Genomic DNA, 57,671 nt, shown 5'->3' on the forward strand with positions numbered 1-57,671 from the left:
AACACGGCGACCCAGACGATCCTCAAGAACACCAACCTCATCGCCATCAGCCAAGACCCCCTCGCCCTCCAAGCCACCCAAATCTCCTTCGACGGCACCCGCCGCGTGCTGGCCAAACGACTCGCCAACGGCGACGTCGCCGTCGCCCTGTTCAACCAAGGCACCTCCACCACCACCATCACCACCACCACCGCCGCCATCGGCAAGTCGGGGTCCTCCTTCACCCTGGTCGACGCCTGGACCAATGCCAGCACCACCACCTCCGGCACCATCTCGGCCAGCGTGCCGTCGCACGGCACGGTGGTCTACCGGGTCAGCGGCGGTGGGACCGCCCCGCCGACGACGCCGCCGCCGTCCACGGCGAACGCGCTGTCCAGCGTCTCCTCGGGTCGCTGCCTGGACGTGCCGCAGAGCAACACCGCCAACGGCACCCAGCCGGTGATCTGGGACTGCAACGGGGCGGCCAACCAGCGCTGGACGGCCAACGGCCAGACCCTCCAGGCCCTCGGCAAGTGCCTGGACGCGCCGCTCAACGCGACCGCCGGCGCCAAGGCCCAGATCTGGGACTGCAACGGCGGCACCAACCAGCAGTGGACGTTCAACGCCAACGGCACGATCAGCAACGTGCAGTCCGGCCTGTGCCTCGACGTGAACAACAACGGCACGGCCAACGGGACCACTGTGCTCCTGTGGACCTGCACCGGAGCGTCCAACCAGCGGTGGAACCGGATCTGACCGGACGTCGTCGGCCACCCGGCACCCCGGGTGGCCGACGACCGGTGGTTGCCGGGCCCGGACGGTGTGGTGCGGGCACCGTCCGGGCCCGGTGCTCCGACGTCCCCCCGTCGAGGTGGCGGTGGGCGTCGGGTCCGCCCGGAAGGGACGACCGGGCGGTGGTCGGGAACCCTCAGCCGGTGGCGACGGGCGTGCCGACCGGGGTCAGCCCGGTGGCGGCCCGGTAGCGGACCGGGATCGGGTCGGTCAGCGCGCCGACGAACTCCCCGTCGACGTGGTCGAGGAACCCGATCAGGGACCAGTCGCCGGTGGGGCCGGCGACCAGCCGGGGCGCGTACAGGTGCGGGTGCGGGAACGGGCGGGCCGCGGCGACGTCCCACGGGCCGCGTACGTCGTGCCCCTCGACCGCCCAGATCCGGTGGCCGTCGCGGCGGGTGCCGGCGGCGTCGGTGGAGAACAGCAGCAGCGGTTGCCCGTCCACGACGGCGACCTGCGGTACCTCCAGGTGCCCGAACCCGGCGGGCACCGACAGCGGCGGCTGCACGGTCCAGTGCAGCAGGTCCGGTGAGGTGGCGTGCCCGACGACGCCCCGGGCCTCGGTCGGGCCGGTGTTCACCCGGGCGGTGATCAGCATGTGCCAGCCGTCGCCGTCCGGGTCGGGGAACACCCACGGGTCACGCCAGGCCTGCTCGTACCACAGCGTCCGGTCGAGCAGCTCGTACCAGGTGGGGTCGGCCTCGACCAGCGGTCCGGTGCCGTGCCGGTGCCAGGTGGTCAGGTCGTCGGAGACGGCCAGGCCGATCCGCTGCACCAGCCCGTCCTCGGCCCGACCGACCCCGGTGTAGAACAGGTACCACCGCCCGTCCGGGCCGCGCACCGTGCACCCCGTCCAGGTCGCGAGGTCGTCCCAGCTCGGCGCGTCGGCCGGCACGATCGCGTCGGCGACGAGCTGCCAGGTGCGCAGGTCCGTGGAGACGGCGTGGCCGATCGTGGCGCGGCGGTGCCGGCGGTGCGGGTCGTGCAGGGCGCGGGAGGCGCGCAGGAAGAACGCGTGCCACCGGTCGGTGTCGTCCCGGGCGTACCAGCTGTCCCACACCCAGTGGTCGGGTAGACGTAGCATGCCGGGGAAGCTAGCACTAAATCGTTTTAGCGGCCAGGTCGGCCCTCCTCCGACGACCCGCGCTGGCGTGGTCGACGGGCGGTGGGGGAGGGCTATCCGGCCGGGGCGGCCAGCGAGCGGCGGCGGCGCAGCGGCATGGGCACGAGCGACGGCGTGGCCCCGCCGCCGTCGAGCAGGATCTCGACCGCCCGCCGACCCATCTGCTCGTGCGGCAGCGCCGTGGTGGACAGGCCGGGCCGCAGCCAGGCGGCGATCGGGTCGTCGTCGAACGAGACCACCGAGATGTCGTCCGGGACGGTCAGCCCCGCCTCGGCGAGCGCCTGGTAGGCGCCGAAGGCCAGCCGGTCGTTCATGCAGATGATCGCGGTGGGCCGGGTCGGCCGGCCCAGCAGCGTCCGCATGGCGGCGTAACCGTGCTCGGGCAGCCACTCGGCGCAGAAGCACTCGGTCAGCAGGTCGGCCCCGGCGTCCTCCAGCGCCCGGTGGACGCCGCGCAGCCGGGCCCGCGCGGCGAGGGAGACCTCGGCGTCGTCCTCCTTGAGCCGGTTGCGGCCGATCAGTGCGATCCGGTCCCGGTGGCCGTGGTCGAGCAGGGCGGTGGCGACCGTACGGCCGGCCCGCTCGTCGTCGGGGAGCACACAGGGCAGGTCGTCGGGGCTGGTGGCGTTGAGCAGCACCACCGGGCCGCCGAGGATGGCCGGGGGCACGGTCAGCCGGCGGGTGGCCATCGCGGCGTAGATCACGCCGTCGACCTGCCGGTCGAGCATCGCCTCGATGGCGTACTGCTCGAAGGTGGCGTCGCCCTGCGTCTCGGTGATGAGCAGCACGTGGTCCCGCTCCCGGGCCGCGTCGAGCGCGCCCCGGATGAGGCCGCCGGCGAACCGGGTGGTGGCGACGATGTCGGAGACGAACGCGATGGTGGCGGTCTTGCGGGTACGCAGGCTGCGGGCCGCCAGGTTGGGCCGGTAGCCGAGTTCCTCGGCGGCGGCGAAGACGCGCTGGTGCGCCTCGGCCGACAGCCGGGTGCCCTCCCGGCCGTTGAGGACCATCGACGCGGCGGTCTTGGACAGCCCGGCCCGCCGCGCGACGTCGGCCAGGGTTGCTCTGTTGCGGCCCATCAGTCCTCCGAATCGCCGGCGGCATCGCGTCCGCCGCTCCCGCCCATCATGATGCGTGGTCCGACCCCGGCCCGGTGGCGGTGGTCACCCGGAGTGTGTGTCGGTCACCACCCGCGACGGCCGGTGGGGCGGGCGGCCGAGCGTGAACCGGATGTTTCCCGACCGTTGCCGTTTGCTTCTTGACAGCTCAGGTCGCCGCGCGCATGCTCTGCTAAATCAGTTTAGCGGCTACTTTTGGCAGGTCGGGTGGCACCCTCGGTGACCCTCGGCATGGTCATCGGTAACGACATCGCGTGCTGCGGCGGCACGCCGACGGCGACGTACTGTTGCGGCTGGTCACCCACCGTGACGGTCTGCCGACCCGGCCCGCACTGCCGCCGGGGCACGCACGGAAGAGTCGAGGAGTCCTCAATTGGCTACACCACTGGCAAGGTTCTCCCGCCGGACGGCGCTCCTGGCCCCCGTCCTGGCGTTGGGGCTGGCCGCGACGGCGTGCAGCGCCCCCGGGGCCGACGACGCGCCGAGCACCGGCGGCGACGCCATCGTCAGCACCGAGCTGGGCAGCGACCCGATCACCCTGGAGATGTACGCCGAGACCGGCTTCCCGCTGGCCAAGGCGCTGGCCGACGAGTTCACCAAGCAGCACCCGAACGTGAAGTTCAACATCCGCGAGGACCAGTTCACGGTGATCGTGGAGAACGCGCCCCGGGTGATGGCCTCGGACAACTCGCCCGACATCATCCGGCTCCCCACGATGGTCGACCTGGTCAAGGACGACCTGCTGAAGAACCTCGACCCGTACTTCGACGCGTACGGCTGGGACAAGTTCCCCGCCTCCCAGCTGGTGCAGCTGCGGGTCGGCGACGGCGGCACCACCCGGGGCACCGGGTCGCTGTGGGGGATGGGCCTCGGCTACAGCGTCACCGGGGTGTTCTACAACAAGAAGCTGGCCGAGCAGGTCGGGATGACCCAGCCGCCGGCCACCATCGCCGAGTTCGAGGAGCTGCTGGCCAAGGCCAAGTCGGCCGGGGTGCAGCCGATCATGCAGTTCAACAAGAACACCGCCGGCATCAACTTCCCGCACCAGGCGTTGCAGAACCAGTTCGGCGACCCGGCCCAGGTGGCCGACTGGATCTTCCAGAAGCCGGGCGCGACGTTCGACACCCCGGCCGCGCTCAAGGCCACCCAGACCATCCAGAAGTGGGCCCAGGCCGGCTACTTCCCGAAGGACGCCAACGCGCTGGACTACGCGAGCATGGTGGGCGAGTTCCAGAAGAACAACGGCCTGTTCATGTTCAACGGTGACTGGGAGTCGGCCAACCTCGACAAGACGATGCCGGGCAACGTCGGCTTCTTCCTGTTCCCGACCGAGTCGGCCGGCGGCAAGCACGTGGCGATGTCCGCCCCGAACACCTTCGGCATCGGCGCCAAGGCCAAGAACCCCGACGCCGCCGCGTACTTCCTGAACTGGGCGCACACCAACGCCACCGCCCGCGAGATCGCGGTCAAGATCGGCGGCTCCAGCCCCGGTGGCCCGAGCGACCTGCCCGTGCCCGCCGCCGCCCCCGGCACCGTGCTCGCCGAGACGCTCAAGGCCTCCCAGCAGCTCGGCGAGGAGAACGGCGCGGTGGACTTCACCGCCAACGCCACCGGTGGCATCTTCGCCGCGGCGATCACCCCCGAGATGCAGAAGCTGATCGCCGGTCAGCAGACCCCCGAGGGGTACGTGAAGGCGGTCCAGGCCGAGTACGCGAAGGAACTGTCCCGATGACGTCTGCCCTCGGCAGCGCACCGGCCGGGCGGGGCGGGCCGGTGTCCACACCGACCCGTCCCACCCGTCCCTCCGCCGCGCGGGCCCCCCGGAAACGGTGGGCCCGCGCGGGCGGGACGGGCTGGCTCTTCGTCCTGCCCGCCGTGCTGATGTACGCGGTGTTCGTGCTGCGCCCGCTCGCGCTCACCATCCAGTACTCGTTCTACAACTGGAACGGCATCGGGGTGGCCCGCTGGGCCGGGCTGGACAACTACCTCACCGTGTTCACCGACAGCGACCTGCTGAAGATCATCGGAAACGCGCTGGTCCTGATCGTCTTCTTCAGCTTCGTCCCGGTCGCGCTCGGCCTGCTGGTGGCCAGCCTGGTCCGCCGGATCACCACCGGCGCGTTCGGCACCGTCGTCCGCACGGTGCTGTTCCTGCCCCAGGTCATCCCGCTGGTCGCGGCGGGCATCGCGTGGAGCTGGCTGCTCTCGACGAACGGGCTGATCAACCAGGTGCTGCGTGCGGTCGGCCTGGGCGGGGTGGCCCGCGCCTGGCTCGGTGACTTCGACACCGCGCTGCCCGCCGTCGGTGTCATCGGCGCCTGGGTGCTACTCGGCCTCTGCACGATCCTGCTTGTCACCGGCATGAGCAAGATCGACCCCGCGCTGTACGAGGCGGCCCGCCTCGACGGCGCCGGCCCGGTCCGCGAGTTCTTCGCCGTCACCCTGCCCAGCCTGCGCCAGGAGATCGGCGTCTGCCTCACGGTGACCATCATCGCCGCCCTGGCCAGCTTCGACATCGTCTACATCTCGACCAGCGGCGGCCCCGGCCTGCAGACCACGGTGCCCGGCCTGGAGATCTACCGGCTGGCCTTCTCGCAGCGGCAGGTCGGTCTCGCCTCGGCGCTGGCCGTCGTGCTGATGCTGCTGGTGCTGCTCTGCGTGCTGCCGATCCAGCGACTGACCCGGGGGGACAAGTCATGAACCTGAGCCGGCGCGAGAACCTGACCGGCCGGGTCTTCCTGCTCGTCCTGGTCGTGGTCACCCTGCTGCCGTTCGTCAGCATGCTCTCCGCGGCGTTGCAACCCCGGGGCACCGTGCCCAGCGGCCTGGCCTGGCCGTCGGACCCGCAGTGGGGCAACTTCGCCGACGCCTTCACGGTGGCGAACATGGGCGCGCTGCTGCGCTCCAGCCTGCTCATCGTGGCCGGGGTGGTGCCGGTCTCGGTGCTGATCGCCACCATGGCCGGCTTCGGGCTGGGCCAGCTCCGGGTCCCCGGCGGCCGGATCGTGTTCGCCCTGCTGCTGCTCGGCCTGACCCTGCCGTTCGAGGCGGTGGTCACCCCGCTGTACTACCAGATGCAGGATCTCGGCCTGCTCAATACCCGCTGGGCGATCATCCTGCCGTTGATCGGGCTCTACATGCCGTTCGCGGTGTTCTGGATGCGGGCGCACTTCAGCAACGTGCCGGTCGAGCTGTCCGAGGCGGCCCGGGTCGACGGCAGCACCACCTGGCAGCTGTTCTGGCGGGTCCAGGTGCCGCTCGCCCGGCCGGCCATCGCGTCGCTGACCATCCTGATGTTCCTCTGGACGTGGAACCAGTTCCTGCTGGCCATCGTCCTGGTCGACGACCCGGCCAAGCGGACGATGGCGGGTGCGCTCGGGGCGTTCCAGGGGCAGTGGGGCACCGACCTGGTGCTGCTGTGCGCCGGCTCGCTGCTGATCCTCACCCCGACCCTGATCGTCTTCCTGATCTTCCAGCGTCAGTTCATCAAGGCCCTGATCCAGGGCTCTCTGAAGGGATAGCAGTGGCCCCGCAGATCCACGGCGACGCCGACGAACGGTACGGGCGGGTGGCCGACGTCTTCCGCGAGAACTTCACCGACCGGGGGGAGGTCGGCGCGGCGGTCACCGTCTACGTCGGCGGCCGACGCGTCGTCGACCTGTACGGCGGGACGGCCGACCCGCGCACCGGCCGGCCCTGGACGGCCGACACCCCGGTCGTCGTCTACTCCTGCACCAAGGGCATCCTGGCGATCTGCGCCTACCTGCTGGTGCAGCAGGGCCGGCTCGACCTGGACGCGCCGGTCACCCGCTACTGGCCGGAGTTCGGCCAGCAGGGCAAGGCCGACATCCCGGTGCGCTGGCTGCTCACCCACCAGTCCGGCCTGCCCGCGCTCGACCGCCCGTTGACCCTCGACGAGGTGCTCGCCTGGGACCCGGTGATCACGGCGATCGAGGCCCAGGCCCCGCTGTGGGAGCCGGGCACCGCACACAGCTACCACCCGATGACCTACGGTTGGCTGATCGGCGAGGTGATCCACCGGATCACCGGCCAGCTTCCCGGCGCGTTCTTCCGGGACGCCCTGGCGACGCCGCTGGGCCTGCGCACCTGGCTCGGGCTACCGGCCGCCGAACGGGACACGGTCGCCTGGAACATCGCCCCGCCGCCCGAGGCGGAGCCGTTCGTCGACCCGGTGGCCGACCGGGGAATCACCATGGGCGGCGCATTCGCGTTCCCCGCCGACGACACCGGCCTGGTCAGCTTCAACGACCCCGCCATCCAGGCCGCCGGCATCCCGGGCGCGGGCGCGGTGAGCACGGCCGACGGGCTGGCCCGCCTCTACGCCGCCTGCGTGTCGCCGGTGGTGGGCCCGCCCGTGCTCGAGCCGGCGTCGATCGACGACGCGACCGTCGTACGGTCCCGGGGCCAGCAGCGGCACGGGCCACCGGACACCGGCCAGCGCTGGGGCACCGGCTTCCTGCTGCACTCCCCGCCGGCCCGGCCGCTGCTGTCCGAGCGCAGCTTCGGCCACGACGGCGCGGGCGGCAACCTCGGCTTCGGCGACGACGCCCACCAGGTCGGCTTCGGCTACGTGGTGAACCAGATGCAGGGCATGGGTGACGAACGCGCCAACCTGCTGACCGCCGCCCTGCGGTCCTGCCTGGACGACTGACCGGCCGGACCCGACGCGTCGCGCCCCGGGCGTCCCGACGAGGGACACCCGGGGCGCGCTGCCGTCGGCCGCCGCGCCGGCTCAGCGGCCGGTGGGCGCCGGCTTGCGCTGGGCCAGCAGCCAGCGCAGGATGCGGCCGTCCTCGTAGGTGGGCCCGAACGCGGCGTGGTAGTCCGGGAGGGTGAACGCCGAGTCGGCGTACTCGGTGTAGCGGACCAGGTCGGCGATCTGCGCCGGGGTCCTGCCCCGGGACTCGTACGCCTGCCGCAGCGCGGTCGCGGAGTTGCGGGCGCCTGCGACGGGGAGCAGGTGGTCGTGCTCGCCGTGGGTGATCCAGACCGGTACCCCGGCGGCGGCGATCGCGGTGGCCTGGCCGGCGTCGACCGGGAAACCCCCGGTGACCAGCCCGCCGGCGAACAGGTCCGGCCGCTTGGCGAACGCCTCCCACAGCAGCTGCGAGCCGTACGACACGGTGGTCGCGTAGACTCGGCGGCGGTCCACGGCGTACTCGTCGACGAAGCTGTCGAGCAGCTTGACCAGCAGGTCGGCCTCGGCCACGCCGCCGACCCGCTGGTGCTGCGGGGCCAGCACGATCACGTCCTCGCGGCTGCCGGTCCAGCCCGGCTGCGACCAGGCGGTCGCCGGGATGTCGGCGGCGAGTTGGACGCCGAGGTTGTCGCCGTCCCAGCCCATCCCGTGACCGGGCAGGACGACCATCAGCGGGTAGCTGCGGCCCGGCCGGTAGTCGCGCGGCAGCCGGTAGTGGTAGGGCAGCACGGTGCCGGCGCTGACGAACGAGCCGGAGCGGAACGCGTCGACCTCGCGGTCGACAGGCGGCTCGGTGACCGGCCGGGACTCACCCGGGGTCGCCCTGGCCAGCACCGGGCCCCTGCCGAGGTCCCGGCCGGGCTGGGCGTGCACGTCCTTGCGCTGCACCACCCGGGTGGGCAGCTCGGGGTTGACCTTCACCGAGCAGAGGAACGTCGGGCACTTGGAGACGATGACCGTCCAGCCGCCGGGGTCGGCCGGGTCCAGCTCGACGATGACGTACCGGCCGGGGGCCGAGCGGTGGTCGGGGCGCAGGGCCGGCGCACTGTTGGTGTAGGTGCGGGTGACCGTGCGGTCGGCGAGCTTCGGCAGGTCCTCGATGGGGTTGAAGCGGAAGTTGTAGATCGTGTCGGCCACGGTGAAGGTGCCGTTGTCCAGGGTGCGGGGGTTGACCGTCGCGCCGTACTCGACGGCCACCGCGGAGACCTTCTGGCCGTAGGTGTAGACGGTGGTGATCGGGGTGATGCTGCGGATCGCGTCCCGGCCGCCGCGGTCGGCGTCGGGCGCGGCGTACGCGACGCCGGCGGGGGCGACCAGCGCGAGTGTGGTGACGAGCGGGATCAGTCCGGTGCGCAGTCTCATCCGGGTCCTTTCCTGGGGACACGGCCGCCCGACGCCGGTTGGTCCGGCTCGCCGGTCGCCGGGTCGGGTCCGGCCCGGCGTCGACCGACTGTGCAGAAAGGACGGTCGCTAAACTGATTTAGCAGAGCATGGTCGTCGGCCCGCGTCGTGTCAATGGCGAGCCCGTAACAAGCCGGAAACCTGGCGTGACGATCGCGTCGGCGTGCCCCGGCCCGGTGGTCGGCCTCCGGTGCGGGGTACCGCGAACCGGTTCGCTGGCCAGGGCCCCGGCGGTCGGTCGGGCCCGGCGGGCGGGTGATCCACGCGGTGTGCCCCGTTACGAGACCGTGACGTCCGGATTTCCGGGGGACTGTTGACGGCGGCGATGTGAGCGCTAACACTACCCCGAAAGGTGACAGGTGGTCCCCGCAGTCGGCGGGAGTTCCGGAGAGGAGAAACCTGTGCGCAGGAAATTCCTGGTCGCGCTCGGCGGCGCGGCACTGGCGTTCAGCCTGGCCGCGTGCAGCGGCGGGGGTGCCGGCAGCGGCGGTGACACCAGCGACAAGAAGCCCGCCGACCTGACCATCGGCGTCTCCATGCCGACCCAGACCTCGGAGCGGTGGATCGCCGACGGCAAGGCGGTCAAGGAGAAGCTGGAGGCCAAGGGCTACAAGGTCGACCTCCAGTACGCCGGCGACGACATCCCCACCCAGTCCCAGCAGGTCGACCAGATGATCACCCAGGGCGCGGACGTCCTGATCATCGCGGCGATCGACGGCACCGCGCTCAGCGGCCAGTTGGACGCCGCCGCCGCCGCGAAGATCCCGGTCATCTCCTACGACCGGCTGCTGCTGGGCAACAAGAACGTCGACTTCTACGTCAGCTTCGACAACTACAAGGTCGGCGTCGCCCAGGCGACCGCCCTGCTGGTCGGCCTCGGCCTGCAGACCAAGGACGGCGGCAAGGGCACCGCGACCGGCCCGTTCAACGTCGAGCTGTTCGCCGGCTCGCTGGACGACAACAACACCCAGTACTTCTGGGGCGGGGCGATGGACACCCTCAAGCCGTTCATGGACAACGGCACGCTGAAGGTCAAGTCCGGCCAGACCCGCATCGAGCAGGCGGCGATCCTGCGCTGGCAGCAGGAGACCGCGCAGAAGCGGATGGAGGACCTGCTCACCTCCGGCTACAACGACGGCACCGTGGTCAACGGGGTGCTGTCGCCGTACGACGGCATCTCCCGGGGCATCATCACCGCCCTGCAGAACGCCGGCTACGGCAAGGGCGCCAAGAAGCTGCCCGTGGTGACCGGTCAGGACGCCGAGATCGCCTCGGTCAAGCTGATCAACGACGGGGTGCAGAGCTCGACCGTCTTCAAGGACACCCGGCTGCTCGCCGAGCAGGCCGTGATCGCGGCCGAGGCGTTCCTGCAGGACAAGGAGCCGCAGGCCAACGACACCACGACCTACAACAACAAGGTCAAGGTCGTCCCGTCGTACCTGCTGCCGATCGAGACCGTCTACAAGGACGACATCACCAAGGTGCTCGTCGACTCCGGTTACTGGTCGGCCGACGAGGTCGCCGCCGGTCAGGCCAAGAAGTAAGTCGGTCGTCGGGCGCGGCGGTCACCGGCCGCCGCGCCCGACGCATCGTGAGCCCGCCTCAGGCTTCGACGATCAGGACGCTGACCATGGACGACACCATCCTCGAGATGCGACGCATCACGAAGACCTTCCCCGGGGTGACCGCGCTGGCCGACGTCTCCCTCGCGGTGCGCCGGGGAGAGATCCACGCCATCTGCGGCGAGAACGGCGCCGGCAAGTCCACCCTGATGAAGGTGCTCTCCGGGGTGCACCCGACCGGGTCGTACGACGGCGAGATCGTGCTGGACGGCAAGCCGGTGCACTTCCGGGGCATCCGCGACAGCGAGTCCCAGGGCGTCGTCATCATCCACCAGGAACTCGCCCTGGTGCCGCACCTGTCGATCGCCGAGAACATCTTCCTCGGCAACGAGCGGCGCGGCCCGGGTGGCCTCATCGACTGGAACCGCGCCAACGCCGAGGCCGCCGAGCTGCTGGCCTCGGTGGGCCTGCACGAGAACCCGGTCACCCCGGTCATCCAGCTCGGCGTCGGCAAGCAGCAGTTGGTCGAGATCGCCAAGGCGCTGTCCAAGAAGGTCCGGCTGCTCATCCTGGACGAGCCGACCGCCGCGCTCAACGACATCGACTCCGCCCACCTGCTCGACCTGCTGCGCCGGCTGAAGGGTCAGGGCATCACCTGCATCCTGATCTCGCACAAGCTCAACGAGGTCACCGCGATCGCCGACGCGACCACGGTCATCCGGGACGGGCGCACCGTGGAGACCCTCTCGCTGGCCTCCGGGGAGGTCACCCAGGAGCGGATCATCCGGGGCATGGTCGGCCGGGACCTGGACAGCTTCTATCCCGACCGGGTCTCGTCACCGGGGGAGGAGGTGCTGCGCATCGAGAACTGGAGCGTGCGCCACCCCACCCAGGACCGGCTCGTCGTCGACGACGCCAGCCTGGACGTCCGCGCCGGTGAGGTGGTCGGCATCGCCGGGCTGATGGGCGCCGGGCGTACCGAGCTGGCGATGAGCGTGTTCGGCCGCTCGTACGGCCGGGACGTGCGCGGCCGGCTGTTCGTGCGGGGCCGGGAGGTCCGGGCGAACAGCGTCGCGGAGGCCATCGAGCACGGCATCGCCTACGTCACCGAGGACCGCAAACGGTTCGGTCTCAACCTCATCGACGACGTACGGCGCAACGTCTCCGCCGCCGCGCTGGGCCGGCTGGCCCGCCTCGGCTGGGTCAACGGCAACGAGGAGATCAAGGTCGCCGAGCAGAGCCGGCGCGACATGAACATCAAGACGACCAGCGTGATGGCCGTGGTGGGCAAGCTCTCCGGCGGCAACCAGCAGAAGGTCGTCCTGTCGAAGTGGCTGTTCACCAACCCCGACGTGCTGATCCTGGACGAGCCGACCCGGGGGATCGACGTCGGGGCGAAGTTCGAGATCTACACGATCGTCAACCGGCTCGTCGCCGAGGGCAAGGCGGTGATCCTGATCTCCTCGGAGCTGCCGGAGCTGCTCGGCATGTGCGACCGCATCTACACCCTCGCCGCCGGCCGGATCACCGGCCAGGTGCCGGTGGCCGAGGCGACCCAGGAGAACCTCATGGATCTGATGACGAAGGACAAGGAGCGCGTGGGATGACCAGCGTCAAGACCTCATCGCCGCCGTCCCCGCCGCCCACCGGGAAGAGCCCGGGCGTCGCCCTGCACGCCGGCACCAGCGACCTGCGGGCGCTGGTCATGAACAACCTGCGGCAGAGCGGCATCTACGTCGCCCTGGTCGTCATCGTCGGGCTCTTCGCCGTGCTCACCGACGGGGTGTCGCTGAGCCCCGGCAACATCACCAACATCGTGCTCCAGTACTCCTACATCCTGGTGCTGGCGATCGGCATGGTCATCATCATCATCGGCGGGCACATCGACCTGTCGGTGGGTTCGGTGGTGGCGTTGACCGGGGCGGTCTCCGCCGTACTGGTGATCCGGGAGGGCTTCCCCTGGTGGGTGGGCATCCTGGCCGCGGTGGCCGTCGGGGTCGCGGTCGGCGCGTGGCACGGCTTCTGGGTGGCGTACGCCGGCATCCCGGCCTTCATCGTGACGCTCGCCGGCATGCTGCTGTTCCGGGGCCTGACCCTGCGGGTGCTGGACAACATCTCGCTGTCCCCGTTCCCCGCCGACTACCAGCAGGTCGCGGCCGGGTTCCTCAACGGCCTGCTCGGCGGGGAGGGCTTCGACGCGTTCACCCTGCTGATCGGCGTGATCGCGGTGGCCGGTTACGCGGTGAGCGGCTTCCGGACCCGGGTGGCCCGGGTCCGCTACCAGCAGCCGGTGGAGTCGTTCCCGCTGTTCGTCGCCCGGGTGGTGCTGGTGGGCGCGGTCATCATGTACTTCGCCTGGCAGTTGGCGCACGCCCGGGGCCTGCCGATCGTCCTGATCATCCTGGCCGCGCTGGTGCTGGTCTACGGCCTGCTCACCCGGCGTACCGTCTTCGGCCGGCAGGTCTACGCGATCGGCGGCAACCTCTCGGCGGCGATGCTGTCCGGGGTCAAGGTGCGCACGGTCAACTTCTGGATGTTCGTCAACATGGGCTTCCTGGCGGCGGTGGCCGGGGTGATCTACTCCTCGCGCTCCAACGGCGCACAGCCCGCCGCCGGCAACATGTTCGAGCTCGACGCGATCGCCGCCGCGTTCATCGGCGGCGCGGCGGTCACCGGCGGGGTCGGCACCGTGGTCGGCGCGATGGTCGGCGGTCTGATCATGGCGGTGATGAGCAACGGGATGCAGCTCATGGGCATCGACCAGTCCATCCAGTCGGTGGTCAAGGGCCTGGTGCTGCTCGTCGCCGTGGCCTTCGACGTCTACAACAAGCGTCGCGCCGGCGCCTCCCGCTGACCGGTGCCGCGGCACCCGCCGCGTCGTACCCCCTCGCCCGGACATCCCGGGTCGGGTCGGACAGTTCCGACCCGACCCGGGGTGTCGGCATTTGCGCTAGTCGATCGTGTCCGCGCTGTTTCAGCTTGACGAGCATCATGTTATCGCTCACAGTCTATGGATAGCTGAAGCCGTTCCCGCAGCGGCTGGTCGGCAGCCCCGACCCATCGCTGCGCCGCGTCGGGCGCCATCGCGGACGCGCCGCCGAGTGAACGTTGACATCGGCAGGCTTCGAACAATGCGACGACGGTGGCCCCGGGCCGGACCCGGGGCCACCGTCGATCGACCGTTGGTGAGGGAGGGTCATGGTAGCCATGGGACAGGTGCCGGTCACGGTCCGGCGACGGCGCGGCTGGTGGTCACGGGTCGTCGCCGCGCTGATGACGCTGCTGGTCGGCGGTGGGCTCGTCGTGGTCCAGTCGACCGGGGCGGCGGCGGCCACGGTGGACACCACCGCCTGGTACGTGCTGGTCAACCGCAACAGCGGCAAGGCGCTGGACGTGTACAACTTCGCCACCAACGACGGCGCGCGGATCACCCAGTGGACCCGTGGCGACGGCACCAACCAGCAGTGGCAGTTCGTCGACTCCGGCGGCGGCTACTACCGGTTGAAGTCGCGGCTGTCGGGCAAGGTCCTCGACGTCTACAACCTCTCCACCGCCGACGGCGCGTCGATCGTGCAGTGGACCGACGGCAACGGCACCAACCAGCAGTTCCGGCTGGCCGACTCGGCCGACGGCTACGTCCGGCTGCTCAACCGCAACAGCGGCAAGGCCGTCGAGGTGCAGAACGCCTCCACCGCCGACGGCGGCAACATCGTCCAGTACACCGACTGGGGCGGCACCAACCAACAGTGGCAGCTCGTCCGGGTCGACGGCGGCACCACCCCGACCACGCCGCCGCCCACCACACCCCCGGCGAGCGGCTCGTTCACCAACCCGGTGGTGTGGCAGGACTTCGCCGACGTCGACATCATCCGGGTCGGCGACGCGTTCTACCTGTCCGCCTCGACCATGCACTACTCGCCCGGCGCCCCGATCCTGCGCTCGTACGACCTGGTCAACTGGGAGTTCGCCGGTCACTCGGTGCCCAAGCTGGACTTCGGTGCCAAATATGACATGTCCGGCGCTCGGGCGTACGTCAACGGGATCTGGGCGTCGACGCTGAACTACCGCCCGAGCAACCGCACCTACTACTGGGCCGGCTGCATCGACTTCGCCAAGACCTACATCTACACCGCCACCGCCGTCGACGGGGCCTGGAACCAGCACTCCACCATCAACAAGTGCTACTACGACGCCGGCATGCTGGTCGACGACAACGACACCATGTACGTCGCCTACGGCAACACCCAGATCAGCGTGGCGCAGCTGTCGGCGGACGGCAAGAGCGAGGTCCGCAGCCAGCAGGTGTTCTCCACCCCGTCGAGCGTGGGCACCCTGGAGGGGGCCCGGTTCTACAAGCGCAACGGCAGCTACTACATCTGGCTCACCCGGCCGGCCAACGGGCAGTACGTGCTGAAGTCGTCGAGCCCGTTCGGCCCGTACGAGATGCGTCAGGTGCTGCTCAACATGCCGGGCCCGATCTCCGGCGGCGGCGTGCCGCACCAGGGCGGCCTGGTGCAGACCCCGGCCGGCCAGTGGTACTACATGTCGTTCGTCGACGCCTACCCCGGTGGGCGGGTACCGGCACTGGCCCCGATCACCTGGACCGCCGACGGCTGGCCGCAGATCCAGACGGTCAACGGCGGCTGGGGCGCCTCGTACCCGAACCCGCTGCCGACCCGACCGGTCAAGCCGCTGACCGGCACCGACACCTTCAGCGGCAGCACCCTCGGCCCGCAGTGGGAGTGGAACCACAACCCGGACAACACCAAGTGGTCGGTCAACAACGGCCTGCGCCTGCAGACCGCCACCGTCACCAACGACCTGTACAGCGCCCGGAACACGGTCACCCACCGGATCCAGGGGCCGACCTCCACCGCCACCGTCGAACTCGACTACTCGGCGCTGCGCGACGGCGACCGGACCGGGCTGGCGGTGCTCCGCAACTCGTCGGCCTGGATCGGCGTCCGGCGCGACAACGGGGCCACCCGGGTGTCGATGACCAACAACCTCACCATGGACGGCAGTTGGCGGACCACCAACACCGGCACCGAGATAGCATCCGCCCCGGTCAGCGGGGGCCGGATCTGGCTGCGGGCCACCGCCGACATCCGTCCCGGCTCCGGTCGGCAGGCCCGGTTCTCCTACAGCACCGACGGGGTCACCTTCACCGCGCTGGGCAACGCGCTGACCCTCGACAGCACCTGGCAGTTCTTCATGGGCTACCGGTTCGCCCTGTTCAACCACGCCACCCAGGCCCTCGGCGGCACCAGCACGATCCGTCAGTTCCAGCTCAGCACCCCCTGACCCGACCCGGGGCGCGGCAGCGGAGCAACCGGGCCGCCCGTACCGTCGGCACCGCCACGCGGGCCGGTCGGTGCGGGCGGCCCGCCGCGTCGGGCCGTCGGCCGGCACGCACACGACGGGGCCGCCCCCTCGCAGGGGCGGCCCCGTCCGCTGCACCGCCGGTCCCGCACCGTCTCGCCAGCGGTGCGGGACCGGCGGTGGTCCCTACGGGTTGGCGACGAACCGCCAGCGGTTGTCCGCGCTGCCGTTGTCGGAGTCCTGCACGGCCTGCGCCCCCTGGGCGGTCGAGCCGTTGAGGATGCCGAGCAGCTTCCCGCTGTTGACGTTGCGGATCTTGTAGGTGCCGTCACCCTGGCTCAGCAGGGTCCACCGGTGGTCGGCGGTGCCGTTGTCCGCCCACTGCAGCACGCGGGCGTTGTCGGCGGTGGACATGTTCTCCACGCCGAGGACCTTGCCGCTGTTGACGTTGCGGAACCGGACCGCGTCGCCGTCGGTCACCACCACCCAGTTGTGGTCGGCGGTGCCGGTGTCACCCCACTGCAGGGCCAGCCCGCCGTCGGCGGTGGACATGTTCTGGATGCCGAGAACCAGGCCACTGCCCACGTTGACGATCCGGGTGCTGCCGCCGGTGCTGCCGCCACTGGTGCTCCAGTAGACGGTGTAGTTGAAGCCGTGCGCGTCGTAGAACGGCCCGAGGTTGACCGTGGAGCCGTTCGCGGTGGCGGTGAACGCCAGGGTGCTGGTGCTCGTCCGGGTCACCGACGAGGTGTTCAACGACGGCAGGGCGCTCAGGCCGGTGTTGCCGTAGTTGCCGGCGAGCACCGCCGGGCCGTACGTGAGGGCCGCGACGTTGGCGTTGTCGTTGCTCGGCTGCACGACGACCTTCATCGGCAGCCGTACGGTGACGGTGTCCCCGGCCGCCCAGGTGCGGGTGACCGTGGCGTAGCTGCCGGGGGTGGTGGCGACGCCCTGCGTCTCGCCGTTGACGGCGATCGTCGCGCCGGTGGCCCAGGCCGGGATCCGGACCCGGATGCTCCACGAGCCGCTCATCGACCCGGAGAGGGTGAGCGTGCTGGTGTCGCTGGCCGGGTAGCTGGTGCTCTGGGTGACCGTGATCCCGCGCTGCGACCAGGTCAGCACCGACGGCACGAACAGGTTCACCGTCAACGTGGTGTCGTTGTAGAAGTAGATCGAGTCCATCAGCTTGGTGTTCGCCTCGATGCCGGTGCCCTGACAGCACCAGAACGAGTTGTAGTCGGTGCTCCAGGTGCCGCCGCCCCAGGCCGGGCCGACGCCCCGGCGGCCACCCGGCTTGAGCGGGGTGAAGTAGGTGACGTGGCCGTGGCCGTCGGCCGGGTTCTGCGCGCCGACGACGTGGTTGAGCAGGGCACGCTCGTAGAAGTCGAAGTACGCGACCCGGTTCGGGTCGAGCAGCCACAGCTCCCGGGTCAGCTTGAGCATGTTGTGGGTGTTGCAGTGCTCGCAGGTGTCGTTGGTCAGGTACCCGGCGATCGCGTTCGGCGGCCGGAAGTGCTCGGCCTGGCTGTTGCCGCCGATGACGTAGCTGTGCGCGTTGACGGTCATGTTCCACGCGTTGCCGGCGATGTCCCGGTACCGGGTGGTGCCGGTCGCCTTGAACTCCCGCGCCGCGCCGATCCACTTGGGCACCTGGGTGTTGGCGTGCTTGCCGTTGAGCTGGTCGGAGTTGCTGGCGAGCGGGTTGAACACGCCCGCGTGGTCGAACCGCTGGGCGACGGTGAGCCAGCGCCCGTCGCCGGTGTGCTGGTAGATGTCGGTCAGCGCCTCGTTCATGCCGCCGAACTCGGTCTCCAGCATCGCCTGCATCTGGTTGTAGCTCAGCCGCGACGTGCGGGTGTCGACCCAGCCGGCCAGCGCCAGCAGCACCGTGCGGGCCTGCGTGTTGCCGATGTAGCGCCACACGTCGAGCAACCCCATGAGGGTCTTGTGGATGCAGTAGTAGGGCACGTTGCCGTTGGACAGCGTCCGGGCCTCCAGCGCCGCGAAGTCCGACTCGGGGAAGCCGGACAGGTAACCCGCGGTGAACCCGGCCGCGCCGTTGTTGGCCTGACACTTCGCCAGCTCGGCCACCATGTAGTTGGCCTTGTCCCGGCAGGTGGTGTCGCCCAGCACCGCGTACGCCTGCGCCCAGGCGGTGAGGAAGTGCCCCTGCATGTGGGTGCGGAACGGGAAGGACGGCGCGTCCCAGCCCCCGTTGGTCGCGGCCCCGTTGGTGCCCAGCCGGTGGTTGGCCCGGAAGTTGTAGAGCATCCGGTCGACGTCGACGAACCGCAGGTAGCTCAGCGTCCGGTTCTGGTTGTCCAGCAGCCGGCCGGCGGTCAACCGGACCTGACCCAGCTCGAACGGGTACGCCGAGACGCCCAGGTCGGCGCGGACCGGGGGGACCACCAGTGCCGCACCGGCCGGCCCGGACCCGAGCAGGGTGCCACCTGCGGCGGAGGCGAGCGCGGTGGCGCCGGCGGCCTGGAGAAGCTGGCGTCGGTTGAGGGACGGGACGGACATGGGAACCTCCAGCGGACCGGATCACGGGCGAGCGCCCGTCCGGATGGTCGTACGGACGGTGGTGTCGGGTGGTGGGTGCCGGCCCGCCCCGGTGGGGCGGGGCGGGCCGGCGGAACGGTCAGCCGCGCGGCGGGGTCACGCGGGGGTACAGGTCAGGTCGGTCGGTGGCTGGTTGCTGCCGGTGGTCGAGCTGATGTAGCCGACGGTGGTGGAGCCACCCGCCCCGAGCTGCCCGTTGTAGGCGGCGTTGGTGACGGTCACCTGGTTGCCCTGCTGGGTCAGGGTGCCGTTCCACGCCTGGGCCACCGTCTGCCCGCTGGGCAGGGTGAACGACACCCGCCAGCCGGTGATCGGGGTGGACCCGTTGGTGATGGTCAGCTTGCCCTCGAAGCCGCCCTGCCAGGTGTTGACCACGGTGTTGGTGGCCGTGCAGGCCGTCCCGGAGGGGGTCGTCGGAGCCGGCGTCGTCGGGGCCGGGGTCGTCGGGGTGGGGGTGGGGGTCGCGGTGGGCGTCGTGGTGGGCGTCGTGGTCGGGGTGGGCGTCGGCGTGGTGCCGCCGCCGCTGAACTGCCACCAGTTGACGTTGAACAGGGTGCCGCTGCCGCCGGTGAACCGCAGGTACATGTCGTGGGTGCCGGTCGCGCCGGACACCGGACAGGAGACGGTCTGCCAGTTCTGCCAGCCACCGGTGACCGGCACGGAGCAACTGGCCACCCGGGTGCCGGTGGCGCTGTCCAGCCGGACCTCGATGGTGCCGCCGCTGCCGGCCGAGGCCACCCGGGCGTTGAAGGACGTCGCGCCGGAGCCGAAGCCGACCCCCTTGACCTTGATGTAGTCGCCGTTCTCGATGAAACCGACGTTCATCCCGCCCTCGCTGGACGCCTCCGTCTCGATCCCGGAGCCCCAGGCGATGGTCTCGGCCTCCTGCCGCACGTACGGGTTGAGGGTGCCGATCTGCGGCGCACCGGTGCTGGTCATGTTGATCGTCGGGATGGTGCCGTTGGCGCCGTAGCTGAACTTCTCCACCGCGACCGACCGGGTGTAGCCGCCACCGCCGGGCAGCGCGCCGTTGTGGTAGAAGAAGTACGACCCGCCGTTGAAGTCGACGATCCCGGCGTGGTTGGTGAAGCTGCCGCCCTGCCGGGGCATGACCGTGCCCCGGTAGGTCCACGGCCCGGTGGGTCCGGGCGCCGTGGAGTAGCCGATGAACTCCGAGCAGCACTCGGCGGCGAACACGTTGTAGTAGGTCCCGTTGCGCTTGAAGACCCAGGGGCCCTCCTCGTAGAGGGTGGGGCGGGTGGCGTTGCCGTTACGGGTGCCGTATCCGGCGGTGGTCAGCGGGATCTTGGTGACACTGCCGGAGTACGAGATCATGTCGGCGTTCAGCTTGACGTACCACAGGTTGGGGTTGCCCCAGTAGAGGTACGCCTGCCCGTCGTCGTCGATGAAGACGGTGGGGTCGATCTCGCCGTTGGCCGCCAGCGGCCGGCCGATGGCGTCCCGGAACGGGCCGGTGGGGCTGTCGCTGACCGCCACCCCGATGGCCATCGAGTTGGTCGACTTCGCGGTCACCGGCACGTACCAGTAGAACTTGCCGTTGCGGGCGATGACCTGGCCGGCCCAGGCGTCGGCCTTGGCCCAGCTGAAGGTGGCGACGTTGAGCGGCGAGCCGTGGTCGGTCCAGTTGACCATGTCGGCGGAGGACCAGACCCGCCACTCCTTCATGGTGAACCAGGTCGAGCCGTCCTCGTCGTGGCCGGTGTAGAGGTACACCCGTCCGTTGTGCACCAGCGGGGCCGGGTCGGCGGTGTAGATGTGCTGGACGATGGGGTTGTCGGCCTTGGCGGTGCCGGCCGGGAGCAGGGTCGAGACCAGGAGCAGGGCCGCCAGCCAGGCGAGGGTACGCCGAAGTCGGGTCAGCGGTGGCAGTGCGGGTTTCACCAGTACCTCCCAGTGTGGGCGATGCGTGTCGTGGGGCGTCACGCCTCGGTGGCCTCCCCGGACTCCGCCGACGCTCCGGCCCTGCGCCGGTGCTGTCGGAACTCGTCCGGGTTGCCCGCCGTGCGGGTACGCAGGTGTGGCGTCACGGTCGGCGATCGCGCTCCCGGTCGGCCGGCTACGGCACTGCGGTCGGCGCGCGGTCGCGTCAGGACCCCACGGTGGCGGTGGACGACGTGCGCCGGGGGATCCGGGTACGTCGAGGTGTCGATGCGACCCGGCGGCGTGCAGCGTCCACGGAGGTGCCCGGAGGTGTCCCACCGACGTCGCCCGTGCCCGCACTCCGCTCCGCCGCCCGGATCCCGGGGGTGGAGCGGGGGAGACGTGCCCTTCGCTCCCGCGGCCGACGGTATCTTGTTATCGTTAACACCCGCAAGCCATTGACGTTCGTTGGTTACCTCGGCGTCATCGCGGACGCCCCGCCGGGGCCGGTCCGCCGCAACGACGGGTTGGTCCACCCGCCGCCGGGGGTCAGCGCACCAGCCGCCCGGTGTCCGGCCCGCCGCGCCGGACCAGCCAGGCCTCGGTGATGTGGGTGACCATGGCCTCGGCCGCGCCGTCCGGGTCATGGGCCGCGATGCGCTCGTAGATCCGCCGGTGCCCCCGGTTGGACGCCACGCACAGCGCCCGCTCGGACCGGCCCATGTAGCGGGCGGTGTTGACCACCTGGCTCTCCAGCGACCGCACCACGCCCCGGGCGATCCGGTTGCCGGACGCCTGCATGATCACGTCGTGGAACGCCCGGTCGTGCTCGTGGTAGGCGACCTGGTCGTCGACGAGTTCGTCCATCCGGTCGACCAGGGCGCGCAGCCGGTCGACGGTCTCCTGGTCGGCCAGCCGGGCGGCGACGTTGGCCATGTCGGACTCCAGCACCCGCCGGGTGGCCACCAGGTCGTCGAGAATGGTCAGGCTGTCGTCCTCGGCGATGGTCGCGGCGAGCACGAGCTCGTCGAGCATGTCCCACATCGACGGCGGGGTGACGATGGTGCCGCTGCCCTGGCGGACCTGCACCAGGCCCTTCTCCTGGAGGATCTTGACCGCCTCCCGGACGACCGTGCGGCTGACCGAGAACGCCTCGCACAGCGCCGGCTCGGGAGGCAGCGGGGCGCCGGGCGGGTGAACTCCGCGTACGATGCGTTCCACCAGTTCCGCGGTGACCGCCGTGGCGAGGTTGGCCGGTCGTCGGGCCCAGCTCGGTGGCGTCGACGCGTTCAGGGTTGCCTCCCGTGCCGTCATGTCCCCTCCAGTGACTCCCGCGGACCGCGCCACGACCTGACTGCCGCGAATTCTACGTCCCACTGTTGACGTCATACGTCATACGAGTTACTTTCTCGTCAATTCATGCGTCTCGATCAGCGCAATCGACCGAGTTCGAAGGTGAGCAGCGATGAAGCAGCGAGCAGTGTGGTCGGCCGTCCTCGTCGCGGCGCTGGCGCTGGCCGGCTGCGGCAGCGCCGGCGGAACCCGATCCCCGTCCGGCGGGGCGGACGGGAAACTGGTGGTCTGGGACTGGAAGTCCGGCGAGGCGTCCTCAGCCGCGTACCTGCAGAAGGCGAAGGCCGACTTCGCCCGCAAGCACCCCGGCGTCACCGTCGAGTTCGTCGCCCAGCCCTTCGAGCAGTACTACACGCTGCTCGGCACGGCGATCCAGGCCGGCAAGGGTCCGGACGTGATCCTGTTCAACGGCGGTGGCCAGCTCCGGGACCGGGCCGACGCCCTGCTGCCCCTCGACGAATACCTGGCCGAGGACCGGCAGCGGCTCGCCGGCTGGGAGGCGTTCAGCAAGGACGGCAAGACCTACGCCGGCCCGGTCACGTTGCAGGGCCACCCGATCTACTACAACCGGACCCTCTACGCCAAGGCCGGCCTCGACCCCGCCAAGCCGGCCACCACCTGGCCGGAGTTCGTCGCCAACTGCGCCACCCTCACCCAGCGGACCGGCACGAAGTGCCTGGCCCTCGGCAACAAGGAGGGCTTCGGCATCCAGTTCTTCCTCTCCGCCTTCGGCACCGGCGTGCTCACCCCGCAGGAGCAGGACGCCTGGATCGCCGGCAAGCGGGACTGGACCTCCCCCCACGTCAAGCGGATCTTCGCGCTCTGGAAGGAGACCCAGGACGCGAAGCTGAACAGCGACGGGGCGAACTCGACGGCCATGTTCAACGACGCCTTCGCGATCTTCCAGGCCGCGAAGGCGGCCCACGTCATCGGCCTGATGTCGGACGTGGGGCACTGGAAGGACTTCAGCGAGTTCGTCCCGGCCGAGAATCTGGGCGTGATGCGCGCCCCGGTCGTCGAGCCCGGTGCCACCCCGAACCTGCCCTTCGACGGCGGCATCGGGTACGGCGTCGCCAGGTGGACGAAGGACCCGAAGGTCGCCGCCGACCTGGTGCGCTCGCTGACCTCGACCGACGCGCTGAAGTCGTTCTACGCCGACGCCGGTGCGATCGCCGCCGACACCACCATCGACGTGTCCCAGGGCGGCCCGGCGGTGGCCACCATCGTCGCCGACCTCAAGGCCGGCAAACCCGCCCTGCACGTGGCGCTGTCCTCGAAGACCCTGGACCTGATGGGCCGGCTCTCCCAGCAGCTGTTGAGCGGCTCGGTCACCGTCGACGAGGCGGTGAAGCAGCTGGCCGCCTCCGACCAGGCCGGCTGAACCGTGCCGGTCGACGAGGTGACACCGGCGCTCCGCCCGGCCCCCACCGGCCCGCCGCGACGGGCCGCGCCCGGGTCGCGGGCCACCCCGCCGCACGGTCGCGGCGGCCGACGTTCCGAGCGTCTCGCCCCCTACGTGCTGCTCGCCCCGGCCCTGCTGATCCTGCTGCTGCTGCGGTTCTGGCCGCTGCTGCTCGGGGTCAACTTCTCCTTCACCGGCGACGGCGACCGCGACGGGCTGGCGGTGGGGCTGGACAACTACCGGGAGCTGTTCGGGGATCCCCTGTTCCGGGGCGCGCTGCGCAACGTCGGGCTGCTCGTGCTGCTGCTGCCGGTGGCGGTGGCGATTCCCGGCCTGCTGGCCACCTTCATCTACCTGCGGGTCCCCGGGCACCGGCTGTACCGCAGCGTCTACTTCTTCCCGGCCGTGCTGTCGCCGGTCATCGTCGGGGCCATCTTCAACCTGCTGCTCGCCTTCGACGGCCCGCTCAACGCCGTGCTCGGCGGGGCCGGCCTCGGGCCGGTGGACTGGCTGGGCGACCCGGACGTGGCCATGTTCGTGGTGGTCGGGGTGCACGTCTGGGCGACCTTCGGGATGGCGCTGGTGGTGTTCCTCGCCGGCTTCGCCACCCTGGACGCCTCCCTGCTGGACGCCGCCCGGGTGGACGGCGCGTCACTGCCCCAGACCATCAGGCACGTGATCGTGCCCAGCCTCTCCCGCACCATCCAGTTCGTCGTCGTCACCACGATGATCGGGATGCTGACCTCCATGTTCGGCCTGCTCTACGTGATGACCAGCGGCGGCCCGGAGGGCTCCACCTACCTGCCGGAGTACTACATCTGGATCCAGCAGGGGCAGCTGAACCGGCCGGCGCTCGCCTCGGCCGCCTCGACGGTGCTCTTCCTCATCATGCTCGTGGTGGGGCTGTTGCAGATCAGCCTGCTCCGGCGGGCGGTGAGGGAGGCGTGATGTCCCACAGGCGGTGGGGGCGGTGGCTGCTCGCCCTCCCGATGGCCGTGCTGGCCCTGGCGACCGTCTACCCGCTGGCGTTCACCCTCAACGTGGCCATGAAGACCCGCCGCGAGTACGTCCTCGACCGGTTCTCCCTGGCCGACGCCCTACGCTTCGAGAACATCGGCGCGGCGTGGAACAGCGTGGGGATGGCCCGCTACCTGGCCAACTCGGTGGGCGTGGTGACGGCCTCGGTGCTCCTGCTGCTGCTGTTCGGCTCGATGGCCGGTTTCGCGTTGAGCCAGCTCCGGTTCCGGGGCTCGTCGGTGCTCTTCCTGTGCTGCCTCGCGGCGCTGTTCGTGCCGTTCCAGGTGATCATGGTGCCGCTGGCCCGGGTGATGGCCGACGCCGGCCTGGTCGACACCTACCCGGGGCTCGTGCTGGCCTACGTGGCGCAGTTCCTGCCGTTCACGATCTTTCTGATGACCAGCTACTACAAGACCATCCCGACCGAGATCATCGATGCGGCCCGGATCGACGGCAACAGCGTCTACGGGGTCTACCGGCGGATCATGCTGCCGCTGGGCACCCCGGCGCTGCTGTCGGTCGGCATCCTCGACGCCCTGTTCTGCTGGAACGACGTGCTGATCGCGTTGCTGCTGATGCCCTCGGCCGAACACCGCACGCTGATGGTCGGGGTCACCTCGCTGCGCGGCCAGTACTCCGACGACATCCCCACCTTCGCCTCCGGGGTGCTGATCGCCGCGGTGCCCGTCCTGGTGATCTACCTCTTCCTCCAGCGCCAGATCGCCGACGGTGTGGCCGCCGGCGCCACGAAGGGCTGACATGCGGATCACCGGATACCGGACCCTGACCACCGTGCAGGACTGGGGGCGGCCCGTCGGCGACGCCAACGGCGTGTTCGCCGACGGGGTGACCGCCGTGCCGATCGTCCTGGTCGAGACCGACGAGGGCATCACCGGCGTCGGCCTCGGACCGCACACCGACCTCGAACGGATCTTCGCCGCGATCGACGGGGAGGACCCCCGCGCGGTGACCACCCTCTACGACCGGATGCTGCGGCAGACCTTCAAGGCGGGCCACGCCGGCTCGGTGTTCGGCACCATCGGGGCGCTGGACACCGCGTTGTGGGACATCAAGGCCCAAGCGGCGGGGCAACCACTGTGGCGGCTGCTCGGCGGACGCGACAGGCGGGTGCCCGCCTACGCCTCCGGCCTGGACATCGGCCTGGACGACGACGCGCTCGCCGCCACCTACGAGCTGTACGCCCGGCACGGGCTGCGGGCCGCCAAGCTCAAGGGCGGCCTCGACATCGAGCGGGACCGGCACCGGTTGCACGTGGTCCGGGAGGTGCTGACCGAGGCCGGCCGGGGGCAGCGGCCGGGCCTGATGCTCGACGTTAACGAGGCGTGGACCCGCAAGCAGGCCGTCCGGCACGTCGGCGAACTCGAACGCACCCTGGACCTCGTCTGGATCGAGGAGCCCGTCCGCCGGTGGGACGCCGAGGGCCTGGCCGTCGTCGGGCGCGGGATCCGGGCGTCGGTGGCCACCGGGGAGAACCTCACCGGCCTGGAGCAGTACCGGCCGCTGATCGCCGCGGCGGCGGTCGACGTCGTACAGATGGCCGCGGTGTGGGGGGTCACCCACTTCCTGCGGGTGTCCGCCCTGGCGCACGCCTACGACCTGCCGGTCAGTCCGATCGGCAACCACCCCGTCGGCCTGCTGCACGCCGCCACGTCGGTGCCCAACCACATGGTCAGCGAGTTGCAGGACCTCCACCCGCCGGTCGGGATCACCCGCGACCTGCACGTCGAGGACGGCGCGTTCGTCCTCGGCGACACGCCGGGGCTGGGCGTCACGGTCTGCGAGGAGGAGATCGGCAGCTACCCGCGCCGCTCCGACGTACCGACGCCGGACGGTCCCAACGTACGGCCGGAACGGGCCGGCCGTCGGCTGCTGGCCGGGCCCGACCCGGCCGCCATCCCGGCCGGGCGGTACGGCACACCGCTGCCCGACGCCCCGACGCACCACCACGACGGCCTGCCGTCAGCCGTCCCGCACTGACCCGACCGCGAGGGAGCACGTATGAAGGCAGTGGTCTACCGCAGCGCCAGGCACCTGGAGGTGCAGCGGCGCGCGCCGGAGCCGCCGGGGCCCGGCCAGCTGCGGATCGCGGTGGCCTACACCGGGATCTGCGGCACCGACCTGCACGTCTACCACGGGGACATGGATGCCCGGGTGGGCCCGCCGGCGGTGATCGGGCACGAGATGTCCGGCCGGGTGGCCGAGGTGGGTGAGGGCGTCACCGGCTACGCCGTGGGCCAGCCGGTCACCGTGATGCCGACCCGGTTCTGCGGCCGGTGCGCCGCCTGCCGGCGGGGCACCGCGCACGTCTGCCACGCGATGGACTTCCTCGGGGTCGACTCGCCGGGCGCGATGCAGTCCTCCTGGACGGTCCCGGCCAACCTGGTGGTGCCGCTCCCCGACGACCTCCCGCTGGACCGGGCCGCCCTGGTCGAGCCGGTCGCGGTCGCCGTGCACGACGTGCGGCGGGGCCGGGTGACCGACGCCGACCAGGTGGTGGTCGTCGGCGGCGGGCCGATCGGTGTGCTCGTCGCCACCGTCGCCCGGCACCGGGGCGCGCGGGTCCTGCTCGTCGAACCGGACCCGTTCCGTAGGTCGGTGGCCGCCGGGATCGGGATCGACGCGGTCGACCCGGCCGGCACCGACGTGGTGGCGCTGGTCGACGAACGTACCGACGGCGCGGGCGCGGACGTGGCCTTCGAGGTGTCCGGGTCCGCCGCCGGGGTCGGCACCGCCGTCGACGTGCTGACCACCCGGGGCCGGCTGGTCATGGTGGCGATCCACCCGCAGCCCCGGCCGGTGAACCTGCACCGGGTCTTCTGGCGCGAGCTGGAACTGCTCGGCGCACGGCTCTACCAGCGCGAGGACATGGTGGAGGCGGTCCGGCTGGTCGCCTCCGGTGTGGTGCCGGCCGGGCAGCTCATCTCCCGGGTGGTGCCCGTCGAGGCGGCGGCGTCGGCGTTCACCGCCCTGGAAGAGGGCGGCGGCGTGCTGAAGGTGCTGCTCGACTGGCAGGAGGCCGACCGGTGAACGCCCTGTTCGACCTGTCCGGCCGCACGGCCGTGGTGACCGGCGCGCGCCGGGGCATCGGGCTGGCCATGGCCGAGGCGCTGGCCGTCGCCGGCGCCGACATCGTCGGCGTCTCGGCGAACATGGAGGCCACCGGCAGCGAGGTGGAGCAGCGGGTACGCGCGGCGGGCCGCTCGTTCACCGCGCTGCGTGCCGACCTGGCCGACCGGGACGCGGTCCGCCGGCTCGTCGCCGACCTGCACGACCTCGGCCCGGTCGACATCCTGGTCAACAACGGCGGCACGATCGCCCGTGCCCCGGCGGCCGAGCACTCCGACGAGATCTGGGACCACGTCATCGAGGTGAACCTGACCAGCCAGTTCGTGCTGAGCCGGGAGATCGGCCGGGAGATGGTGGCCCGCGGCCACGGGAAGATCATCTTCACCGCGTCGCTGCTCAGTTTCCAGGGCGGCATCACCGTCCCCGGCTACGCCGCCGCGAAGTCCGGCCTCGCCGGGCTGACCAGGGCGCTGGCCAACGAATGGGCGGCGCACGGGGTCAACGTCAACGCCATCGCCCCCGGCTACATCGCCACCGACAACACCCGGGCGCTACGCGAGGACCCGGAACGCGACCGGGCCATCCTGGCCCGCATCCCGGCCGGCCGGTGGGGGGACGCCGACGACCTCGCCGGCGCGACGGTGTTCCTGGCCGCCCCGGCCTCGGACTACGTCAACGGCATCGTGCTGCCCGTCGACGGCGGATGGCTGGGCCGGTGAGCGCGCCCCCCGGGACCGTCGACGCCCACCACCACCTCTGGGTCCGGGCCCGGCACCCGCAGCCCTGGATCGACCCGGCCACCATGGCCGCCATCGACGCCGACTTCACCCCGGCCGACCTGGCCCGGGTCACCCGCTCCGCCGGGGTCACCGGGACCGTGCTGGTGCAGGCCAACTCCACCGAGGCCGAGACGGTGGACCTGCTGGGCGTCGCCGCCGACCACCCGCTCGTCCGGGGGGTCGTCGGCTGGCTGGACGTCACGACGCCGGACGTCGCCGACCGGCTGGCCCGGCTGCGCGCGACCCGCGGCGGCCACCTGCTGGTCGGCGTCCGCTACAGCGTGCAGGACGAGCCCGACCCGGCGTTCCTGGACCGGCCCGACGTGCGGCGGGGGATCACCGCGGTGGGTGCCGCCGGTCTCGCCTTCGACCTGCTCGTCCGGCAGCACCAACTGGGCGCGGCTGGCCGGCTGGCCCGGGACCTGCCCGGGGTGCGGTTCGTCCTGGACCATCTCGGCAAACCCGCCCTCGGCGGGACGGACCTCGACGACTGGGCCCGCGACCTGCGCACCCTGGCCGCTGCGGCCAACACCACGGCGAAGCTCTCCGGCCTGGTCACCGAGGTGCACCGGTCAGCCTGGACACCGCAGGACCTGCGTCCGGCCGTCGAGCACGCCCTCGACGCGTTCGGCCCGGACCGGCTGATGTTCGGCTCCGACTGGCCGGTCTGCCTGCTCGCCAGCGGGTACGACAGGTGGGTCGACACGTTGGCCGAGCTGCTCGACCCGCTCGGCGACGACGAGCGGGCGGCGATCTGGCGGCACACCGCCCGGCGGGCCTACCGACTGGAGGAGCCGTCGTGAGGGCCCGCCCCCTGCCGCGCCGACCGGCGGTACGCCTCACCGGGCTGGGCTTCGGCGCGGCGCAGGCCGGCAACCTCTACCGGGCCACCACCGACGAGGAGTTCGCCGCCGCCGTCGACACCGCCTGGGCGGGTGGCCTGCGCTACTTCGACACCGCGCCGCACTACGGGCTCGGGCTGTCCGAACGGCGCATCGGCGCTGCGCTGCGGACCCGGCCGCGCGACGAGTACGTGGTGTCGACGAAGGTCGGGCGGTTGCTCGTACCGTCGCCGCAGGACGCGCACCGGCGTGACCCGGAAGGCTTCGACGTGCCCGCCGACCACCGGCGGGTCTGGGACTTCAGCCGCGACGGCGTGCTGCGCTCGCTGGAGTCCAGCCTGGCCCGCACCGGCCTGGACCGGGTGGACATCGTCTACCTGCACGACCCCGACGACCACTGGGAACAGGCCGCCGCCGAGGCGGTGCCCGCCCTGGTGGAGCTGCGCGACCAGGGTGTGGTGGGGGCCATCGGGGCCGGCATGAACCAGTCCCACCTGCTCACCCGGTTCGTCGAGGAGACCGACGTCGACGTGGTGATGTGCGCCGGCCGGTACACGCTGCTGGAACAGGGGGCGCTGGCCGACCTGCTGCCCGCCGCCCAACGCCGGGGCGTCGGCGTGGTGGTCGCCGGGGTCTACAACTCCGGACTGCTGTCGCGGGACCGGCCCCCGGCCGACGCCACCTACAACTACCAGCAGGCCCCACCGGAGCTGATCGACCGGGCCCACCGGATCGCCGACGTCTGCCAGGCGTACGGCGTCACCCTGCCGCAGGCGGCGCTCGCCTTCGTCCGTTCCCATCCCGCGGTCGTCTCGACGGTCGTCGGCCTGCGTAACCGCGCGCAGGTCACGCAGACGCTGACCCGCGCGGACGCCGACGTCCCGGCGGCGCTGTGGCCGGCGCTGCGGGACGTCGGGCTGCTCACCCCGGCCGCCGCATGATTCCACCGCGACGCCGGGCACCCCACCACCCCACCACGATTGGAGTCCCACCCGTGTCCGTCCCGACACCACCCGCCCGGCGCGGGCCGGTGCTGGCCGGCCTGGCCGCCACGGCGCTCGCCGCCACGGTCGCCGTGCTCGCCCCGGCCGGTCCCGCCCTCGCCGCCACCACCACCCTCTACGCGTCCCCAGCCGGCAGCGGCACCGCCTGCTCCACCAGCCAGCCCTGCGCGCTGACCGAGGCGCAGAACGCGGTCCGGTCCCGCACCGCCGGGATGTCCGGCGACATCGTCGTCGAGCTGGCCGACGGCGTCTACCGGCTGGCCGCGCCGCTGCGGTTCACCGCCGCCGACTCCGGCACCAACGGCTACACCGTGACCTGGCGGGCCGCCGCGTCGGCCCGGCCGCAGATCAGCGGGGCGCGCGCCGTCACCGGCTGGTCGCAGGTCGACGCCGGGAAGAACATCTGGCGGGCGAACGTGCCCGCCGGGCTGGACAGCCGGCAGCTCTACGTCAACGGCGCGGTCGCCACCCGGGCCCGCACCGCCGTCAACCGGGCCGACTTCACGTTCACCACCAGCGGCATGCGGTTCAGCAACGGCGCGTTGAGCTACCTCAACAACCTGGGTAACCAGAACCGGGTCGAGGTGGAGAGCGTCGGCTCGTTCACCGACCGGTACTCACCGGTGCAGAGCATCAGCGGGAACTTCCTCACGATGCAGCAGCCGGCCTGGAACAACAACACCTTCGGCTTCGACACCCTCTCCAAGCCGCACCGCGCCGGCCCGTTCTACCTGGCCAACGCGTACGAGTTCCTGGACAGCCCGGGGGAGTGGTACCTGAACCCGGGCAGTGGGCAGCTCAACTACATCCCGCTGGCCGGGCAGAACATGAACAGCGTCAGCGTGGAGCTGCCGCAGTTGCAGTCCCTGGTCAACGTGGGCGGCACGTACGACGCCCCGGCGCACCACATCGCGTTCAGCGGGATCACCTTCACCGGCACGAGCTGGCTCGGCCCGAGCAGCAGCAACGGCTTCGCCGACCAGCAGACCGGCGCGCACATCACCGGCACCTGGGCCCGCCCGGCCGACGCGCTGACCTCCTGCCAGGAGGGCTGCCCGCTGTTCGAGGCGACCCGGCCGAACTGGAACCAGATGCCGGCCGCCGTGCAGGTCTCCGCCGCCAACACCATCACCTTCAGCGACTCCCAGTTCGTCAACCTGGGGCAGACCGCCATCGGCATCGGCAACGACGCCAACGCGCACGCCAGCGGGGTCGGCCTGGGGGCCAGCAACATCACCGTCACCCGCTCGGAGATCGCCCGCAGCTCGGCCGGCGGCGTGGTGGTCGGCGGGGTACGCGCCGACGCCCACCACCCGGGCGACCAGCGGATGGTCAACCGGAACATCACCATCAGCAACAACCGGGTGCACGACCTCGGTCTGGAGTACCGGGGCGTGGTGTCGATCCTGACCACGTACGTCAACACCTCGCTGGTGTCGCACAACGAGGTCTACAACATGCCGTACACCGGGCTGTCGGTCGGGTACGGCTGGGGCGCCAACGACGCGGGCGGCAGCAACCACTACGCCAACCGTGGGCTGTACAACTACCAGCCGCGCTACTCGACGGCCACCACTGCGGCCAACAACCAGGTCGTCGGCAACTACGTGCACGACGTGATGCAGCAGATGACCGACGGCGGCTGCATCTACACGCTGTCGGCCAACCCGGGTGGCAGCATCACCGAGAACCACTGCCTGCGGACCAACGGCTGGTTCGGGCTCTACTTCGACGAGGGCTCCCGCTACTACACCGCCCGCAGCAACGTGTTCGCCAGCACCGGCACCTGGGCCACCGCCAACTACTGGTACGCCGAGAACATGGGCAACTTCACCGTCACCAACAACTGGTCGACCAACAACAGCACCAACGTGACCAACGGTGACCGGGGCAACGTGGTCAACAACAACACGGTGGTCAGCAACAACAACTGGCCGTCGGGCGCGCAGACCGTCATCGCCAATGCGGGCGTGCAGGGCACCAGCAACCCGCCGGCGCAGGGTGTGCAGATCGTCGGCGGGCAGTCCGGCAGGTGCGCCGAGATCGGCGGTTCCAGCACGACCAACGGCACCCAGGCCCAGCTCTGGGACTGCACCGGCGCGGCCAACCAGCGGTTCACCCAGACCACCGGCCGGCAGCTCATGGTCTACGGCTCCAAGTGCCTGGACGCCTCCGGGCAGGGCACCGGCAACGGCACCCAGGTGGTGATCTGGGACTGCAACGGGCAGGCCAACCAGCAGTGGGCGGTCAACGCCAACGGCACGATCACCGGCGTGCAGTCCGGCCTGTGCCTGGACGCCAACGGCGCCGGCACGGCCAACGGCACCAAGTTGATCCTCTGGGCCTGCAACGGCGGCACCAACCAGCAGTGGAGCCTGCGCGGTTGAGCGTCGGCGGGGGTGCCGGGCCGCCCCGGCACCCCCGCCCCGGCGGGTCGGCCCGCCGGAGGGTCGCGGGGTCAGCCGGTACGGCGGCGGCAGCGGGCCAGTTCCGCGCGCAGTTCCCGGCGCAGCGACCGGTCCACGCCCGGCCGGGTGAGCGCGTCGGCGAAGTCCCGGGCGGCCTCGTCGAAGCGGCCGAGCCGGGCCAGCGCGGTGCCCCGGTTGTAGCGGGGCACCGGTGCCGTGGACAGCGCCACCGCCCGGTCCAGGTCGGTCACGGCGGCAGCGACCTCCCCCCGGTCGAACCGTACGGTGGCCCGGTTGGTCCAGGCCTCGACCAGTTCCGGATCGCCGGCCAACGCGCGGCTGAACAGCTCCTCGGCCCCGGCCGGGTCACCGCGCTCGGAGCGGATCAGCCCGAGCGTGCACAGCAGGGCCGGCTCGTCCGGGGCCAGTGCCAGCCCGGCCCGCGCACCCGCCTCGGCGGCGTCGGGCGCACCCTGCTCCAGATGCAGGTTGACCAGGGCGATCCGGGCGTCGAGGTGCCCGGGGTCGATGGCGAGCACCCGGCCCAGGTCGTCCCGGGCCCGTCCGGTGCGGCCCCGTTCCTGGTACAGCACCGCCCGGTTGTAGTACGCCTCCGGCAGGTGCGGGCCGAGCCGGATCGCGCTGCCGTGGTCCCTGATCGCGGCCCGGTGCCGTCCGGCCGCCCGGTGCAGGGCGGCCCGGTCCACGTAGTACTCGCAGTTGTCGGGATCGTGGCCGATCACCGTGTCGAGTTCGGCCAGGGCCCGTTGCGGGTCGCCCAGCGCCAGGTGGACCTGGGCCCGGTTGTGCCGTAGCCGGGCCACGTCCTGCGGGCGTTCCCCGGGGGCGAGCACCGCCGTCAGCCGGGACAGCCCGTCGTCGATCAGGCGCAGCGCGCGTTCCGGTTCGCCCTCCCGGCTGTCCAGCAGGGCCACCCCCTGCTCGTAGAAGACGGTGGACAGCACCCGCTGCCGGGGGTCGGGCAGCGTCCTGGCGAGCCGGAGCGCCTGCGCCAGCCAGTGTCGGGCCCGCGCCGGATCCTGCGCGTCGGCGGGCAGGTGCCTGGCGTACAACATGGCGGTGGCGTACGCGGCGGACATGGTGATCTTCGGATCGTCGGTGACGGTCCGGGTCTCGTGGTAGAGGTCGAGCGCCTCGGTCGCCCGGTCCAGCGCCGCCAGGGCGGTGGCCAGGCCGGTGGTGAACGCCCACCAGTGCCGCAGGTCGTCGTGCGGGGTGACCAGGGTGCGTCCGTGCCGGGCGGTGCGGGCCGCATGGTGGTAGAAGCCCGCGGCCAGGCTCTCGCCCAGCACGGTGCGTACGGCCTCCGGTCCGGGCTCGGCCGGTGCTCGGGCCGGGCCGTCGTCGCGCAGGTCCAGCCGTACCCGGTCGGTGTCGAGTCGTCCGGCCAGCGTGTCCAGGAGTTCCCTGGTGGTCTCGTCGGCCGCGCCGACGTGGCCGAACCGGAGGGTGACCGGCCGGCGCAGGGTGTCGGCCCAGGCCGCCACGAACTCGGTCGCGCCGTAGGCCAGGGCGGCGGTGCGCCGGGCGGGGTGGAACCGGATCGGTGCCTCGTCGGCGGCGGTGCGCCGGCCGGGGGCGTGTTGCGGCGCGATGGCCGCCAATTCGACCCGGTGCCGGGCGGCCAGCCGGGGGCGGTCGGCCGCGATCCGGCGGAGCAGGTCGGCGACCCCGGCGTACGGCCCGAGGTCGCGGTGGCAGTCGTAGCGTGGGGACCCGTCGCTCACGGGTGGCCCGTTCCCGCCGAGGGCGGGCGCCCGGGGGCGCCCGCCGGGCCGGCAGTTACCAGCACCACTCGATCCAGAGCCGGCGGGCGCCGGACACCAGGCGCAGGGCGCTCGTACGACGGACGGTCATCTTCTTCATGGGCACCTCCGTGGTCATCCACTCCGGACGGGGCAGAGCCTAGTGCCGATCTTCAAAAATGCGAAGGGTGCTCGTGAACGCGGGTCCGCGCCCAGCCGGCGGTGGGTCGGCGTCGCCACTAGGATCGGTACCGAGGTGAACGAGGCATGAGATTAGGACTGCACTACTGGAACTACTCGACCCCGACCGATCCGGCAGCGATCGCGCCGACCCTGATCGAGACGGCCACCGTCGCCGAGCAGGCCGGTGTCGCATCGTTCACGGTGATGGACCACTACTTCCAGATGGAGGCCATGGCCCCGGCCGAGGAGCCGATGCTGGAGGCGTACACGACGTTGGGTTTCGTCGCGGCGCGGACCTCGCGGATGACGCTCGGCGTGCTGGTCACCGGCGTGATGTACCGCTACCCGGGGCTGCTCGCCAAGATCGTGACCACCCTGGACGTGCTCTCCGGCGGCCGGGCCCGGCTCGGCATCGGCGCGTCCTGGTACGAGCGTGAACAGCGCGGCCTCGGGGTGCCGGTGGTGCCGGTGGCCGAGCGGTTCGAACGGCTTGAGGAGACGCTGCTGATCTGCCGGCAGATGTGGAGCGACGACAACGGGCCGTTCGAGGGCCGGCACTACCGGTTGGCCGAGACGCTCAACGCGCCGCAGCCGCTGCAACGGCCCCACCCGCCGGTCATGATCGGCGGCGGCGGCGAGAAGAAGACCCTGCTGCTGGTGGCCCGCTACGCCGATGCCTGCAACCTGTTCGGCAGCAGCCCGGCCGAGGTGGCACACAAGCTGGACGTGCTGCGTGGGCACTGCGCCGCCGAGGGCCGCGACTACGACACCATCGACAAGACGGTCGTCGTGATGCGACCGCCGCTGGACGACCCGGACGCGTTCCTCGCCGAGGTGGCCGAGTACGCCGCGCTCGGGGTGACCGAGGTCCAGGTCACCCCGGACCGGCACCCGGTGGAGTTCACCCAGCGGGTCGCCGCCGAGGTGCTGCCGCAACTGGCCGCCATCGGCTGACCGGCCGACCCGCACGTCGCCGTCCGCCCCGCCACCGACCGGTGGCGGGGCGGACGGGCGACGGTCACTGGGCGAGCCGGGCCACCTCGTCGGCGGTGAGCCGCAGGCCGGCGGGGGCGGCGCTGCGGGCCGCCGGGGCCGCCGGCGGGTCGGCCGGCCGGCGCAGGTGCCAGTCGGTGACCGCCTGGTAGGCGGCGACCACCGACAACAACCGGTCCTCGCCGTACGGCAGGCCGCCGAGGATGGTGCCGACCGGCAGGCCCGCGCCGGTGAACCCGATCGGGAAGCCGATCTCCGGCAGGCCGAGGATGTCGAACGGCACCGGCCCGGTCTGCACCACCACGTCGCAGTGCGCGAAGAGCTGGTCCAGCACCCGTTCCATCAGCAGCAGCTTGGCCCGTTGGCCGGTGATGAACTCGCCACCGCCCAGCAGCGCCCCCTGCAACCAGCCGGTCACCGACACCCCGAAGCCCCGCAGGTCGGTACGCAGATAGGGCAGGAACGGCTCGGTGCGCTCCGGCAGCCGTACGTTGTTGAACGCGCTGCCGGTGAGCAGTTCCCACTCGTCGGGCAGTGGCACGTCGACCACTGTCGCGCCGGGGATCGCGGCGAGTTTCGCCAGGTACGCCTGCCGGGCCACGGCGGTCTCCGAGGTGCCGGCGGTGAAGCCGGGCAGCACCCCGATCCGGGTCTTCCACCGCAGCTTGAGCGTGCCGCCCTGGTAGGTCGGGGTGGCCGCGTCGATCAGCTTCGGCACCGCGGGCAGGCCCTGGCTGCGCGGGTCGGCCGGGTCCTCGCCGGCCATCGCGGTGAGCATGATGGCCGCGTCCTTGGCGTCGCGGGCCAGTGGACCGGGGTGGTCGCGGGTGTAGCTGAGCGGGATGATCCCGTGCAGCGACACCCGTCCCATGGTCGGCTTGAGCCCGGTGAGGTTCTGCGCGTTGGACGGCGCGGTGATCGAGCCGCCGGTCTGGGTGCCGGTGCCGCAGGTGGCGAGCCGTCCCGCCACGGCGGTGGCGGTTCCGGTGGACGACCCGCCGGGGTCGGTGGCGGGGTTGGTGGGGGTCCAGGCGTTGACCGTGGTGACCACGCCGGCGGGGGTGGTGGCCCGGGTGGTGGCCAGCGGGCCCATCTGCGTCTTGCCCAGCACGATCGCCCCGCCGCCGGTGACCAGCCGGGTCACCGCCGTGGCGTCGTACGGGGGCCGGAAGTCGGCGAACAGGTAGGAACTGGCGGTGGTCGGCACCCCAGCGGTGAAGTAGTTGTCCTTGATGGCCAACGGGATGCCGTGCAGCGCGCCCCGGCTCGGCTTGCGGGCCATCGCGCGGGCCGCCTTGACCGCCTGCTCGGCGAGCACCAGGTTGAACGCCTGGTAGGTCGCCTCGTAGCGGGAGATCCGGGCCAGGTACGCCTCGACCAGCTTCTCCGGGGTGAGCTTGCCGGCCCGGATCAGCCAGGCCGCCTCGGCGATGGTCAGTTCGGTCGGGTCGGTCACCGCCTCCGGGCGCGGCTTGACGTAGGCGTTGGGTACGGCCAGCGCCGGGTTGTAGCGGCCGGGCGGCGCGACCGCCACGCGGGTGACGCCGGCCGCCGAGGCGACGGCGGGCAGCGCGACGACGCCACCGACCGCCGAGGCGGTGGCCAGCGCGGCGGTCCGGGCGAGGAAGGCGCGACGGTCGACGCCGCGGTCGGCAGGTGCTGTGCTCATCACTTCCGCCATTCCGTGCTGATCGAGGGGTAGAGCATCGGCGCGGGCTGCTGGGACAGCGCCCGGGCCACGGCCGGGTCGGTGCCGGCCGGGGCGGGCGGCTGGTAGGCGGCGAGGGTGCCGACGGTGCCGCGGACGAAGGAGCGCAGCGAGGCCAACACGGAGTCCCGGCCGGGGGAGCCGGTCTGCGGGTCGGCGGCGGTGCCGGGGGGAAGCTGGTCGAGGTCGATGCCGAGCGACGCGAGCCGGGCGCGGATGAGGACGTCCAGTTCCGCGTCGGTCGGTGGGGTGGGGGCCATGACGCTCCTTGTGGGGTGGGCGACGATGACCCACTGTCGAGCCGGATCGTGTCGCGGGCGTGACAAGTTGATCTCGCCGTCGTGAAGCCACGCAGGTCAATGCCCCTGTACGGGCCGCGACAGTGGACGGCCGGGCCGGCACAGCGGGGCCACGACACCGGTCGACGTTGGCTAGGGTGCTCGGGTCGCGCGACCGCGTCCCGGAGGAGAACATGCTCGCCCCACTGCGGTACGCCGCCTTCCGCCGTCTGGCCGTCGGCCGGTTGGTCAACATGGTGGGCAACGCGGTCGCCCCGGTCGCGCTGGCCTTCGCCGTGCTCGACCTGACCGGTTCGGTCCGCGACCTGGGGCTGGTCGTCGGTGCCCGCTCGCTGATGAACGTGCTGTTCGTGCTCTTCGGCGGCGTGCTCGCCGACCGGGTGCCCCGCCGGCTGGTGCTGGTCGGCTCCAACCTGCTCGGTGCGGTGACCCAGGCGGCGGTGGCCGCCCTGGTGCTCACCGGCACGGCGACGATCCCGCTGCTGCTGGCGCTCGGCGCGGCCAACGGGGTGGTGAGCGCCCTGGCCCAGCCCGCCTCGGCCGCCGCGACCCCGCAGACCGTCCCGGCGGAGCTGATCCAGCCGGCCAACGCGATCATCCGGCTCGGGATGAACGCCGGCATGATCGGCGGTACGGCGCTCGGCGGCCTGCTGGTCGCCATGGTCGGCCCCGGCTGGGGGCTCGCCGTCGACGCGGTCACCTTCGCCGTCGCGGCCGTCGCCTTCGCCGGGGTCCGGGTGCCCGCCGCGCGCGGTGCCGCCGCCCGTACCGGCGTCGTCGCCGACCTGCGGGAGGGGTGGACCGAGTTCGTCGCCCGGACCTGGGTGTGGGTGGTGGTGCTCGGGTTCATGGTGCTCAACGCGGCACTCGCCGGGGGGATGAGCGTGCTCGGCCCGGCCGTCGCCGACGTGACGATCGGCCGTAGCGCCTGGGGCCTGGTGCTGGCGGCGCAGACCGTCGGGATGGTCGTCGGCGGTGTCGTCGCACTGCGGCTTCGGGTACGCCGGCTGCTGCTGCTCGGGGTGGTGTGCATGGTCGCCGAGTCGTTGCTGCTGCTGGCGCTGGCACTGACCCCGACGCTGGTGGCGCTGCTGGCCGCCGCGCTGGTGGTCGGGATCGCCGTGGAACAGTTCGCGGTGGCCTGGGACACGTCGATCGCCCGGCACGTCCCGGCCGACCGGTTGGCCCGGGTCTACTCGTACGACATGTTGGGCTCGTTCGTGGCCATCCCGCTGGGACAGGTGGCGGTCGGGCCGGCCGCCGCGCTGGTCGGCACCCGCGACACCCTGCTGATCCTCGCGGCGCTGGTGGTGCTCTCCGTGCTCGGGATGGTGTCCAGCCGGGCGGTCCGCCGGCTGGAGGCGTCGACGCCCGGGGCCTGACCGTGCGGCGGCGCGGCCGGCGATGACGTCAGGCCCGCACGGGAGCTGGCCGGTGGACCGGCGCGTGGTCGGACGTTTCCCGCAGCCGGTGCCCGGCTGGACCGCTCCCCGGTGGCGTGCCACCTGCCCCGGCCGGGCGGGTGTCGGCGGCGGCGGGGCCAGTGCCGGTCGGCGGTACGCCGGACCGGGCACCACCGCGTGGTGGACCGGATCGTGCCGGCTCGACAGTTACGCAGCGCATTCCCGTTCGACTATGCGGAAAGGGCGGAACGTCAGATCAATTGCCCGCCGGAGTCGCCACGGCCACAATCGAACCGGCTGGCAACCGTCGGGTGGTGGGCCGTGCGCGCCGGTCGCCGCCCGCGTCGTGGGGCCGTGCGAGGACCACCGGGCGCGCGGGATCGGTGCGGACCCGGATGCGGCCGGCGTGCTTGACCCCTCTGAAAGGGGAAACTAAACTCCGGCCGTTAACGTTCACAATTATCGAAGTCGATATGTTCTGTCGAAACGCCGACGGTGACGTCCAGGTCATCCCCGTGCCGGCGTAGCAGATCGGTGCCGACCGGCTTCGATGGAACCGGCAGGGCGCGTACCACCACCACCAGGAGGACGAAAGAAATGACGCAGGATCAGAATGGGCCGGCGGCCGGCGAGCGGAAAACACTGAGCCGTCGCGTAGTCCTGACCACGCTGGGCGCGCTGCCCGTCGCGGCGGCCACGGCGGCCCTGGGGGCCACGGAGGCCTCGGCCGCCCCGGCCAGCATCAACCTGTCGGCGTCCCGGCAGACGATCAAGGGCTACGGCGCGATGACCCACGCCGGCTGGATCGGCGACCTGACCGCCGCCCAGCGGGAGACGGCGTTCGGCACCGGCGAGGGCCGGCTCGGCTTCTCCGTGCTGCGCATCCCGGTCGGCGAGAGCCAGGCGGACTGGAGTCGTGACCTGGCCACGGCCAAGCGCGCGGCCGAACTCGGGGTGACCGTCTTCGCCTCGCCGTGGAACCCCCCGGCCAGCATGATCGAGACGTTCACCCGGGGCAGCCAGACCAACGCCAAGCGCCTGCGGGCCAGCTCCTACGCCGCGTACGCGCAGTACCTGAACGACTTCACCGTGTACATGCGCAACAACGGCGTCAACCTCTACGCCATCTCCGTGCAGAACGAGCCCGACTACGCCCACGACTGGACGTGGTGGACCTCCGCCGAGATCGTCAAGTTCCTCAAGGAGAACTCCGGGGTGATCAGCACCCGGGTGATGGCGCCGGAGTCCTTCCAGTACGTCAAGTCGATGTCGGACCCGATCCTCAACGACGCCACCGCGCTGGCCAACGTCGACATCATCGGGGCCCACCTCTACGGCACCTCGTACTCGAACTTCCCGTACCCGCTGTTCAAGCAGAAGGGCGCGGGCAAGGAACTGTGGATGACCGAGGTGTACTACCCGAACAGCAACGCGAACTCGGGTGACGCCTGGCCGGAGGCGCTCGACGTCGGCGAGCACATCCACCGGTCCATGGTCGACGCCGAGTTCCAGACGTACGTCTGGTGGTATCTGCGGCGCAGCTACGGCCCCATGCGCGAGGACGGCCAGATCAGCAAGCGGGGCGCGATCATGGCCCAGTACGCCCGGTTCGTGCGGCCCGGATACGTCCGGGTCGACGCCACGGCCAACCCGGCGTCGAACGTCTACGTCTCGGCCTACCGCAGCGGCAACACCGTGGTCATCGTCGCGGTCAACAAGAACACCTCGGCGGTGAGCCAGCAGTTCACCCTCTCCGGCACCACCGCGTCGGGCAGCGTGCAGAACTGGCTGACCGACGGCAGCCGCAACGTGGCCCCGCAGAGCGCGCTGACCATGTCCAACGGCTCGCTGACCGTCAACCTGCCGGCGCGCAGCGTGATGACGTTCGTGACCAGCATCAACGGCACCACGCCGACCCCCACCCCGACCGTGACGCCGACGGCCACCCCGACCCCGACCCCGACCCCGACGCCCACCCCGACCCCCACGGCGGGCGGCAGCGGACCCCGGGTCGGCTACACGATGAACAGCTGGGACTCCGGCTTCACCGCCAGCATCAGCATCACCAACACCGGCACCTCGACGATCGACGGCTGGACGTTGGTGTTCACCTTGCCGTCGGGCCAGTCCATCACGTCGGCCTGGAGCGCCACCATCTCGCCCACCAGCGGACAGGTGAGCGCCCGCAACGTCAGCTACAACGGCACGATCGCCCCCGGTGCCACCGTCGAGATCGGCTTCCAGGCCAACCACACCGGCAACACCGCCAAACCGACCGCGTTCACCCTCAACGGCATCCCCTGCACGGTCGTCTGACCGGTCGACCGGAGCAACCCCCGTACGGCCGCCGCGGTGCTCGCGGCGGCCGTACCCGTTGCGGGTGCTTGCTCCTCACGCGGCGTGAGGGCCGATAGTCGGTGCCGTGGACGAACATCTGACCGTGGGACGGGTGGCGGAACTGGCCGGGGTCACCGTCCGGACGCTGCACCACTACGACGAGATCGGCCTGCTCACGCCGTCCGGGCGTACGGCGGCGGGACACCGCGCGTACTCGCCTGCCGACGTCCGGCGGCTGCGTGAGGTGCTCGGCTACCGGCGGCTCGGGTTCGGGCTCCGGCAGATCGCCGACCTGGTGGACGACCCGGCGACCGACCCCGTGGCGCACCTGTGCCGGCTGCGCGGTCTGCTGACCGACCAGCGCGACCGGGCCGCCGCCCTGGTCGCGGCGATCGACCGGGAGTTGCAGGCGCGGGCGCTGGGGATCGCCACCACGCCGGAGGAGCAGCTACGGGTCTTCGGCGGCCGGTTGTACGACACCATCGGCAGCGCCTACCCGGCGACCCGGCGCACCGACCCCCGGATCGCAGCCCGCATCCGGGCGGCGTTGGGTGACGCCCGGACCGTGCTCAACGTCGGGGCCGGCACCGGCTCCTACGAACCCGGCGACCGCGTGGTGACGGCGGTGGAACCCTCGGCGGTGATGCGGGCGCTGCGTCCGGCCGACGCCGCGCCGTGCGTGGCCGCCACCGCGGGGGACCTGCCGTTCGCCGACGGCTCCTTCGATGCGGCGATGGCGGTCAGCACCGTCCACCACTGGCCGGACCCGGTCGCCGGGCTGCGGGAGATGCGCCGGGTGGCCCGGCGGGTGGTGGTGTTCACCTACGACGCCGACGGCACCGGCTGGCGGGAGCGGTTCTGGCTGACCCGCGACTACCTGCCGGAGTTCGCCGGCCTGCTGGTCGACTGGCCCCCGCTGGGTGAGCTGACCGCCGCGATCGGTGGTCGCGCCGAGCCGGTGGACGTCCCGTGGGACTGCGCCGACGGCCTGTTCGAGGCGTACTGGCGGCGGCCGGAGGCGTACCTGGACGAGCGGGTGCGGCGCGCGGTGTCGGTGTGGACCCGGGTCGGGCCGCAGGCGGAACGGCGGGCCGTCGGGATGCTGCGGGAGGATCTGGCCTCGGGCCGGTGGGCGCGACGCAACGGGGACCTGCTGCGCCACGACACCGCGGAGCTGGGCCTGCGCCTGCTCGTGGCCTGAGCGGCCCGGCTGCTCGCCGTCGACCTGCGGCCCCGCCACGGTCAGTCCTGGCGGGTCGGTCGGATGGTCAGGTCGCCGATCTCGACGTCGTCGGGCTGGTCGATGGCGAAGGCGATCGCGCGGGCGACCGCGCCGGGGTCGAGGCCGATCTCGGCCATGGTCTGCTGCACCTGCTCGCGGACCGTGGGGTCGTCGATGGCCTGGTCGACGAGCTCGGTGCGGACGTAACCGGGGGAGATCGAGGTCGTCCGCAGCGCTCCACCGGTGCTCTCCTGCCGCAGACCCTCCAGCAGGGTGCGCACCGCGTTCTTCGTCCCGGCGTACACCGCCTGGGTGGGAGTGATCTTCAGGCCGGAGGTCGACACGACCGTGACGAGGTGACCGCTGCCCTGGTGGGTGAAGACGGGCAGGGCGGCGGCGATCCCGTGCAGGATGCCCTTGACGTTCACGTCGACCATCGCCGACCAGCCCTCGACGTCCAGCTCGGCCAGGGTGCTGAGCCGGCTGATCCCGGCGTTGCCCACCAGGACGTCCAGTCGACCGAACCGCTCGACGGCGAGGTCGACCAGGGTCCGCAGGTCGTCCGGGGCGGTGACGTCCACCCGGGCGGCGACGGCCCTGCCGCCTGCGGTTTCGATCTCGGCGACCAGGTGGTCGAGCCGGTCGGTGCGGCGGGCGCCCAGGACGACCGACGCGCCGAGCGCGGCGAGGTGGCGGGCGGTCGCCGCGCCGATGCCGCTGCTGGCACCGGTGATGGCGACGACCTTTCCGGGGATGGTCATGACGCTCCTCAGGGTAGGGTGGACACATGTCCGGTTACCCCGACGAGCTTAGCGGACACGTGTCCGCTTCTGTCAAGGGCGCGGCGGCGTCCCGTGCCGACGCGCGACGCAACCGCGACCGCATCCTGCGCGCGGCCCGCGACCTGGTGCACGAACCGGGCGAGCTGAAACTCAACGCGGTGGCGAAGGCCTGCGGCATCGGGCAGGGCACCCTGTACCGGCACTTCCCCACCCGGGAGGACCTGCTCGTCGAGGTGTACCGGCACGAGGTCGACGACCTGGTCGCCGCGGCCCCGCGCCTGCTGGCCAGCCACCCGCCGGTGGCGGCGTTGGCGGCCTGGTTCGACCGGGTGGCCGGCTACGCCCGGGTCAAACGGGACGTGTTCGCCGCCGTCGAGGCGGCGACCTGGCGTGACCTCGCCGCGCACAGTCTCGGCCCGATCGGCGAAGCGGTGGAACTGCTGCTCGCCGCCGGCCGCTCGGCCGGCAGCATCCGCGCCGACGCCGAGGCCCGGGACGTCATCGTCTTGATCAGTTGGCTGTCCCGACTGGACGACACCGAGCTGGACAGCCGGGGGCCGCGCCTGCTGGCCATCCTCGTCGACGGCCTCCGCGCCCCCGGTGGGATTGTCACCGGCAGCGGCTAGCCTGCCGGCATGGCGAGCGCTGAACTGGACGAGTTGATCGTCGCCGACGCGGGCGCGCTGCGTGCCTGGCTGTCGGCCCACCACGACACCTCACCCGGGGTGTGGCTCGCCCTGACCCGCAAGGGCGGCACGGTCACCACCCTGACCTGGCAGCAGGCGGTCGACGAGGGGCTGTGCTTCGGCTGGATCGACGGGCAGGCCCGCAAGCGGGACGAGGCGAGCTCCTGGATCAGGTTCACCCCCCGCCGGGCCCGCAGCATCTGGTCGCAACGCAACGTCGCCAATGTGGCCCGGCTGGAGCAGCAGGGCCGGATGCAGCCCCCGGGCCGGGCCGCGGTGGAGGCCGCCAAAGCGGACGGGCGGTGGGCTGCGGCCTACGCCCCGCCGTCGGAGGTCGAGGTGCCCGCCGACCTGCTCACCGCGGTCGCCGCCGATCCCGCCGCGCAGGCCATGTTCGACGTGCTCACCCGGACCAACCTGTTCGCGCTCGTGCACCGGCTCAACGCGGTGAAGCGGGCGCAGACCCGGGAGCGGAAGATCGTCGAGTTCGTCGCCATGCTGGCCCGTCACGAGACGCCCCACCCGCAGCGGGCCCGGCCACCACGGTCCCCGTGACCCGGGTGCCGCCCGACGCGCCTACCGCGACGGCGCGGGCCAGGCGTCGGCGCGCAGGGCGTAGGTGTAGCCGTCCACCCAGCCCCGTTCGGCGTGCCACGAGTCACCGACGCCGTGCTGTTCGCGGCGCATGCCGACCTTCTCCAGCACCCGGACCGAGGCGAGGTTGTCGGCGAAGCACCCGGCGGTGATCCGGCGGACGCCCAACCGGGTGAACGCGTGCGCCACCATCGCGGTGACCGCCTCGGTGGCGTAGCCCCGGCCACCGTGGGCCGGGTCGAAGATGTAGCCGAGGTGGGCCTCGGTGCGGGTCGGCATGCCCGGCTGCCCCATCCCGTCCAGCACGTCGAGCGAGACCGTGCCGATCACCAGACCGTCCAGGACGACCGCCCGGCTGTGGTCGTCGGGGTCGTCGGCCGCGCGCCGCCAGGCCGCCCGGAACGCCGCCGGCGCCACCTCGGTCCGCAGCAGCCAGTACGTCACCTCGGGCAGGTTGCGGTATTCGAGGATGCGGTCGACGTCGCCGTCCTGCACTGGGCGCAGACTCAGGCGGGACGTTCGCAGCGTGGTGCCGTCCATGCGGCCGGACTTTAACCCATCAGGTGCGCCGCGGTTCCTCGCCGTCGGCAGCCCGGGTGCCCGTCGGCTGGGCGACCCCTGAGCTGCGCGCCCGGCCGGGTCGGTGGCGGCCGGGCGTGTTTGGATGGTCCGGTGGAGCTGACTGTGACAGACGCGCCGGACCGGGAGCGGTTCGAGGCGCGCGACGAGACCGGGGCGCTGGCCGGGCTGGTCACCTACCAGTTGACCGGTGCCATCATCGCCTACACGCACACCGAGGTCGACCCGGCGTTCGAGGGGCGGGGCGTCGGCTCGACGCTGGCCCGCGCGGTCATGGACGACGCCCGCGCCCGGGGCCGTACGGTGGTGCCGATCTGCCCGTTCCTCGCCGACTGGCTGAGCCGGCACCCGGAGTACGCGGACATCGTGGCCCGCTCCACCCGCCGGATCAGGTAGCCCGGCGGCCCGGGGCGGCGGGCTCCCGGGAGGTGAGCGGGCGTGCGCGCAGCGCATCGGCGGACGACACATCCTTGACGGCGTCTGATTGTTGCGTTGACAATTCCAGCCTGTTAACGCTCACAACGCCGAGGAATCCCCCATGCCCTCCGCAGTTCCCCGGAACCCCCACCCCACCCCCACCCCCCACCGCACCCGTACGGTCGTCGCCGCCACCGTGCTCACCCTCCTCGCCGCGCTGGCCCCCGCCACCGCGGCCCCGGCCGCCGCCGCCGACGTCACCGACGGGCTGCTGCTGCGCTACGACCTCGACCAGCGCACCGGCACCACCGTCGTCGACACCTCCGGCCACGGCAACGACGGCACCCTGGTCGGCGGCGGCACCTGGACCGGCACCGACGGGCTGCTGCTCGACGGCGTCGACGACCACGTCAAACTGCCTGACAACCTGCTGGCCGGCCGCTCCTCGCTCACCGTGGCGGTGGACGTCCTGGTCGACCCGGCCCAGCAGACCCCGTACTTCCTGTGGGGCCTGGGCAACCCGGCCACCTCCGCCACCGGCACCGGCTACCTGTTCGCCAGCGGCGACGCGTTCCGCGCCGGCATCACCACCACCAACTGGGCCGGCGAGAAGGTCACCGGCACCGGCGGCAACCTGACCCGGGGGGTGTGGAAGTCGGTCGTCTACACCCAGACCGGCACCACCGGCACCCTCTACGCCGACGGCGTGCAGGTGGCCCGCAACACCGCCGTCACCGTGCCGCCCAGCGCCGTCGGCAACGGCGTCACCACCGCCAACAACCTGGGCCGGTCGAACTACGCCACCGACCGGTTCCTCAAGGGACGGGTGGCGAACTTCCGGATCTACGACCGCGCCCTCACCGCCGCCGAGGTCGCGGTGGTCGCGCAACCCGGGGAGTCCGACCAGACCCGGGCCGAGGCGGCCGCCGCCGCGCTGACCCTGGTGCACGCCGACGACGTGCGTGGCAACCTGACCATGCCCACCACCGGCCGCTACGACGCGACGGTCCGCTGGCGTTCGGCCCGACCGGAGGTGGTCACCGCCGACGGCGTGGTGCGTCGTCCCGCGCACGGCGCGGGCGACACGACGGTGCCGGTGACCGCCACGGTCACCGTCGGCGCCGCCACCGTCGAGCGGACCATCACGCTGACCGTCCGTGAGCTGCCGGCCCCCGCGCCGTACGCCGGCTACGCGTTCAGCTACTTCACCGGCAACTCGATCGCCGGTGAGAAGATCTACTTCGCCGCCAGCCGGGGCAACAACGCCCTGCAGTGGACGGAGGTCAACGGCGGCCAGCCGAAACTGGAGTCCACCCACGGCACGCTGGGGCTGCGCGACCCGTTCCTGATCCGCAGCCCGGAGGGGGACCGGTTCTTCCTGATCGCCACCGACCTGTCGATCGGCCGTAACGGCGACTGGGACGCCGCCCAGCGCCGGGGCAGCCGCTACCTGGAGGTGTGGGAGTCCACCGACCTGGTCAACTGGTCGGCGCAGCGGCACGTCGAGGTCTCCCCGCCGACCGCCGGCAACACCTGGGCGCCGGAGGCGTACTGGGACGCCGAGCGCGGCGAGTACCTGGTCTTCTGGGCCTCGAAGCTGTTCGCCGAGAACGACCCCGACCACACCGGCAACACGTACAACCGGATGCTGGCCGCCACCACCCGCGACTTCGTCACGTTCAGCCCGGCGACCATCTGGCAGGACCGGGGCGAGTCGCGGATCGACTCCACGATGATCCGCGAGGGCGACACCTACTACCGGTTCACCAAGGACGAGGGCGGCGGCGGCACCGGCTGTTCCGACATCATCCAGGAGAAGTCCCCCTCGCTGACCGCCGTGGACCTGCCCGGAAAGCCTTCGTGGACGATGCTCGACTCGTGCATCGGCCGTGACGCCGGCACCTCCGCGGTGGAGGGACCCACCGTGTTCAAGGCCAACCCCGGCGACACCTCCGGCTCGCGGTACTACCTGTTCGTCGACGAGTACGGCGGCCGGGGCTACATCCCGCTGGGCACCGACGATTTGGCCAGGCCGAACTGGAAGGTGCCGGCGTCCTACCGGCTGCCGGCCAGCCCCCGGCACGGCACCGTCATCCCGGTCACCCGCGCCGAACTCGACGCGCTCACCGACGCCCCACCCCCGGTGGCGGCCAACGCCGACGGGGTGGTGGCCCACTACCGGCTCGACCAGGCCGGCGGCGGCACGGTCACCGACGACTCCGGCAACGGCCACCACGCCACCCTGGCCGGTGACGCCCGCTGGGACGCCGGCAGCCTCACCCTCGGCGGCACCAACGGCCACGTCGACCTGCCCGACAACATCATGTCCGGACTGGACGAGATCACCGTGTCGATGGACGTGAACATCGCCGCCGACCAGGCCACCCCGTACTTCGTGTGGGGGCTCGGCAACACCGACGCAGGCGGCGTCGGCAACGGCTACCTGTTCACCACCGGCAACGACTACCGCACCTCGATCAGCCTGGGCAACTGGACCGGCGAACAGACCGTCACCGGCGGCCGGGCGCTGCCCCGAGGGGTGTGGAAGACCCTGACGTACACCCTGAACCGGGCCGGCACCGCCCGGATCTACCTGGACGGGGTGCGGGTGGCCGAGAAGACCGGGCTGACCGTCGCGCCCGGCGACATCGGCGGCGGCCGGACCACCGCCAACTACCTGGGCCGCTCCCAGTACGCCAGCGACCGCTACCTCAAGGGCCGCATCCGCGACTTCTCCCTCTACAACCGGGCGCTCAGCGACGCCGAGGTGGCCGCGTTGGGCAGCAACGGCACCAGCGTCGTCGCCGTCGAACTCGACAGCCTCAAGGTGCCGGCCATCGTGGACGCCGCCAGCGGCACAATCACCCTGCCGGTCCGGCCGGGCACCGACCTGACCAGCCTCGCCCCGCGCTACCTGGTCGCGCCCACCTCGACGGTCAGGCCCGCCGGGCCGCGTAACTACACCCGACCGGTGACGGTCACCGTCACCAGCGCCGCCGGGGCCAGCCGGGCCTGGACGGTGCGGGCGGTGCCGATGAACACCCCGGTGCTGCCCGGCTTCACCGCCGACCCGAACATCGTCCGGTTCGGCGACACCTACTACATCTACGGCACCACCGACGGCTTCCCCGGCTGGGGCAGCTCGACGTTCACCGTGTGGTCCAGCCGCAACCTGGTCGACTGGACCGGCCACGACACCATTCTCGACCTCGGGCCGGACGTCAGCTGGGCGGACACCAACGCCTGGGCGCCGGCCGCGATCGAGAAGAACGGGAAGTACTACCTGTACTTCTCGGCCCAGCAGAACATCGGCGTCGCGGTGGCCGACTCGCCACTCGGGCCGTTCGTCGACCCGCTCGGCCGGCCCCTGGTGAGCAAGGCCGACTACGGCAACGCCCAGCAGATCGACCCGGCCGTCTTCACCGACGACGACGGGAAGAGCTACCTGTACTGGGGCAACGGCACCCCGTACGTGGTCCCGCTCAACGACGACATGATCTCCTACGACGTCGCCCGGCGGGTCCGGCTGACCGGCCTCACCGACTTCCGCGAGGGCCTGTTCCTGCACAAGCGCAACGGGGTGTACTACCTCTCCTGGTCGATCGACGACACCGGCAGCGAGAACTACCGGGTCGGCTACGGCACCGGCGTCAGCCCGCTCGGGCCGTTCACCAGCCGGGGGGAGATCCTCGGCAAGGACCCGGCCCAGGGCATCCTGGGCACCGGGCACCACTCGATCGTCCAGGTGCCCGGCACCGACGACTGGTACGTGGCGTACCACCGGTTCGCCATCCCGGGTGGCGACGGCACCCACCGGGAGACCACCATCGACCGGTTGTACTTCGCCACCGACGGCACCATCACGCCGGTGGTGCCCACGCTCAGCGGCGTCGAGCCGCTGCGCTACCGGGGCGGGCAGCCCCGGCTGCGGATCACGGACCCGGGCACCGACGGCTGGTACGGCGCGAACGCCGCCCTCACCCTGGCCCACGGCGAGCTGATCAGGCTGGTGGAGTACCAGATCGACGGGGGCGGCTGGTTCCCGTACCGGGAGCCGGTGGCCCTGCCCGCCGGCCGGCACACGATCGAGTACCGGGCCCAGGGGGTCAACCTGCTCTGGAGCACACCCTGGGCGACGTCGGTGCAGGTGGACGGGGTCGCCCCGACCGCCGGGGCGACGCTTGTCGACCGGACGCTCGTGGTCACCGGCCGGGACGCCGACTCCGGGGTGGCCCGGGTGGAGTACCGGCTCGACGGTGGGGAGTGGACCACCTGGACCGGGCCGGTGCCGCTGGACGACCTGGCCCACGGGGTCCGTTACCGCGCGGTCGACGTGGCCGGCAACGTCGGCGAGGTGGCCGTGCTGCGGGTGCCGGCGGTCCGGTAGCCGCGGCCGGACGCGCCGCCCGACCATGTGTCGGGCGGCGCGTCCGCGTCCCGGGGTCGCCGGTCCGCGGTCACCGCGAACCGCCGACCGAGGTCACTTGCGCTCTGCCGACCAGGTCCCGGTCTGGCCGGTGGGGGTGGACATGGTGCCCTTCATGGTGGTGCCGTCGACCGTGGCGAGGTAGGTGGCGGTGCCGATGAGCCAACTCGCGGTCGGCGGCGTGCTGGTGTACGGCCCGGAGATCACGTTCCCGTTGGAGTCGGTGAGATAGACCCGCCCGTCGGTCTTGAACGTCCAGGGCTCGCTGACCTCGCAGGTGAAGTTCTTCCAGCAGTAGGTGACCTTCCAGACGCCCAGCGGACTGGAGATGACCACGGGAAGGGACCAGCCCGGGTCGTCGGCGACCTTGTCGAACCACGTCCGGGGCGCCCAGTTCCAGGACGGCTGGGCGGGGAAGCGCACCCCGTACGCGGTCAGGATGCGGTAGGTGTGGTCCATGCAGTTGTTGGTGGCCGCCGCGTAGCCGCCGCCGCTGACCGCGAGGGCCTCGGCCGCCGCGGCGGCCGGCTGCCGGCTGGCCACGGTGGTGCAGGTGTACTCGTCGTACCCGCGTGTCTTCATCGCGTTGACCATCGAGGTGAACGAGCCCGACTCCTTCCAGTAGCCGATGTCGCCGCCGGCCGGCACGTACGGGCTGCTGCTCGGGTTCTCGGTCGCCCCGTAGGTGTACGTCGTGGTCGACGACTGGTAGCCCCAGCCGGTGTGGCCCAACCCGTGGGCCCCGCTGACCCGGACGAACACGCACGCCTTGCCGGCCACCGCCGGAACGGGTGTCGCGGCGGCCGGTGTCACCGCCGCGAGGGCCGCGCCCAGGGCCAGTACGAGGGCCGCCAGCAGGGCCGCGCCCCGGGCGGGCCAGCCGCCGGGCCGCATAGTCGATGGTCGCATCATCAGGTCTCCGTCCACAGGGGTGGGAATCGATGCGCCTGACCGTAGGCACGGGCGGCGGCGGGCACATCGGACCACGGGCCGCCCGCCGGGTCCGCCCACGGTACGAGGGGCCGCCCTACCGGGGTGGCGTCCGGCCGGCGACCAGCCCGTGTTCGTAGGCGAAGATGACCGCCTGGACCCGGTCGCGCAGCCCGAGCTTGGCGAAGATCGCGCCGATGTGGGTCTTGACGGTCCGCTCGCCGACCCGCAGCTCCCGCGCGAGCTCCGCGTTGGTCAGCCCGGCCGCCACCAGACCCAGTACCTGCCGTTCGCGGGGGGTCAACCGTGACAGCGCTGGCGGCGCCGGTCGGGCCCGGCCGAGCAGGTGGCCGAAACTGTCGATCAGACGACGGGTGACCTGCGGTGAGAGCACCGCCTCCCCGGCGGCGACGCTGCGGATCGCCCGGACGAGGTCCTCCGACGGGCCGTCCTTGAGCAGGAAGCCACTGGCCCCGGCGTGCAATGCGGCGGCGACGTACTCGTCGAGCCCGAAGGTGCTCAGGATCAGCACCCGGGTCGTCGCCAGTTCCGGGAGAGCGGTGATCAGCCGGGTGGCCTCGATCCCGTCGACCCGGGGCATCCGGATGTCCATCACCAGCACGTCGGGGCGCAGCCGACGGGCCAGCAGCAGCGCGCCCGCACCGTCGTCCCCGGTGCCGACGACAGTGATGCCGGGCTCGGCGTCGAGCATCGCCGCGAACGCGTCACGCAGCAGCGGCTGGTCGTCGACGACGACGACCCGTACCGCCGCCGGCCCGCCGGCCTCCGGGTGGCCGTCAGCCATGGCCGGCGCTCCCGTCCGACGGGGTCGGCAGCGGCAGGTGGGCGACGACCTCGAAGCCCCCCGGCGGGGTCGGCCCGGCCCGCACCGTGCCGCCCAGTTGGGTCACCCGGTCCCGCATCCCGGCCAGTCCCCGTCCGGTGCCGGGGTCGGGCGGGAGCGGCCCGGGGACCGCCGGCTCGTCGACGACCCGGATGGTGAGCCGGCCCGGCTCGTACGCGAGGGTGAGCCCCACCCGGGCCTGCGGCCCGGCGTGCCGCAGCGTGTTGGTCAGCGCCTCTTGCACGACGCGGTAGGCCGGCGCGGCGACCGCGGGCGGCAGCGGAACCGGTACGCCGCGGGTGCGCAGGTCCACGCAGAGCCCGGCGGCCCGGGTCCGGTCGAGCAGGCCGGCGAGATCGGCGTCGAGCACCGGCTGCGGGGCCGGTTCCACGTCGATCACCGCGAGCATCCGCCGCATCTCCGTCATCGCCTGCCGGCCGGTGGCGCAGATCGACTCCAGGGTTCCCGCCGTCCGGGGCGACAGGGTCGACGCCTCCCCGCGCCGGGTGGTGTCCGCCTGCACCACCATCAGGGTGACGTGGTGCGAGACGACGTCGTGCAGGTCCCGGGCCAGCCGCAGGCGCTCCGCGGCGGCGGCCTCCCGGACCAGGCTCTCCCGCTGCTGGGTCAGCCGCGCCTCGCGCTCGCGGACGGTCGCGACGCGCGCCTCGGCGCCCCGCCGGTGCTGGTTGCCCAACGCCCAGACGATGGCGAACAACACGTAGTTGCGGAGCACCTCCTCGGGGTGGGCCACGTCGAGGCCGGGCAGCAGGGCGGTGGGCACCACCAGCAGGGCGACGCCGTTGGCGGTCCGGGCGACGGGTGCGGGAGACAGCGCGCCGACCGTCCACACGGCGATGAGGACCGCGAGGAAGTCGGGGACCGCGGTGCCGGTCAGCGGCCGGTGCAGCACCGTCACCAGCGAGACGACCGCCAGCACGGTCGCCGGCCGACGCCGCCGCAGGGCCAGGGGTACGGTGCCGGCGACGACCAGCAGCACGGCCACCGGGTCGGGTGGCCAGCGGGCGCCGACGCCGATGAAACCCAACCGGGGCACGGCCAGCGCCAACAGGAACAGGGCCAGGACCGTGTCGGTCACGTCGGGATGCCGGCCGAGCCACGCCCACCACCGTGTTGTCGACCTCGACAGCCGGGCCACGGTGACGGGCCGGCCCAGCGGTGTACGTCGCACCCGACCATGATGCGTCAGGAGCGTGGGGGTGTCGCCGCCCTGGGCGCGGTGCCCGCACCCGTCGTTCCGGGCCGGGGCACGATGCGACTTTGTCATCTCACATGCCGGTTGGCAGGGTGGACAGGCGTCCGGACACCTCCCGTTCGACAGATGTCGATGCGCCGGAAGTCCGTTCATGATGTCGGACCCGCGCCCGGTGGATCTCCTCCGCGCCGGCCACCCAGCGTGCCGCAGTCGTCAGGCCGGTGGCGTCCCCGGCGGCGTGGGGCCCGGGACCGTCGGCGTTGTGGGCAACCGGCTCCCCGGGGTGGCCCGGGGTCGGCCCGGCGGCGGCCGGATCGCGGCCGGCGAGCAGCCGCGACCACCTGTGGACCTGGCCGGCCCAGGAGTCACCAGCCGGCAGCAGGTGCAGGTGGAAGCGGGGGTGGCGGGTCAACCAGCCCCGGACCGCCGGGGCGTCGTGCACCGCCGGGTCGTCGGCGACCAGGTGCACCTCCAGGTCGACGGGCACCGCCCGGTCCACCGTCACCAGGAACCGCCGGTACGCCCCGGCGTGCCGGGGCCGGTCCGGGTCGGCCCCGGCGGTGGCCACGAGCTGCTCCGGCCGGGGCGCTGCGGGCACCGGCCGGTACCCCGGTGGCGGGCCGGCGGCCGGCGGCCCACCACCCCGATCGACCGGGTGGCCGGTCGCCGGCCGGTCGTCGCGGGGGGTGGCGCACAGCGCCAGGGTCCGCCCCGGATGCTGGCGGTAGAGCCCGACCAGGGCCACCACCCGGGCGACGAACCCCGGGTCGGTGGCCAGGGTCAGGCCGTCCTGGAGGTGGGGGCGCAGGTCGAACCGACGCCAGATCCGACCGACCGTGGACGCCGACAGCCCGCTGTACGTGGCCATCGATGCCCGGGACCAGCGTCGCGCCGGGGCGGGGGTGGCGTCGAGGGTGGCCGCGACCACCCCGTCCACCTGCTCCGGCCGGACCGAGCGGGGCCGGCCGGCACGCGGGTCGTCGGCGAGCCCCGGCAGCCGCGTGGCGGCGAACCGGGAACGCCATTTTCCGACCGTCGCTGGTGAAACGTTCAACCGGGTCGCGACCTCGATATTCGTGGCCCCCTCGGCGCAGGCCAAAACGATTCGGCAGCGAATGGCGAACGACTGTGTCGAGTGTGCCGCGCGGGCCCCCTTCGTGAGCTGTTCCCGTTCCTCGTCGGTGAGCACCAGCCTGGCCTTCGGTCGCCCCTTCCCCATGCCACGATCCTATCCGGATATGACATGGACTATTGGCGTGTGACGATGGTGGGAGCGCTTGCCGCCGATTGCCCGGACGCTTGCCCTGGACGGTTCACGACGCGACTGAGTATGGTCCCGACGAGTCCCGGACTTGGGGGAAGGGACCGCTACCGCAACGTTGCCGTGGCCCGTGTGGTGATCTGACATGGGGGGACCGCTTCAGTGACCACGACCGATCTGCACGAGAACATGACGTCGATCTGCGCCGAAGTCCTCCACCGGGCCACCGTCGGCCCTGACGACGACCTCGTCGAGCTCGGCATGGACTCGGTGGGCGCGGTGGAGATCGTGACCCGGGTCGAGGCGGCGTACGGGGTGGACGTGGTCGACGTCATCTTCGACACGCCCACGGTCAACCGGCTCTGCGCGGTCGTGGAATCCGCCGCCGTCCGCGACGAGTCGCATGCCTAGTCCGCTGGCCGAGCCGAACCTCACCGACACGGCGAACCTGCTGGACCTCGTCACCCAGGCCGCGGCGGCCTACGGCGACGACCCGTACCTGCTCCCGGCGGAACCCGGGGGCCGGGAGATCAGCTTCACCGACGTGCTGACCTTCACCCGGGGCTGCGCGGCGCTGCTCGACGAGCACCGGGTGCCGCCGGGCGGCCGGGTGGCCGTGGTGCTGCACAACTCGTCACTGGCCGCGCTGCTGTTCCTCGGCGTCATCGCCGCCGGGCGGATGCTGGTGCCGCTGAACCCGAAGTCCGGCCCGGCCGAACTGGACACCCTGCTCGCCCACGCCGACGTCGCGTTGGTGCTTGGCCCGTCGGCGACGGCCGCGAAGGCGTCGCCGGGCCGGCGCTGGCTGACCGTGGACGACGCGGAGGGGTTCCTCGCCACGGTCCTCGACCGGGGTGTCGCCTACCGGGGGGAACTGGTCGCGCCGCCGGACGGCGGGGCGGCCGACGCCGAGATCGTCTACACCTCGGGTTCCACCGGCGCGGCCAAGGGCGTCGTGCTGTCGCACCGCGCCCTGCTGGCCAACTCGCTGGCGATGGTGAAGTGGGCCGACGCGGGCCGCGACGACGTCTACCTCAACGTCATCCCGATGCTGCACGTCGGCGGGCAGGGCCTGCCCACGCTGACCCCGCTGTGGTCCGGCGGGCGCACGGTCTGCGTCCGCTCGGAGGTGGCGCTGGCCCGGTTCTGGAACTACGTGGACCGGCACCGCCCGACCTGGACCCTGGTGGTCAACGCCTACCTCGCACACCTGGTCGAGCGACCGCAGCGGCCGGCCGACAGCCGGCTCAAGGGCGTCCTCGCCGGGGGCTCGGCGCTCAGCCCCGACCTGATCCACCGGTTCGAGAGCACCTTCGGCATCCCGGTGTTCCAGGTGTACGGGATGACCGAGATGACCTCGCTGACCGTGGTGGAACCCCGGGACCGCCGGCCGGGGGACCGGCGCACCGCCGGCCTGCCGGTGCCGTTCGCCCAGGTCCGGGTCGTCGACGGGGACGGCCTGGACGTCGCGCCGGGGGAGAGCGGGGAGGTCCTGCTGCGCGGCCCGAGCATCTTCACCCGGTACGAGGCCGCGCCCGAGTTGACCGCCGGCCGGCTGGTCGACGGCTGGGTGCGCAGCGGCGACCTCGGCCACCTCGACGACCGTGGCGAACTGACCATCGTGGACCGGATGGACAGCATGGTCATCGTCAGCGGCGAGAACGTCTACCCGGCCGAGATCGAGAACGTCGTGCCGCAGCTCGCCGGGATCGCCGACGCGGTGGTCGCCGCGCTGCCGCACCCGGTGACCGGGGTGGAGCTGGTGCTGGTCTACACCCTGCTGCCCGGTGCGGTCGCCCGGGAGGACGAATGGCGTGCGCTGCTGCTCAAGCAGCTCAGCGCGTTCAAGGTGCCGCGCCGGTTCGTCCCGCTGGCGCAGCTCGGGGTCGACAGTTTTCCGCGTACCCCGCTCGGCAAGATCCAGCGGTCGGACGTGCGGGGGCTGGCGGTCAAGAACCTGACCTGAGTCACCGTCGGTGACGGACGAGGAGGAACGGGGGGATTTGCCAGGAGATCGGTCCACCGGGGGCACCTCCGGGTCCGTCGTCGTACCGGGTAAGTGTCGGTGCCCCCTTTTCCCTAATTTGCGAGTGTCAATGCCAACAGGAGGCGAGCTGCGTTATGCCGGTGGAGATCTTTGACGACGAAGAAGTGGTGGTACGTACCCCCGACGAGCTGAAGCGCATGCCCCGGGCCTACCAGAAGGCGCTGATCAGCCAGATCATGATCAACACGGAGGGTGAACTCTCCGGCGGAGACGACTACACCATGATGTTCCTGCCGCTGGCGCCCAACGCCGAGGAGCGTCAGGTGTGCGCGGAACGGGCCGCCGAGGAGTACGACCACTACAAGATCGGTAAGCGGGTGCTGGCCGAGATCGGCATCGACACCTCGCACATGGAGTCCCAGTCCATCGAGGAGCGTCGGCTCTTCGCCGACAAGCGGCTGCACCAGTGCACCACCTGGGCCGAGCGCGGGATCTACTCGTACATCGGCGAGGAGAGCGCGCTGATCATGATCAAGGAGTTCGCCCAGGGCAGCTACAAGCCGTGGGCGGACGCGGTCCGGACGATCATCCTGGACGAGAAGATCCACATCGCGCACGGGGCCCGGGTCTGCCGCAACCTCGCCGCCACCGAGGAGGGCCGCGAGCAGTTGCAGGCCGCGCTGGACCGGCTCTGGCCGGTCTTCCGTGACCTGTTCGGCACCCCGGAGTCCGAACGGTCCAAGCGGGCGGTCCGCTACGGCCTGCGCCGCACCACCAACGGTGAGGCGTTGCAGCAGTGGGAGAACACCGTCATCCCCCGGATCCACGCGCTGGGGCTCGTCGTCCCCGCCGTGACCACCTGAGAGGACGCCCCGCCCATGCCCACCCCCATCGCGATCAATCCCCGTCCGCTGTCCCGGCGGGAGGCCAAGGTCCGCCTGGCGTCCCTGCTGGCCGACCGGCCCGACCTGGCCGCGCGGTTGCAGGTCGTACGGGACATGGGCCGCCGGGTCAGCGCGACCGAGGTGCACCTCACCACCACCTGCAACATCCGGTGCAAGGGGTGCTGGTACTTCGAGGGCGGCTTCGACGCGGCCGTCCCGGAGACCTCCGACCCGGCGCTGATCTCCCGGTTCGTGGACTCGCTCGTGGCCCGGGGCGTCACCCAGGCGACCCTGATCGGCGGCGAGCCGACCCTGGTGCTGCCCCGGGTCGTGCCGTTCGTCGAGCGGCTGCCGTACGTGACCATCTCCACCAACGGCATCCGGCCGCTGCCCATGGTCGGCTTCGAGCAGGTCGCGGTCGCCATCAGCCTGTTCGGTGGCGGCCCGCTCGACGACGCGCTGCGCGGCTACCGGGTCAACGGCTCGTCGTTCTCCGGCCTCTTCGAGACCGCCCTCGGGCACTACCGCAACGACCCCCGGGTGATCTTCGTGTACGCCCTGTCGGAGGAGGGCCTGCAGTACGTCGAGCCGACCGTGCGGGCCATCCAGGACAACGGCAACCAGGTCACCTTCAACTTCTACTCCGCCCACGGCAGCGACCACGCCCTGCGGATCGAGAACGAGCAGCGCACCCTCGCCGAGGCGCTACGGGTCAAACAGGCGTACCCGGAGACGGTGGTCTGCCACCCCTACTTCATCGAGTCGCTGATCACCGGCCGCACCCACTGGGACGGCCAGTTCG

General features: G+C 71.9%; 45 protein-coding genes (1 of these 45 running past the window's edge). 30 read left to right on the top strand and 15 right to left on the bottom strand.

Annotated elements, in window-relative coordinates; genetic code table 11:
* On the top strand, window positions 1-735 hold a 735-nt coding region (locus JQN84_RS21595), incomplete at its 5' end, for an RICIN domain-containing protein (RefSeq protein WP_204960354.1).
* Between the two features lie 172 nt (window positions 736-907).
* On the opposite strand, the gene JQN84_RS21600 is transcribed toward JQN84_RS21595, so the two are convergent.
* Window positions 908-1,951 (bottom strand): family 43 glycosylhydrolase, encoded by a 1,044-nt coding sequence (locus JQN84_RS21600; RefSeq protein WP_504739440.1) that lies wholly within the window; start codon window positions 1,949-1,951, stop codon window positions 908-910.
* Window positions 1,948-2,973, bottom strand: a complete 1,026-nt coding sequence (locus JQN84_RS21605; RefSeq protein ID WP_204960356.1) for a LacI family DNA-binding transcriptional regulator — start codon at window positions 2,971-2,973, stop codon at window positions 1,948-1,950. The genes JQN84_RS21600 and JQN84_RS21605 overlap by 4 nt, the downstream gene beginning before the upstream one ends.
* Before the next feature lie 412 nt (window positions 2,974-3,385).
* Here JQN84_RS21605 and JQN84_RS21610 point away from each other — a divergent pair, with 412 nt between their 5' ends.
* From JQN84_RS21610 to JQN84_RS21625, 4 genes are read left to right on the top strand one after another with little or no spacing between them, the layout of a single operon-like run.
* Window positions 3,386-4,744, top strand: coding sequence for an ABC transporter substrate-binding protein (locus tag JQN84_RS21610; RefSeq protein ID WP_204960357.1), 1,359 nt, complete (start codon window positions 3,386-3,388; stop codon window positions 4,742-4,744).
* Window positions 4,741-5,712 (top strand): carbohydrate ABC transporter permease, encoded by a 972-nt coding sequence (locus tag JQN84_RS21615; protein WP_204960358.1) that lies wholly within the window; start codon window positions 4,741-4,743, stop codon window positions 5,710-5,712. The genes JQN84_RS21610 and JQN84_RS21615 overlap by 4 nt, the downstream gene beginning before the upstream one ends.
* On the top strand, window positions 5,709-6,533 hold the full coding sequence (locus JQN84_RS21620) for a carbohydrate ABC transporter permease (RefSeq protein WP_204960359.1): 825 nt from the start codon (window positions 5,709-5,711) through the stop codon (window positions 6,531-6,533). Before JQN84_RS21615 ends, JQN84_RS21620 begins: the two co-directional genes overlap by 4 nt.
* Window positions 6,534-6,535: 2 nt before the next feature.
* Complete coding sequence (locus JQN84_RS21625) at window positions 6,536-7,684, top strand: serine hydrolase domain-containing protein (protein ID WP_307821385.1); 1,149 nt, start codon at window positions 6,536-6,538, stop codon at window positions 7,682-7,684.
* Between the two features lie 81 nt (window positions 7,685-7,765).
* Here the strand turns inward: JQN84_RS21625 and JQN84_RS21630 are convergent, their stop codons facing one another.
* Window positions 7,766-9,094 (bottom strand): hypothetical protein, encoded by a 1,329-nt coding sequence (locus tag JQN84_RS21630; RefSeq protein WP_204960360.1) that lies wholly within the window; start codon window positions 9,092-9,094, stop codon window positions 7,766-7,768.
* 440 nt (window positions 9,095-9,534) lie between these two features.
* Between JQN84_RS21630 and chvE the strand changes: the two genes are divergently transcribed.
* The 4 genes from chvE to JQN84_RS21650 all read left to right on the top strand — a co-directional run bounded on the left by chvE (window position 9,535) and on the right by JQN84_RS21650 (window position 15,999).
* A complete protein-coding gene (gene chvE, locus JQN84_RS21635; RefSeq protein WP_204960361.1) occupies window positions 9,535-10,677 on the top strand; it encodes a multiple monosaccharide ABC transporter substrate-binding protein in 1,143 nt (380 codons plus the stop codon).
* An 86-nt stretch (window positions 10,678-10,763) separates the two neighbouring features.
* The gene (gene mmsA / locus JQN84_RS21640; protein ID WP_204960362.1) at window positions 10,764-12,302 is read left to right on the top strand and encodes a multiple monosaccharide ABC transporter ATP-binding protein; all 1,539 of its coding nucleotides are present in this window, start codon (window positions 10,764-10,766) and stop codon (window positions 12,300-12,302) included.
* Window positions 12,299-13,549, top strand: a complete 1,251-nt coding sequence (gene mmsB / locus JQN84_RS21645; RefSeq protein WP_204960363.1) for a multiple monosaccharide ABC transporter permease — start codon at window positions 12,299-12,301, stop codon at window positions 13,547-13,549. The genes mmsA and mmsB overlap by 4 nt, the downstream gene beginning before the upstream one ends.
* Before the next feature lie 344 nt (window positions 13,550-13,893).
* Window positions 13,894-15,999: a family 43 glycosylhydrolase gene (locus JQN84_RS21650; RefSeq protein ID WP_204960364.1), complete on the top strand. Its 2,106-nt coding sequence runs from the start codon at window positions 13,894-13,896 to the stop codon at window positions 15,997-15,999.
* A 204-nt stretch (window positions 16,000-16,203) separates the two neighbouring features.
* Here JQN84_RS21650 and JQN84_RS21655 read toward each other — a convergent pair whose 3' ends face one another.
* The 3 genes from JQN84_RS21655 to JQN84_RS21665 form a co-directional block, all read right to left on the bottom strand.
* The gene (locus JQN84_RS21655) at window positions 16,204-18,540 is read right to left on the bottom strand and encodes a beta-L-arabinofuranosidase domain-containing protein (RefSeq protein WP_204960365.1); all 2,337 of its coding nucleotides are present in this window, start codon (window positions 18,538-18,540) and stop codon (window positions 16,204-16,206) included.
* Between the two features lie 135 nt (window positions 18,541-18,675).
* Complete coding sequence (locus tag JQN84_RS21660) at window positions 18,676-20,481, bottom strand: family 43 glycosylhydrolase (protein WP_281896681.1); 1,806 nt, start codon at window positions 20,479-20,481, stop codon at window positions 18,676-18,678.
* A gap of 528 nt (window positions 20,482-21,009) precedes the next feature.
* Window positions 21,010-21,774, bottom strand: coding sequence for a FadR/GntR family transcriptional regulator (locus tag JQN84_RS21665; protein WP_239485942.1), 765 nt, complete (start codon window positions 21,772-21,774; stop codon window positions 21,010-21,012).
* A 151-nt stretch (window positions 21,775-21,925) separates the two neighbouring features.
* Between JQN84_RS21665 and JQN84_RS21670 the strand changes: the two genes are divergently transcribed.
* Genes JQN84_RS21670 through JQN84_RS21710 form a run of 9 tightly spaced genes read left to right on the top strand, consistent with a single transcriptional unit; the run spans window position 21,926 to window position 32,331 of the window.
* Window positions 21,926-23,194 carry an ABC transporter substrate-binding protein gene (locus JQN84_RS21670; protein ID WP_204960367.1) on the top strand — a complete coding sequence of 423 codons (1,269 nt, stop codon included), beginning with the start codon at window positions 21,926-21,928 and terminating at the stop codon, window positions 23,192-23,194.
* Window positions 23,195-23,212: 18 nt separating this feature from the next.
* Entirely contained in the window at window positions 23,213-24,163 is a 951-nt protein-coding gene (locus JQN84_RS21675; RefSeq protein ID WP_307821386.1) for a carbohydrate ABC transporter permease, read from the top strand.
* Window positions 24,163-24,990 (top strand): carbohydrate ABC transporter permease, encoded by an 828-nt coding sequence (locus tag JQN84_RS21680; protein WP_204960368.1) that lies wholly within the window; start codon window positions 24,163-24,165, stop codon window positions 24,988-24,990. Before JQN84_RS21675 ends, JQN84_RS21680 begins: the two co-directional genes overlap by 1 nt.
* A 1-nt stretch (window position 24,991) precedes the next feature.
* Entirely contained in the window at window positions 24,992-26,230 is a 1,239-nt protein-coding gene (locus JQN84_RS21685) for a mandelate racemase/muconate lactonizing enzyme family protein (RefSeq protein ID WP_204960369.1), read from the top strand.
* A gap of 21 nt (window positions 26,231-26,251) precedes the next feature.
* Window positions 26,252-27,280: a zinc-dependent alcohol dehydrogenase gene (locus JQN84_RS21690; protein ID WP_204960370.1), complete on the top strand. Its 1,029-nt coding sequence runs from the start codon at window positions 26,252-26,254 to the stop codon at window positions 27,278-27,280.
* Window positions 27,277-28,038: an SDR family NAD(P)-dependent oxidoreductase gene (locus tag JQN84_RS21695; protein ID WP_204960371.1), complete on the top strand. Its 762-nt coding sequence runs from the start codon at window positions 27,277-27,279 to the stop codon at window positions 28,036-28,038. Before JQN84_RS21690 ends, JQN84_RS21695 begins: the two co-directional genes overlap by 4 nt.
* On the top strand, window positions 28,035-28,901 hold the full coding sequence (locus JQN84_RS21700) for an amidohydrolase family protein (RefSeq protein ID WP_307821387.1): 867 nt from the start codon (window positions 28,035-28,037) through the stop codon (window positions 28,899-28,901). Before JQN84_RS21695 ends, JQN84_RS21700 begins: the two co-directional genes overlap by 4 nt.
* The gene (locus JQN84_RS21705; RefSeq protein WP_204960373.1) at window positions 28,898-29,881 is read left to right on the top strand and encodes an aldo/keto reductase; all 984 of its coding nucleotides are present in this window, start codon (window positions 28,898-28,900) and stop codon (window positions 29,879-29,881) included. Before JQN84_RS21700 ends, JQN84_RS21705 begins: the two co-directional genes overlap by 4 nt.
* A gap of 53 nt (window positions 29,882-29,934) precedes the next feature.
* Window positions 29,935-32,331: an RICIN domain-containing protein gene (locus JQN84_RS21710; protein ID WP_204960374.1), complete on the top strand. Its 2,397-nt coding sequence runs from the start codon at window positions 29,935-29,937 to the stop codon at window positions 32,329-32,331.
* A gap of 71 nt (window positions 32,332-32,402) precedes the next feature.
* Here JQN84_RS21710 and JQN84_RS32345 read toward each other — a convergent pair whose 3' ends face one another.
* The gene (locus tag JQN84_RS32345) at window positions 32,403-34,100 is read right to left on the bottom strand and encodes a tetratricopeptide repeat protein (RefSeq protein WP_204960375.1); all 1,698 of its coding nucleotides are present in this window, start codon (window positions 34,098-34,100) and stop codon (window positions 32,403-32,405) included.
* Between the two features lie 285 nt (window positions 34,101-34,385).
* On the opposite strand from JQN84_RS32345, the gene JQN84_RS21720 reads away from it, so the two are divergent.
* Window positions 34,386-35,255, top strand: coding sequence for an LLM class F420-dependent oxidoreductase (locus tag JQN84_RS21720; RefSeq protein WP_204960376.1), 870 nt, complete (start codon window positions 34,386-34,388; stop codon window positions 35,253-35,255).
* A 64-nt stretch (window positions 35,256-35,319) separates the two neighbouring features.
* Here the strand turns inward: JQN84_RS21720 and JQN84_RS21725 are convergent, their stop codons facing one another.
* Window positions 35,320-36,963, bottom strand: coding sequence for an amidase (locus JQN84_RS21725; protein WP_239485943.1), 1,644 nt, complete (start codon window positions 36,961-36,963; stop codon window positions 35,320-35,322).
* On the bottom strand, window positions 36,963-37,262 hold the full coding sequence (locus JQN84_RS21730) for a hypothetical protein (RefSeq protein ID WP_204960378.1): 300 nt from the start codon (window positions 37,260-37,262) through the stop codon (window positions 36,963-36,965). Before JQN84_RS21730 ends, JQN84_RS21725 begins: the two co-directional genes overlap by 1 nt.
* A 212-nt stretch (window positions 37,263-37,474) precedes the next feature.
* Between JQN84_RS21730 and JQN84_RS21735 the strand changes: the two genes are divergently transcribed.
* The 3 genes from JQN84_RS21735 (at window position 37,475) to JQN84_RS21745 (ending at window position 42,242) form a co-directional block, all read left to right on the top strand.
* Window positions 37,475-38,683, top strand: a complete 1,209-nt coding sequence (locus JQN84_RS21735) for an MFS transporter (protein ID WP_204960379.1) — start codon at window positions 37,475-37,477, stop codon at window positions 38,681-38,683.
* A gap of 618 nt (window positions 38,684-39,301) precedes the next feature.
* Window positions 39,302-41,020: a glucuronoarabinoxylan endo-1,4-beta-xylanase XynC gene (gene xynC, locus JQN84_RS21740; protein WP_204960380.1), complete on the top strand. Its 1,719-nt coding sequence runs from the start codon at window positions 39,302-39,304 to the stop codon at window positions 41,018-41,020.
* Between the two features lie 106 nt (window positions 41,021-41,126).
* A complete protein-coding gene (locus JQN84_RS21745; RefSeq protein ID WP_204960381.1) occupies window positions 41,127-42,242 on the top strand; it encodes a MerR family transcriptional regulator in 1,116 nt (371 codons plus the stop codon).
* Between the two features lie 41 nt (window positions 42,243-42,283).
* On the opposite strand, the gene JQN84_RS21750 is transcribed toward JQN84_RS21745, so the two are convergent.
* A complete protein-coding gene (locus JQN84_RS21750; protein ID WP_204960382.1) occupies window positions 42,284-43,024 on the bottom strand; it encodes an SDR family oxidoreductase in 741 nt (246 codons plus the stop codon).
* Window positions 43,025-43,083: 59 nt separating this feature from the next.
* On the opposite strand from JQN84_RS21750, the gene JQN84_RS21755 reads away from it, so the two are divergent.
* Window positions 43,084-43,671 (top strand): TetR/AcrR family transcriptional regulator, encoded by a 588-nt coding sequence (locus JQN84_RS21755; protein WP_307821388.1) that lies wholly within the window; start codon window positions 43,084-43,086, stop codon window positions 43,669-43,671.
* A 9-nt stretch (window positions 43,672-43,680) separates the two neighbouring features.
* Window positions 43,681-44,286, top strand: a complete 606-nt coding sequence (locus tag JQN84_RS21760) for a YdeI/OmpD-associated family protein (RefSeq protein ID WP_204960384.1) — start codon at window positions 43,681-43,683, stop codon at window positions 44,284-44,286.
* A 21-nt stretch (window positions 44,287-44,307) separates the two neighbouring features.
* On the opposite strand, the gene JQN84_RS21765 is transcribed toward JQN84_RS21760, so the two are convergent.
* Entirely contained in the window at window positions 44,308-44,865 is a 558-nt protein-coding gene (locus JQN84_RS21765; protein WP_204960385.1) for a GNAT family N-acetyltransferase, read from the bottom strand.
* Window positions 44,866-45,009: 144 nt separating this feature from the next.
* Here JQN84_RS21765 and JQN84_RS21770 point away from each other — a divergent pair, with 144 nt between their 5' ends.
* Together JQN84_RS21770 and JQN84_RS21775 are read left to right on the top strand one after the other, a co-directional pair.
* Window positions 45,010-45,300, top strand: coding sequence for a GNAT family N-acetyltransferase (locus JQN84_RS21770; RefSeq protein ID WP_281896728.1), 291 nt, complete (start codon window positions 45,010-45,012; stop codon window positions 45,298-45,300).
* A 142-nt stretch (window positions 45,301-45,442) separates the two neighbouring features.
* Entirely contained in the window at window positions 45,443-49,708 is a 4,266-nt protein-coding gene (locus tag JQN84_RS21775; protein ID WP_204960387.1) for a family 43 glycosylhydrolase, read from the top strand.
* Between the two features lie 93 nt (window positions 49,709-49,801).
* Here JQN84_RS21775 and JQN84_RS21780 read toward each other — a convergent pair whose 3' ends face one another.
* From JQN84_RS21780 to JQN84_RS21795, 4 genes are all read right to left on the bottom strand, one after another.
* Window positions 49,802-50,656, bottom strand: a complete 855-nt coding sequence (locus JQN84_RS21780) for a hypothetical protein (RefSeq protein ID WP_204960388.1) — start codon at window positions 50,654-50,656, stop codon at window positions 49,802-49,804.
* 118 nt (window positions 50,657-50,774) lie between these two features.
* Window positions 50,775-51,482: a response regulator gene (locus JQN84_RS21785; protein WP_204960389.1), complete on the bottom strand. Its 708-nt coding sequence runs from the start codon at window positions 51,480-51,482 to the stop codon at window positions 50,775-50,777.
* Window positions 51,475-52,890, bottom strand: a complete 1,416-nt coding sequence (locus tag JQN84_RS31955) for a sensor histidine kinase (protein ID WP_443673892.1) — start codon at window positions 52,888-52,890, stop codon at window positions 51,475-51,477. The genes JQN84_RS21785 and JQN84_RS31955 overlap by 8 nt, the downstream gene beginning before the upstream one ends.
* On the bottom strand, window positions 52,811-53,956 hold the full coding sequence (locus JQN84_RS21795) for an IS630 family transposase (RefSeq protein WP_204960391.1): 1,146 nt from the start codon (window positions 53,954-53,956) through the stop codon (window positions 52,811-52,813). Before JQN84_RS21795 ends, JQN84_RS31955 begins: the two co-directional genes overlap by 80 nt.
* Window positions 53,957-54,160: 204 nt before the next feature.
* Here JQN84_RS21795 and JQN84_RS21800 point away from each other — a divergent pair, with 204 nt between their 5' ends.
* From JQN84_RS21800 to JQN84_RS21815, 4 genes are all read left to right on the top strand, one after another.
* Window positions 54,161-54,409 (top strand): acyl carrier protein, encoded by a 249-nt coding sequence (locus tag JQN84_RS21800; RefSeq protein ID WP_204960392.1) that lies wholly within the window; start codon window positions 54,161-54,163, stop codon window positions 54,407-54,409.
* Entirely contained in the window at window positions 54,402-55,964 is a 1,563-nt protein-coding gene (locus JQN84_RS21805; protein ID WP_204960393.1) for a class I adenylate-forming enzyme family protein, read from the top strand. Before JQN84_RS21800 ends, JQN84_RS21805 begins: the two co-directional genes overlap by 8 nt.
* A gap of 161 nt (window positions 55,965-56,125) precedes the next feature.
* A complete protein-coding gene (locus JQN84_RS21810; protein ID WP_204960394.1) occupies window positions 56,126-56,848 on the top strand; it encodes a Phenylacetic acid catabolic protein in 723 nt (240 codons plus the stop codon).
* 15 nt (window positions 56,849-56,863) lie between these two features.
* Window positions 56,864-57,671 carry the 5' portion of a radical SAM family protein gene (locus JQN84_RS21815; RefSeq protein WP_204960395.1) on the top strand. It continues 323 nt past the right edge of the window, so the window shows 808 of its 1,131 coding nt (coding positions 1-808); its start codon is at window positions 56,864-56,866; its stop codon lies beyond the right edge, outside the window.

The sequence above is a fragment of the Micromonospora humidisoli genome (assembly GCF_016900955.1).
GTDB lineage: Bacteria > Actinomycetota > Actinomycetes > Mycobacteriales > Micromonosporaceae > Micromonospora > Micromonospora wenchangensis.

Bases quoted from the DNA above. Each gene is read 5' to 3' on its own strand.
- JQN84_RS21605 (WP_204960356.1), bottom strand. From the start codon at position 2,973: ATGGGCCGCAACAGAGCAACCCTGGCCGACGTCGCGCGGCGGGCCGGG.
- JQN84_RS21615 (WP_204960358.1), top strand. From the start codon at position 4,741: ATGACGTCTGCCCTCGGCAGCGCACCGGCCGGGCGGGGCGGGCCGGTG.
- JQN84_RS21620 (WP_204960359.1), top strand. From the start codon at position 5,709: ATGAACCTGAGCCGGCGCGAGAACCTGACCGGCCGGGTCTTCCTGCTC.
- JQN84_RS21630 (WP_204960360.1), bottom strand. From the start codon at position 9,094: ATGAGACTGCGCACCGGACTGATCCCGCTCGTCACCACACTCGCGCTG.
- mmsA (WP_204960362.1), top strand. From the start codon at position 10,764: ATGGACGACACCATCCTCGAGATGCGACGCATCACGAAGACCTTCCCC.
- mmsB (WP_204960363.1), top strand. From the start codon at position 12,299: ATGACCAGCGTCAAGACCTCATCGCCGCCGTCCCCGCCGCCCACCGGG.
- JQN84_RS21650 (WP_204960364.1), top strand. From the start codon at position 13,894: ATGGTAGCCATGGGACAGGTGCCGGTCACGGTCCGGCGACGGCGCGGC.
- JQN84_RS21655 (WP_204960365.1), bottom strand. From the start codon at position 18,540: ATGTCCGTCCCGTCCCTCAACCGACGCCAGCTTCTCCAGGCCGCCGGC.
- JQN84_RS21665 (WP_239485942.1), bottom strand. From the start codon at position 21,774: ATGACGGCACGGGAGGCAACCCTGAACGCGTCGACGCCACCGAGCTGG.
- JQN84_RS21670 (WP_204960367.1), top strand. From the start codon at position 21,926: ATGAAGCAGCGAGCAGTGTGGTCGGCCGTCCTCGTCGCGGCGCTGGCG.
- JQN84_RS21680 (WP_204960368.1), top strand. From the start codon at position 24,163: ATGTCCCACAGGCGGTGGGGGCGGTGGCTGCTCGCCCTCCCGATGGCC.
- JQN84_RS21685 (WP_204960369.1), top strand. From the start codon at position 24,992: ATGCGGATCACCGGATACCGGACCCTGACCACCGTGCAGGACTGGGGG.
- JQN84_RS21690 (WP_204960370.1), top strand. From the start codon at position 26,252: ATGAAGGCAGTGGTCTACCGCAGCGCCAGGCACCTGGAGGTGCAGCGG.
- JQN84_RS21720 (WP_204960376.1), top strand. From the start codon at position 34,386: ATGAGATTAGGACTGCACTACTGGAACTACTCGACCCCGACCGATCCG.
- JQN84_RS21725 (WP_239485943.1), bottom strand. From the start codon at position 36,963: ATGAGCACAGCACCTGCCGACCGCGGCGTCGACCGTCGCGCCTTCCTC.
- JQN84_RS21730 (WP_204960378.1), bottom strand. From the start codon at position 37,262: ATGGCCCCCACCCCACCGACCGACGCGGAACTGGACGTCCTCATCCGC.
- JQN84_RS21735 (WP_204960379.1), top strand. From the start codon at position 37,475: ATGCTCGCCCCACTGCGGTACGCCGCCTTCCGCCGTCTGGCCGTCGGC.
- xynC (WP_204960380.1), top strand. From the start codon at position 39,302: ATGACGCAGGATCAGAATGGGCCGGCGGCCGGCGAGCGGAAAACACTG.
- JQN84_RS21750 (WP_204960382.1), bottom strand. From the start codon at position 43,024: ATGACCATCCCCGGAAAGGTCGTCGCCATCACCGGTGCCAGCAGCGGC.
- JQN84_RS21760 (WP_204960384.1), top strand. From the start codon at position 43,681: ATGGCGAGCGCTGAACTGGACGAGTTGATCGTCGCCGACGCGGGCGCG.
- JQN84_RS21765 (WP_204960385.1), bottom strand. From the start codon at position 44,865: ATGGACGGCACCACGCTGCGAACGTCCCGCCTGAGTCTGCGCCCAGTG.
- JQN84_RS21775 (WP_204960387.1), top strand. From the start codon at position 45,443: ATGCCCTCCGCAGTTCCCCGGAACCCCCACCCCACCCCCACCCCCCAC.
- JQN84_RS21780 (WP_204960388.1), bottom strand. From the start codon at position 50,656: ATGCGACCATCGACTATGCGGCCCGGCGGCTGGCCCGCCCGGGGCGCG.
- JQN84_RS21785 (WP_204960389.1), bottom strand. From the start codon at position 51,482: ATGGCTGACGGCCACCCGGAGGCCGGCGGGCCGGCGGCGGTACGGGTC.
- JQN84_RS31955 (WP_443673892.1), bottom strand. From the start codon at position 52,890: ATGAACGGACTTCCGGCGCATCGACATCTGTCGAACGGGAGGTGTCCG.
- JQN84_RS21795 (WP_204960391.1), bottom strand. From the start codon at position 53,956: ATGGGGAAGGGGCGACCGAAGGCCAGGCTGGTGCTCACCGACGAGGAA.
- JQN84_RS21805 (WP_204960393.1), top strand. From the start codon at position 54,402: ATGCCTAGTCCGCTGGCCGAGCCGAACCTCACCGACACGGCGAACCTG.